The organism is Pandoraea pnomenusa, from assembly GCF_040391475.1.
Lineage (GTDB): Bacteria > Pseudomonadota > Gammaproteobacteria > Burkholderiales > Burkholderiaceae > Pandoraea > Pandoraea pnomenusa_C.
The window spans coordinates 1-55,345 of the sequence record NZ_JBEBXS010000014.1 but is presented as its reverse complement, the minus strand read 5'-3'; the positions used below and the strand labels follow the sequence as shown (position 1 = coordinate 55,345).

The following is a 55,345-nucleotide window of genomic DNA, read 5'->3' as shown; positions in this document are numbered from 1 at the left end:
CCTCATCGGCGGACTCATCAAGCGCGACACGAAGCCGGGCGACATTCTCGCGATCGACCCCAACGAATCGACCCGCGACGGCCTCGTCAAGCAATACGGCGTCGAAACCGCCAGCGCCCCCAACGACCGTCTGCGCGATTACGACACGCTCGTGCTGGCCGTCAAGCCGCAAGTCCTCAAGGACGTCGCGCAAGCGCTTCAGCCGCACCTGAACACGCAGCTCGTGATCAGCATCGCGGCCGGCATTCGCGCGTCCGACCTGGCACGTTGGCTCGGCGGTCACAACCAGATCGTGCGCTGCATGCCGAATACGCCGGCGCTGATCGGCATGGGCATCACCGGACTGGCCGCGCTCTCGGGCGTGGACTCGGATCAGCGCAAGCGCGCGGAGAGCGTGCTCGGTGCCGCAGGTCAGATCGTGTGGGTCGACAAGGAAAGCCAGCTCGACGGCGTGACGGCCATCTCCGGCAGCGGTCCGGCCTACGTGTTCTATTTCATCGAAGCGCTGGAGCAGGCCGCGCACGAACTCGGCTTCAGTGCCGAGCAAGGCCGGCAGCTCGCCATCGCCACGTTCACCGGCGCGTCGCAACTCGCCGCGCAATCGAACGAACCGGCAAGCGTGCTGCGCGAGCGCGTGACGTCCAAGGGCGGCACCACGTTCGCCGCGCTCAGCTCGTTCGAGCGCGATGCCATCAAGGCCGCCATCGTGCGTGGCGTTCAAGCCGCCAACGCTCGCGCGAAGGAACTCGGCGACGAACTGGGCGACGCCTGAGCGTCCCCTGGTCGTCCAGTGCCACGCAGGCAGCACTGGAAACACATTCGCCCCCGGATCGCATGCGCTTGCGCGTGTGCGATCCGGGGGCGAATGCTTTTGGAAGCGTTATCCCTGCGCCGTCAGCAGATAGTGTCCGGCGATACCGGCGAACACCGCAGCGCCGAGCCAGTTGTTGTGGCGAAACGCGGCGAAGCAAGGCATGCGTTCACGGCCGCGAATGAGGAAGTAGTGATAGATGGCGAAGCCGACCGCGACAGCCATGCCCAGCCAGAACGGCCATCCGAAACCGAGATAGGCGCCCACGCCCGCCTGAATGCCGAGTGCGGCCGCATAGCAGATCATGATCGCCAGCACGTCGAAACGACCGAACGTGATGGCCGAAGTCTTGATACCGATTTTCAGATCGTCGTCGCGATCGACCATCGCGTATTCCGTGTCGTAGGCCACTGACCAGAACACGTTCGAAAGCAGCAACAGCCAGGCCAGCAGCGGCACCTGATCCTGCACGGCGGCGAACGCCATGGGAATGCCGAAACCGAACGCCACCCCCAGATACGCCTGCGGAATCGCGAGAAAACGCTTGGTGAACGGATAGGTTCCCGCCACGAACAGCGCCGGAATCGAGAGCCATTTGGTCAGCGCGTTGAGCGGCAGGATGAGCAGGAAGCTCACCAGCGCGAGCGTCGCCGCCACGGCCACGGCTTCCCACGCACGAATGCGTCCGGACGTGATCGGGCGCTCCTTGGTCCGCTTCACGAACTTGTCGAAGTCGCGGTCCGCGTAGTCATTGATGGCGCAGCCTGCAGAGCGCATCAGGAAGGTGCCCAGCGTGAAGATCGCGATGAGCAGGGGTTCCGGATGTCCGTTCGATGCGATCCACAGCGCCGCGAGCGTGGGCCACAGCAGCAGCACGGTGCCGATCGGCTTGTCGAGGCGAACGAGGCGGAAATACAGCGGAAGACGTTGGGCGAGCAGCATGGCGGGCATCACACGGAAAGGCTTGTGGCGACATTGTAGGCCACCGGCCGCGGGCTCGCCAATGCGGGGGGCTGCCGCACCCCGGGTACCGGCAAGGCCGGAAGCCTTACCAGATCCAGAACATCAGCAGCCAGAGCCAGTTGACGAGCGCCAGCGCCGCCACGATACCGGCCATGCCGGCCAGACGTCGCGCGAACGAGCGGGCGTGACGACCGGTCACGCGCCAGCCCAGCCAGAGGCTCCAGAGCGTGGTGGCCGCGAGAATACCGGCACGCACGTCGTTCGCCCAGTACACCGGCAGGTGTTCGGCGCGCAACAGGCTGACCGTCGTGGCCGACAGGCCGATGAAGACACCCGCACCGGCAATCGGAATCAGCGCCTGCACCAGATGGTTGAAGCGGCGCGTGCTCCACGCGCCCATCGCCCGGTTGGCCAACGCGAAGATGACCGTGAATGCCAGCCCCAGCAGCAGACCGTTGCCGAGGATGTACGCGACCACCATGCCGCCGTCGAGCCAGCTGAAAACATCGCTCTGCTCGGGATAGTTGGTGAAGACGAACCAGGGCGCATTGGTCTCGAACGGCCACATGATGCCGCGGTCGATGAGCCACGTCGCGATCTCGGTCTTGGTCGCCACGAACCAGGGATTGACCGTCCAGTGGAACGCGCCGATCGCCACGCCGAGCAGACCGTACATCACCAGCACGCTGTCCCACACGCTGTTGTTCTCGGTCGCGCCGAACGTCACGATCTCTTCGCTCGGCGAGCGGCCCGTGAGGGCAATGGCGTCGCGATGACCGGCACAGCGTCCGCACATATGGCACTGCGCACCGCCCTTCATGTTGCGCAGCGGCACGATCGGCGCGCAATTGACGGGAATGATCTTGTGACCATTGGTGTGATACGACTGACGCCAGGCGTCTTCGTTGACCTTGAAGTGGAACGGTGCGAGACGCGACAACAGCGAGAACACGCCATTGACCGGGCACAGGTATTTGCACCACACGCGCTTGTCGCGGCCATAGAAATAGCCGATCACCATCGCGCCGATGGTCGAGCCGCCGAGCACGAGCAGCACTGCCTTCGGATACTGATAGACGCTGACCATCTGACCGTACAGCGTGGTTCCCGCAAACGCCACGAAGGGCCAGCCGCCCCAGCGCATCCAGCGCGGAATCGCCCGCCCGCGCCCATGGCGACTCGCGAATTCGGAGAGCGTGCCTTCCGGGCACAGCACGCCGCACCACACGCGCCCCATGAGCACCATGCTGATGAGCACGAACGGCCACCAGATGCCCCAGAACGTGAACTGGGCAAATACCGTGAGGTTATTGAGGATGTGCGCGGTCTCGTCGGGTAATGGCATCACGACCGGCACGCAGATGAGGAAGGCATAGACCAGCACGACGCCCCACTGCACGCCACGTATCAGTTTGCCGTGGCGTTGCATCCAAAGACCCACGCGGGCCAGTCGGTTCGGGACAGGTATGGCGATACTCATGCTGGACACTCTTGCGTCGGGGGATTTCCTTGACGGGCTGACGGCTCTTATCTGTGACGCGTCCGTTCAGTCCGTAACGGCGCACGGGGCGGCACCTGCCACCCCGTGTGCTCAGCCCGCTCAGGCGGGCTTGACCTGCTTGGCCGGCGTACCTGCGCGCTTGAGTAGCGCCCAGACGAACAGCCAGTACACGACATACACCAACAAATTCATGCCGGACGGATGCGCACGGTATCCCGTGAGCGTCGCCACCAGGCTGCCGAACGGGCTGGCATCGTCAAGAATCGCGGAAGTATCCCACAGTTGGTCGACCAGCGTCGGCACAAACTCCAGCGAGATCAGGCGATCCAGACCGGCCTGCAACAATCCTGCGGCCAGGAACAGCAGCATGATTTCCGTCACGCGGAAGAACAGACGCCACGAAAACACCTTGCCGCCCAGTTGAAGCAGCCAGAACGTGGCAAGGGCGAGCACGAACCCGATCACGACGGCGAGCCACATCGACATCGGCACGCTGCCTTGCTGGCCGAAGCCGATGCCGTACAGGAAGATGGCCGTTTCGCTGCCTTCGCGGGCAATCGCCAGCGCGACGAGCACGAGCACACCCCACCAGGTGCCCTGATCGTGATTCTTCTGCAGCGACGACTCCATGTCGCGCTTGAGCGTGCGGCCGTGGCGCTTCATCCAGAACACCATCTGCACGATCAGCACGCAGGCGATCAGTACCATGGCCGTCTGGAAGTAATCCTGCGCGTCGCCCGACAACACTTCGGTGAAGCCGACCAGTGCGGCGCCGAGCCCGACGGCGGCGGCAATACCGAGTACGACGCCTGCCCACAGATACGGCAGGCCGCGCTTCGCCCCATGATCGGGGTTGGCCAGCCAGGCATGAAGAATGCCCACGACCAGCAATGCCTCGACGCTTTCGCGCCAGACGATGAACATGACCTGACCCATCGTGTGATTCCTTTTGTGATGCGTGTCTTACGGTGTGTCTGAAACGGCTTCCGTCAGCGCAACGTACGCCCGCCTGTCGGCGGCGCCCACGTGACCATCCTCATTTGGCGACAATCACGCCTTGCGCCTGCTGATGGAAATCGTCGAAAAACTTGTACTCGCCCGGTTGCAGCGGCGCGATCACCACAAACGACTGCGCGCCCGGTGCCAGCACCTTTTCCTTGCGCAGTTGCAGGCTCTCGAACTCGACCGCGTTCGTGCCGGTGTTGTGCACCTCGATCTTGATGCGCTTGCCGGCCGGTACTTCGATGCGCGCCGGGTTGAGCTTGCCGTTGTTCATTTCCAGCTTGAAGGTGGGCAGGTCGTCGGCACGGGCAAGCGACGGTGCGCCCAATGCGAACAAAGTGACCACCAGGGCCGCCATCGTGGCCAGCAGGCGCGCGATGCGCTGATTCATCCTTCTGCTCCAAACGAAAACAGCGCTGGCCCGCGGACCAACGCTGCATCAAGGTTATGCGGGCTTAGTAGCCACCCTTCTTGCCGATGCCAGCGAAAGTGAAATCCACTTCCTTGGTGATCGGCTTGAACCACGGACCCACGCCGGTTTCCTTGTCAACGTGACGACCGAAACACCACGGGCCCATACCGCCGTGCGCCGCATGCGCACCGGCAGCCGGCGTGCCGCCCATCTTGCAACCGAACTCGGCCAGCGTGCCCGGCGCATTGACGACCATCGTCAGCTTGTACTTGCCGGGACCGTTCACTTTCACGTTGTCGCCATAGTGCGGGCCATCGCTCGCGACCATCGGCATCATCAGACCTTCGACGGCAGCACCATCAGGCGTCTTGCCGTCCGACTTCATCTTCTGCAGCTTGTACGTGATTTCCAGACCCGGAATCCAGTCGCCTTCCGCGTAGCCGTTCGGGTTGTTCTTGATCGCGTGAATGTCCGCCTCGAGGTGCATGTCCGACTTCGCTGCGTCGCGCATCATGCCCGCCGGTTCCATCGTGATCGGCTGGAGATACACCGTGTTGATTTCCATGCCCGACACATTCAGCGGTTTGCCGATCGGAAACTCGGCGGCCGAAGCCATGGTGGCCGCACCGGCAAGCAACACTGCTGCCACGAGGGATTTCACGCGCATACGCACTCCAGTTTGATGAAGAAGTTAATGCAAACAATTCTCAATAAGTTTAGCACCATCGCCACATCCAGACAAACCCGACAAACCAAGGCAGGACGGGGAGAATCGGGAATATCGGGGCGAATGCCGCACCGGCGCGGGCGCGGGGCATTTCTTAGTGTCGGGTTACGGGGAATTACTGCGGCCTGCGCAGATCACGGAAGTACGCCACCCCGGTCAATCTTGCGCGCGAGAACCACGGACGTCGTGGTGCGCGTCACGCCGTCAATCTCGCCGATGGTGTCGAGCAGTGCATCGAGCTGATCGGCGGACGCCGCGTGCAGCCAGGCGACGTAATCGAACTCGCCGCTGACCGAACAAAGCAGGTGAATCTCAGGCATCTTGTTCAGACGCCGCATCACGTCGCGCCCCGATCGCGGCTGCACGCTGATGCCGACACAGGCTTGCAACCCGCCACCGGCGGCGTCCTGCCCGAGTCGCACCGTGTAACCGGCGATCACCCCGGCCTGCTCCAGACGCCCGATTCGCGCCACGATGGTCGTGCGCGCCACGCCCAACCGCCGCGCCAGGTTGGCCGTGCTCTCCCGCGCGTTCACACGCAGCAGCGCAAGCAAGTTACGGTCGAGCTCGTCGAGCGCGGTCGCGGACAGTGTCATTCGGCATCGCCTTTGGATCGGGAACGTTACTCGGTCGGCCGCCATGGCCGCGCCTGCCGGGCGGACATGGCGCCAGTCACACCCACCAGCGTTCGGCGAATGTCGGCAAAGCGCGATTATAGAACTGCGTTGACACGCTGGGCGGCCCTTGATATCCGAGGGCAAGACATACGATGACAAGGGAGAATCGGCGTCTGTCATCAACCCGTCGTTGAGATGACTTCACGCAAGCCACGGCGCCTTGAAGCCCCCGTCGAAACCGCTGGAAATCTCGCTTAACCCTTGTACCATCAAGGCAATTGCCAAGGGTATCCCCCCAAGCCCCGACTATTGACAACATCCCGACGCGCTGCGCAAAATCACATCACTTATATGACGACGTACAAGAAAGACTCTCCACGGCGAGCGCGACGGACATGAGCGCAACGGTACCGCGTGGCGCGTCGGCCCCGAACGTCACCGGAGACAGGCGTCACCCATGCATTTCTCGTTGAATTTTGCCCCGCTGGTGCCGTACTGGCCGGTTTTTCTCGAAGGCGCGTGGCTGACGTTGAAGATGACCGCGCTGGCGGTCGTCATCGGCACGGCCCTCGGCACGCTGGTCGCCTTCGCGAAGCGCAGTCGTCACCGCTGGCTGGCGCGCCTGTGTGGCATCTATATCGAGTCGGTACGTAACACGCCGTTCCTCGTGCAGATTTTCCTGCTGTACTTCGGTCTCGCCAGCATCGGCGTCCACATGCCGACCTTCGCGGCGGCCGTCATCGCGATGGTGATCAACATCGGCGCCTATGCTGCCGAGATCATCCGGGCGGGTCTCGAATCGGTGCCGCGCGGGCAGATCGAAGCGGCCGAGTGTCTCGGGCTGTCGAAATGGCGCATTGCGTGGCATGTCATGCTGCAACCGTCCATCGAGAAGGTTTATCCGGCGCTGACCACGCAGTTCATCCTGATGATGCAGGCCTCCGCGATGGCCTCGCAGATTTCCGCCGAAGAACTCACGGCCGTGGCCAATACCGTGCAGTCCGACACTTTCCGCTCGCTGGAGACGTATATCGTTGTCGCCGGGCTGTATCTCGTGCTGTCGCTGCTCGTCAAACTCGTCGCCTGGGCCGCAGGCGAGTACTTCTTCAAGCGGCGCCGCATCGTCAGACGCGCCGCCGCACAAACGGCCCAGGCTGCGCGCCGTCGCGCGGCCGCCTCGCGCGCTGCCAACGCGGGCTCCGGCAATGCCTCAGCGGGTAGCCATGCGCAAGGAGCCGCCGCCGCCCCGCCCCCATCGGCCAACCAGCCCGCGCAACGGAGCGCCTCATGATGGGCAACTTCTCCTGGACCTATTTCACGTATCTCGTGCAGTCCATCGGCTGGACGCTGGTGCTCTCGCTCATCGCCTTCATACTCGGCAGCGCCGGGGGCTTTCTCGTGATGCTCGCGCGCATCTCGCCGCGCCGCTGGCTGCGCCTGCCCGCACAGGTGTTCATCGAAGCAATTCAGGGCATTCCGTTGCTGATCCTGCTCTTCATCGTCTACTTCGGCCTGTCGGTGTACGGTTTCGAATTGCCTGCCATCGTGGCCGCAGCCCTGGCGCTCATGGTCTACACGAGCGCGTATCTGGGCGATATCTGGCGCGGCTGCGTCGAAGCGATGCCTCGCGCGCAGTGGGAAGCCGCCGAGTGCCTGTCGTTCTCTCGCTGGCAGACCCTGCGCCTGATCATCATTCCGCAGGCCATACGCCTGTCGCTGCCGCCGACCATCGGCTTTCTCGTGCAGATCATCAAGATGACGTCGCTCGCTTCGGTGATCGGCTTCGTCGAACTCACGCGTGCGGGGCAGATCATCAACAACTCGATTTTCCAGCCCTTCCTCGTGTTCTCGCTCGTGGGGGTGTTTTATTTCGTGCTGTGCTACCCGCTCTCGCGCTGGAGCGCCGCACTGGAGGACAGGCTTAATGTCGGCAATCGTTAAGGTCAATCAGATTCACAAACGCTTCGGCGACAACCCGGTGCTCAAGGGTGTGTCGTTCGAAGTGGAGCGCGGCAAGATGGTCGCGATCATCGGCGCGAGCGGTTCGGGCAAGAGCACGGCACTGCGCTGCATCGACCGGCTGGAGACCATCGACGACGGCTCCATCGAAGTGTGCGGCATTCGCGTGGAAGACCCCAAGGTCGACCTGCACCAACTACGCCGTGAAGTCGGCATCGTGTTCCAGAGCTACAACCTGTTTCCGCACCTCAGCGTGCGCGAGAACATCATGCTCGCGCTGCGTCATGTCAAGCACATGCCTCGCAGCGAAGCGGAAACGGTGGCCAAGCGAGTGCTTGCGCAGGTCGGCCTTTCCGACAAGGCCGAGGCATATCCCGAGCAACTTTCGGGCGGACAGCAACAGCGTGTCGCCATCGCCCGTTCGCTGGCCATGTCACCGAAGGTCATGCTGTTCGACGAAGTCACCTCGGCGCTCGACCCGCAACTCACCGGCGAAGTGCTGCGCGTGATGGAAGACCTCGCGGCCGACGGCATGACGATGTTGCTCGTCACGCACGAAATGGCCTTCGCCAAGCGCGTGGCCGACCAGATCATCTACATGCACCAGGGCAAGGTCTGGGAAGTGGGCCCCGGCGAGATGATCGACAACCCGCAAACGCCGGAACTGCGCGCGTTTCTCGCGAACGGACTGTAAGCCCGCCAGCGGGCGCAATGCACGACAACACACATCACACGAAGGAGACCATTGCATGAAGCTCAAGTCGTTCAAAACGTTTGCCGCCCAGGCCTGCGCCGCAGTGCTGCTCGGCGCATTCGCGCATGCCGCGCTCGCCGATCAGCTCGACGACATCAAGAAGGCCGGCAAGATCCGCGTGGCGATTGCGATGGGCACGCCGCTGTACTCGTTCGCCGACGCCAACCTGCAACCCGCAGGCTCCGACGTCGACACCGCCAAGCTGCTGGCGCAGGATCTGGGCGTGAAGCTCGACATCGTGTCCGTGACGAACGCCGCGCGGGTGCCGACGCTGCAGGCCAACCGTGCCGACATCGTGGTGGCCGACCTGTCGATCACGCCGGAACGCGCACAGGTCATCGACTTCTCCATTCCGTACGCCGTCATCTCGATCATCGTGGGCGGTCCGAAGAGCGTCAGCATCAAGGGGTATGACGATCTGAACGGCAAGCGCGTCGGTCTCACGCGCGCCACGGTCAACGACACGCTCACCACGCAGAACGCCAAGGGCGCGCAGATCGTGCGCTACGAGGACGACGCCACGCTGATCACGTCGATGGTCACGGGCCAGGTCGACATCTTCTCGAGCACGCCGTCGAACCTCGGCGAGATGCAGAAGCGCGCGCCGGACAAGAACCTCGAACTCAAGTTCGCACAGAAGGAATTCGATCTGGGCATCGCGCTCAACAAGAACCAGCCCGCGCTCAAGGAGTGGATCAACAACTGGGTGAAGACCAACCTGAAGAACGGCAAGCTCAACGCGATCTACAAGAAATATCACGGCCGCGACCTGCCGGAGAGCGTAGTCAAGGGCGCGGCGTAATCAGGCCAACGTCCCGACCGGCGAGGCGCTTGCCCTTGCGCACCTGCGCCTCGCCGCGCGCTTCCTCGATTCAAGACGCCAGCGACGCCGTTCCGGCCGCGCTGGCGTTTTTCATGGCGCGGCGGATCGCGACACGATGCCGCACCGCCCTCAATTAGATTTACTGGCCGCCTCTGCCGGAAAGAGGTAAGTTAGCGGATTGCTTTCGAACCGCCCCTCGGCCCGCCATTCCGATGATTGCCCGCTCCGTAACCCCGTTCCCGCGCCCGCGCGCTTTCCTGTCGCGCGTTCGCCCCGGCATCGTGGGGCTGACGCTCACGCTGTCCGCACTGGCCGGTGTCTGCACACCTGCACGGGCGGCGGGAGATGTCGAAGCAGGCAAGGCGCTCTTCGCATCGCGTTGCGCGTCGTGCCACTCGGTGGGACCGATGGCCGCATCGGGCTTCGGGCCGCAACTGAACGCCATCGCCAACCGTCGCGCGGGCAGCCTGTCGGACTTCGATTACTCGAACGCGATGAAACAGTCCGGCATCGTGTGGGACGACAAGACGCTCGCCGCATTCATCGCCAATCCCGGCAAGACCGTGCCCGGCACGAAGATGCGCTTCTGGGGCATCGGCAACGAGCGCAAGGTCGCGGACCTCATCGCCTACCTGCACACGTTCAGGTAAGCCCCGCCCGAGCGTCGTCAGATCTCCGCCAGACGCACCCCCGCTCGCTCGAGCATGCGCTGATTGCGCGACGACAGATTGACGAAGCGCAGCCGGCGCCCGGCCTTCCGATAGCGCTCTGCCAGCGTCTCGAGGGCCACAATGGCCGAATGATCTGCCGCATGCAGGTGACGGCAATCCACGACCACCGAGGGGTGATCCGTCACCGGCTGGAACAGGTCCTGAAAATTCGCCGTGGACGCAAAGAACAGCGTGCCGTGCAGCACGTAGGTCCGCTCGTCGTCGCCCGTGTCCTGAGCGTCGGCACGAATGTCCCGCGCATGCTGCCAGGCGAAGTTGAGCGCGGCGATGACGATGCCGCACAACACGGCGACCGCCAGATCCGTGAAGACGGTGATGACCGTGACGGCGACGATCACCAGCGCGTCGTTACGCGGCACCTTGCCGAGTACGCGCAACGATCCCCATGCGAAGGTCTGTTGCGCCACGACGAACATCACCCCGACCAGCGCCGCGAGCGGAATCCGCTCGATGAGCGGCGAAAGGAACAGCACGAACAGCAGGATCATGATGCCGGCCGTGGCGCCGGACACGCGCGTGCGTCCGCCCGAGCTCAGATTGATCATCGTCTGCCCGATCATGGCGCATCCGCCCATGCCGCCGAACACGCCCGAAACCACATTCGACACGCCGAGCGCCAGGCACTCCCGATTCGGATGACCGCGCGTTTGCGTGATGTCGTCGGTCAGGTTAAACGTCAGCAACGTTTCGAGCAGGCCGACGATTGCCATCAATAACGCGTACGGAAAGACGATGCGCAATGTCGTCAGGTCGAACGGCACCTGCGGTAGTTGAAAGCTCGGAAATGCGCCCGCAATGTGCGCCATGTCGCCGAGCGTGCGCGTCGGCAGATGCAGCCACTGGCTGAACACGCCAACGCCGACGATGGCGACGAGCGCGGGAGGCACGGCCTTCGTCACGCGCGGCAGGCCGTAGACGATGAGCATCGTGAGAGCGACCAATGCGCCCATGATCGCGAGCGGCGTGCCTTGGAGCCAGACGTTGCCCTGCGGCGTCGCGGTCTTGAAGTGTTCGAGTTGCGCCATCGCAATGATGATCGCCAGCCCGTTCACGAATCCGATCATCACGGGATGCGGCACCATGCGAATGAGCTTGCCCAGCCGCAGCAGCCCGAACAGCATCATGATCGCGCCGCTCAACACGACCGTCGCGAGCAGATATTGCACACCGTGCTCGACCACGAGCGCGACGATGACGACGGCCATCGATCCGGCCGCGCCCGAGATCATGCCGGGACGTCCGCCGAAGATCGCAGTGAGCGCGCAGATGATGAATGCGCCGTACAAGCCCATCAACGGATTGACTTGCGCGACCAGGGCGAACGCGATGCACTCGGGCACGAGCGCGAACGCGGTGGTGAGCCCGGCAAGCACGTTGCCGGGGAGGTTCGGGAGCCACTGCCCCCGAAGTGTTTGGGACTTCATGGATGACGTCGACAGCGAGGAGATGATTGGCGTATCGGCGACGCGCATGCCAGTCTCGCACAGGCACGTTGCGCCAATGAACAGCGGAGGCGCATTTTACCAACCGCGGCGACATCGCGCTGCGCGCCGCCGAAACCGGCTCAAACGGCGTCAATGCGGCGTCAATGCGGCACGACTTCACGGGTTGTATTAATCACAGTTTCGGCGCGAGCCAAGCAGCGAGATACTTCATTCACCGGCTCGCGCAACACCGCGCAGAGCGAAACCCAAGGAGAAACACCATGCCCCTGATCCCCTACCTCATCGAAGGCGTTCGGTACGTTCACGACCTCCTGCTCGCTGCCGGCCCGGTTTTTGGCTAACCCCCTGTGCTGACTGGAGAATTGACGATGTCCGTCATTGACTACTTCATTCCCTGCGCTGATCTGCTGGTCGCTATTGGATCACTCTGCCATTAGGCAGGAGGCCACCGTGCCGCAAAACCCATGAAAAGCCCTGATACGTCAGGGCTTTTTGATTATGTGGCATGCTGGGTACACTGCTTCGCGCGAATCCGGCGCGAATCCCCATGACTTCCGCCCCCGTCATGCCTCGAACTGCCACCATCACCACCCCGGACTGGGTCAGACACGCCGAGCCGACCGACGGCATCGAGCGCATCGAGGCCTGGTTTCAGGGCAACGCGTACGCCATGCACCGTCACGATACCTACGCGATCGGACGTACGCTGGCCGGTGTGCAGCGCTTCCATTACCGGCGCGGGCGGCGCGACAGCCTGCCGGGCAACACGATGGTGCTGCATCCGGACGAAGCGCACGACGGTCAGGCCGGCACAGACGAGGGTTTTCGCTACCGCATGCTCTACGTGGCGCCATCGCTGATTCAGGACATGCTCGGCGGACACGCGCTCCCGTTCATCGAAGGCGGCGTGACCAGCGATCCCCGGATCGCAGCGGCCACCGAATCGTTGCTGCTGCGCACCGGTAACTCACTCGCCCCTCTCGATCCGCTCGAGCAAAGCGACGCACTGGCCGAACTCGCACAGGCGCTCGCTGCGGCGGCCGGTATGCCGCCAACGCGGAGCAAGGGCGACTATGTCGCGGCGCTGCGCGCACGTGACTATCTGCATACTCACTTCACGCGCGTGGTCACGCTCGACGAACTCGCCGCCGCTGCCGGCCGCGACCGCTGGAGTTTGTCGAATGATTTCCGCACGTTCTACGGCACGAGTCCGTACCGCTACCTGACGATGCGCCGCCTGGATACGGTGCGTCGCCTGCTGCTCGCGGGCGTCTCCCTGTCGAGCGCCGCCGCCGATGCGGGCTTCGCCGATCAGAGCCACATGACGCGACATTTCCTGAAGGCCTTCGGCATCACGCCGGGACGCTGGCTGCAGATCGCCGGCAGCGCCACCCGGCGGTAACCGCCCGCCGTCCGGCACCCACAATCGTTCAAGACCACGACGCCGGTGGCGGCGTAAGCTCGATGTGTGCTTATGTTCCCGGAGGGAAATCATGTCCGTATCGCCCCTTACCCCCGCTCCCGCCCCCGCGTCCCGCGGCCAATGCCAGGTCATCGATCTGGTGGGCAAGATCGCGCAGATCGACGGTCACTGGCAACCGCGCGTTGTCGCCGAGATGAACGACTATCAGTTCAAGGTCGTGAAACTCCAGGGCGATTTCGTGTGGCACCAGCACGCCGATACCGACGAGACCTTCATCGTGCTCGACGGCGAGTTGCGCATCGACTTCCGCGGCGCGTCGTCCGGCGACGGTTCGATGACCTTGCGTGCCGGTCAGATGGCCGTGGTGCCGAAGGGCGTCGAACATAAGCCCTGCGCACAAGGCGAAGTGAAAGTGCTGCTGATCGAGCCGCGCGGCGTGGCGAATACGGGGGATGGCGCCGTGAGCGAACGCACGGTGGCGAACGATCAGTGGGTGTGAATCTTCGCCCGTCATCACCGAATAACGACTATTCAGGGAGCGGCTTCGATGTTCGATACGAAAGTGGCGCTGATCGTGCGCGACGATCTTGCGGTCTGGCAAAAACTGAACGTGACGGCATTTCTCGCGACCGGGATTGCGGCGGCGGTGCCGGAAGCCTTGGGCGAGCCCTACGAAGACGCCGCCGGGCGTCAGTACGCCCGCATGCTCGGGCAACCCATGATGGTGTTCGTCGCTGACTTGCCGGGCTTGCAGGCGGCTCATCGGCAAGCCGTGTCGCGCGAGCTGACGATCGTGCCCTACGTGCACGCGATGTTCTCGACCGGGCATGACGCGGCCAATCGCGAGGCGTTTCGTGGGCAGGACCCCGAACAATTCGATTTCGTCGGCATTGCGCTGCATGGGCCGAAGAAGGCCGTGGACAAGGCGGTGAAAGGGCTGACGCTGCACACGTGAGGCCGGCCCGGGCGGGACTGCGCAAAACCGAAAAAATGTGAGATTATCCGCGCCACAGGCAGATCGTTTGGATCAACCCTCTGGGGGTCAGAAATGCGGAAAATGCTCTCGTTTCTGTTGTTGCTTGTCTCACTTCACGCCGTCCCGGCGGCGGCCGACGTCTTCACCTTCCCCGCCGACTTCAAACATCAGACGATCGCCACGAACGGCGCGCGGATCAACGTTCGCGTCGGTGGACACGGACCGGCTGTCGTGCTGCTGCACGGCTATGGCGAGACGGGCGACATGTGGGCACCGCTCGCCGCAAAGCTTGCCGCGACCCATACCGTGGTGGTGCCCGACCTTCGCGGCATGGGCCTGTCCGACCATCCGTCCTCCGGTTACGACAAGAAGAATCAGGCCCGCGACATCGCCGGCGTGCTCGACACGCTGCAAATCGGCAAAGTCGATGTCGTGGCGCACGACATCGGCAACATGGTGGCCTACGCGTTCGCGGCCGAGCAGCCGGATCGCGTCACGAAGCTGGTGCTGATGGACGCGCCGATTCCCGGCGTCGGACCCTGGGAAGAGATTCTCAAGAACCCGCTGCTGTGGCACTTCCGCTTTGGCGGCCCGGACATGGAACGGCTGGTCAAGGGCCGCGAGCGTATCTACCTCGACCGCTTCTGGAACGAGTTCTCGGCGGATCCGAAGCACTTCAGTGAAGCTGCCCGACAGCACTACACAAGGTTCTACGCCCTGCCCGGCGCGATGCACGCCGGTTTCGAACAGTTCCACGCCTTCGATCAGGACGCCATCGACAACAAGGCGTATCTCGCCAAAGGACCGCTGCCCATGCCGGTGCTGGCCATCGGCGGAGAGAAGTCGTTCGGGCCGATGATGGCGACGGTCGCACAGGCCGCCGCGTCCAACGTCAAGGGGGTGGTCATTCCAGGTGCCGGTCACTGGCTGATGGAAGAACAACCCGAGGCAACGATGGCGGCCATCGTTCAGTTTCTTCAGTAAATCCGTAGTGCGTAGTCTGCTGTAAGTCGGCGTGCTCGCATTCGGGGTGCGTCAACGCCAGGAAGTTGTATTAATCGCAGTATCAGCGGCAAGGCATAACGGGGATACTTCACTCAACGGCTTGCGCAATACCGCGCAAAGCCCACCGCGAGGAGAATCACCATGACCACTGCCGACAAGATTGCCGATTTCCTCACCTGGAATCTCGACTTGCTGATGAGAGTGGCGGGCTCACTGTGCTGACCCGGAAGGGGAACGCTTGAGGTAGAAGACGCGGCACGAATGGGTCAAGACGCTGGCACGAGGGCATTGTGTGCCTCACCAAACGACATCCATACGAGCGCGCTTGCTTGATGTGGCTCGAAGCCTAAGTGGTACCGGGGACCGGACTTGAACCGGCAAGCCCGAAGGCGGCGGATTTTAAGTCCGCTATGTTTACCAATTTCATCACCCCGGCAAGGGCACGCATTCTAACATCCCCCACCGAGATACGTCAGTTGGGTATCATGAGGGGATGCACGCTCTGCGCGCGCCATCGGAGATCGCCCCATGCTGGAGAATCTCGACCGCATCGCCCTGTCGCTCGACGCCATCGAAGCCGCCGCCCGCGACGTTGCCTTGCAATCCCCCCAGAACGCGCAAGCCCTCTACACCGCGCTCATGGAAATCCGAAACGCCATCGCCCTTGTCGCCCAGGAAGTCGTGCGCCTGGAACACGAACTCCACGGCCCCACCGGTAACGGGCAATCGTGAGTCCCGATCCCGTCGCCAACGCTTCGCCCCGCTCCCCCGATCGCCACACCACCGCTTCCGACACTCCTGCCCCGGCCGCGCCGCCCACATGCTGGGAACTGGCCGTCGCCTTCGGCACAGTCGGCGCGACCGGTTTCGGCGGCGTACTCCCCTGGGCGCGACGCATGGTCGTCGACCAGCGGCGCTGGCTGACCGACCGGGAATTCGCCGAATTGCTGCCGCTCGCGCAGCTTCTGCCCGGCCCGAACGTCGCCAATATCGCCACCGTCCTCGGACGCCGATTCCGCGGCCCGCGCGGCGCCGCCTCCGCCGTCGCCGGCCTGTACTTCTGCCCGACCATCGTCATCATCCTCATCGGGTTTGCCTATGCCCAATGGGGACAGACGCAGCCCGTCCAACATCTGCTCTCCGGGCTCATGCCCGCCGCGACCGGACTGGTGATCGCCACGGCCATTCGCCTGCTCGCCGGACTGGAGCGTCACTGGAGCACGCTGACGTTTGCCGCCGCCACCTTCGTCGGCAGCTTCGTGTTCGGCCTGCCCCTGCTGCTCGTGCTCGGCGTACTCGGCCCCTGCGCGGTGCTCATGGCCTACCACCTGCGGCGCGCGCGCACCCCGGACAACACCGACCACGCCGATAGCGCCGCCCCATGAACACGCTCGTCGATCTGTTCCTGCACGGCTCGCTCTGGTCGTTGCTCGCCGTCGGCGGCACCAACGTCACGCTCGCCGATATTCATCGTTATGCCGTCGAGACGCGGCACTGGATCACCGACACGCAATTCGTCACGTTCTTTTCCCTCGCCCAGGCCGCCCCCGGCCCGAACGGCATGGCCGTCACGCTCATCGGGCTGCAAGCCGCCGGCCTGCCCGGCGCTTTCACGGCGACCCTCGCCAAGTGCGCCCCGAGTTCGCTGCTCGCCTATCTCGTCGGCAGCTGGGTCGACCGTCACGAACGCTCTCCTTGGGTGCGCGCAGTGCGCGCGGGGCTCGCGCCCATCACCGTTGGCCTGCTTGCCGCCAGCAGTGCCGTGCTGGCGCGGGAGATCGATATCAACGTGGCACGCGGGCTGGTGACGCTCGCTGCCGTCGTCATCACGCTACGCACGCGCTGGAACCCGCTTTGGCTGATCGCCGGTGGCAGTCTGCTCGGGCTGACCGGCTGGCTGATGTGAACCGCCGGTGAAGCCCGCCAGAGCGCCCTCATCCCCCCGAATGCCTCGGGCGCACGCCCCCTCATCGCACCGCACATGCCCTCCGGAAACGGCCGAAATCGCGTCGTCAACCCCGGTTACGAACCGTCACACGGCGCCAGACCAACGGGTCTACAATAGGCAGCACGTTTCACAGTACGGTGCGTCCCATGACCCTGCCCTGTTGTACGTCGCAAGCCGAGGCGCCCTCCGGCACCTCCCCCGAAACCACCCGCTCGCGCACCGCCCGCGACGGCCCGTCGATCCACGTGTTGACGCCGTCCGCGCCATCCGGCTCGTCCGCGCGACTGGCCGACCGATTCGATGCCGTGCGCGCGGCGTCTGTCGCCTTCGCTCAAGGACTGTCGGACGCCGACGCCACCGTGCAGTCGATGCCCGACGCCAGTCCCATCAAGTGGCATCTCGCCCACACCACCTGGTTTTTCGAGACGTTCCTGCTCGGTGAATCCGGCGTGCTGTTCGAACCGCACGGACAACGCTACCGTCCGTACAACCCGCACTTCGCCTATCTCTTCAACTCGTATTACGAGGCCGCCGGGCCCCGGCATCCACGTCCGCAACGGGGATTGCTCACGCGTCCCACGCTCGACGACGTGCTCGCCTATCGCCGCCACGTCGACGCCGCGATGCACGAACGGTTGCTGCTCGCCGATCTGCCCGCCGACGTTGCGGCTCTCATTACCCTCGGCCTGAATCACGAGGAGCAGCATCAGGAGCTGATGCACACCGATTTGCTGCATCTGTTCGCGCAAAATCCGCTACGCCCCGCCCATCGCCAGTCGCTGCCTGCCGCGCGCGCCACCGCGCCGCTGCAATGGATCGCACATGATGGCGGGCAGCATCGCGTCGGCCACAACGGGGTCAGCCACGAGCATTTCGCCTTCGATTGCGAAACGCCCGCGCACGACGTGCTCATCCGCCCCTTCGCCATCGCCTCGCGCGTGGTAACGAACGGCGAATGGCGCGCGTTCATCGAAGACGGCGGCTACCGCATGGCCGGGCTCTGGTTGTCCGACGGCTGGGCGACGGTACAACGCGAAAGTTGGGGGCATCCGCTCTACTGGGAACTGCATAACGGCGAATGGCAGTCGATGACGCTCGCGGGCATGCAACCCGTCGACGACAACGCCCCGGTGCAGCACGTGAGCTACTTCGAGGCCGACGCCTTCGCCCGTTGGGCGGGCAAGCGCCTGCCGACAGAACAAGAGTGGGAGGTCGCAGCGAATGCGGCGTCATCCACGTCGCCAGCGATGGAGCAATGCTTCGGCCCGGTATGGCAATGGACGGCAAGCCCGTATGTCGCTTACCCGGGATTCCGGACGGCTGCGGGGGCCGTCGGCGAATACAACGGCAAGTTCATGTGCGGACAGTTCGTGCTGCGCGGCGGCTCGGTCGCCACGCCGGCCGGTCACGCACGCGCCACGTATCGCAACTTCTTTTACCCGCATCAGCGCTGGCAATTCTGCGGCCTGAGGCTCGCGGAGGACCGCTGATGTCGCAAGCTACCCAAGCCACGGCATTCGTTTGCCCGTCGCTTCCGGAAAACGCGTTCGCCACCGACGTGCTCGCCGGTCTCGGTCACACCCCGAAGTCGCTGCCCAGCGTCTGGTTGTACGACCGGCGCGGCAGTGAGCTATTCGAAGAGATCACCGGGCTCGACGAGTATTACCAGACACGTACCGAAACCGCCCTGCTCGGCGAGTGCGCGCCCGCGATTGCCGACGTCATCGGCCCGGACGCAGTCGTCGTCGAATTCGGCAGCGGCTCGAGCCGCAAGACCCCGCTGTTGCTCGACGCCCTCGTCACCCCGCGCGCTTATGTGCCGGTCGACATCGCCGACGACTTTCTCGACGATGCCGTCGCCACGCTGGCGCGTCGATGCCCCGGCATTCCGATGCTGCCGGTGCGCGCCGACTTCACGCGGCCGTTCCGTCTGCCGCCGCAGTTGCAGCACACGCAGGGACCGCGCCTGGGCTTCTTTCCCGGATCGACGATCGGCAATTTTGCGCCCGGACAGGCGGCAGCCTTCCTCGCGCACGTCGGCAAGATGCTCGGGCCGCGCCGCCGTATGGTCGTCGGCGTGGACGCGTGCAAGGATCCGGCCGTGCTGCTGCCCGCCTATGACGACGCGCGCGGCGTGACTGCACAGTTCGATCTGAATGTCATCACGCGCATCAACCGCGAGCTCGACGGCGACCTGCCGCTCGACGCCTTCCGTCATGAAGCCCGCTTCAACGCCGGGGCAAGCCGCATCGAGATGCATCTGGTCGCGCAGCGTGCGTTTCAAGCCACGGTACTGGGCCACCGGTTCGACTTCGCGGCGGGCGAATCCATCCACACCGAGAACTCCTACAAGTACGGTCAGACGGAGTTCGAGGCGCTGGCGGCCTCGGCCGGTTGGAACGTCGACCGCGTCTGGCTCGACGGCCGTTCACGCTTCGCCGTCTACTTGTTGCGCCCGGCCTCCGAAGAAAATTGACCGAGCGCCGCTAAAGTTTCCCCACCGATGTGCCGTTGATGCATGCAGACGCCTGCTGCCCGCTGCGGAATTGTGGATTTTCCGTGGCGTTGGCGGGCATGCGGCGACTCGCGGGCCATGCGTACGCTAGAATCGCCGCCATATTTGCCGTGGGATCAGGCACGCCGGGACGCCGGGCCGTGCCCCCGTCCGGCCATCTTTACAGCGCGCGGCCACGACCGCAGCGCACCGCTTACACGTATCGCTGCAAATGACTTCACGCGCAATGGGGATGCACGTGGCACGAGCTTCGGCGACAGCGCCCGTGGCTTGCTGCACTCGGACAGACGCTCGACCGGCTGACGCGGACGCCTTCGTCTTCGTGTTCACGCGCCGGTCGCCGGCACATCCAGCCATCGTTGCGGTAGCTGGGAGCCTGTCACGATGAGCCGCATTGCCCTGACCCTTTCCGACACCGCCCTGGCGGACCTCAAGAAGGACTTCGACGCCTTCGTGCGCATCAGCGCCGCCGTCGACCGTCACTTCACGCCGCCGCCGTTCGACGACTTCCTGCGCGCGCGCCTGCTCGACAGTACCGTGCCGCTGACCGAAGCCGCCGTCGCGCAGTTGCTCGCAGGCGGTCATTACGCGTGGGCCAAACGCACATTCGACAAGCAGTTCCCGGATGTCGTCTCGATCATCCTGAATCAGGCGCGTCAGCATGGGTTCTATTTCGTCTCCCGCCCGGAATGGACGCGCGAAGACATGTCGCGCCAGGCAAGCCGCTGGGCCGAAGGGATCGTGCGCGAGGCGAAGGGCGAGGAACGGATCGTGGAATCGCTGGCCGGACAGATCGTGAGTTCGGCGCAAGACTTGCGCACGCTGGAAGCCACCCTGCAAACGCCCGCATGGCGCACCGCTTCGGTGCTGCGCGAACGGGTGTTCGACGCGAAGCGTGCGGTGGAGACAGCGCGCCCGCTCGTGGCCCGCGAAAAGCTCGGCGAGTTGCGTGCGCTGCTGGATCTGGCGACGATCTATGGGTCGGTGGGTCCTCAGGAGGCCGAACAGATTCTCGATTATCTGCGCGTGCTGCGTCCCGAATTGTTCAACGACGATCCGGGCGTCTTCGAGCGTCTGGCCGCCTGGCTGCGACGCCTGCTCACGCCGCCCGTCACGCGTCCGAGCGTCGCCCCCGACGTGCCGCCGCCGCAATTGACGAACGAAGCGCCGCGACAGAATCCAGACGCCCTGCAATCCCCGCTGACACGCTAAACGCGCAGATCAGGACGCGATCGCACCATCACGCGGACAGCCGAGCCGGCGCCCGCCGTCAAGCGTGTCCTCGGGCGCGCAACCGCGCGCCGCGTCGACAGCATCAGCGGTTGAAAATCAGCGCAACGCCCGCGCTCGCGATCAATGCGCCCCACCAGGCGCCCGCCGCCGGGCGCTGACGCGTGCGAAGCCACAGCAGCGGCAGCACCATCACCGGTGTCGTCGCCGAGAGCGTCGCGATGACGCCGGTGTTGCCGTGCCCCATGCCATAGAGCAGCAACGTCATGCCCACGGCCACGCCCAAGAAGCCCGAAGCGGCGGTCAGCGCCAGCGTACCCGGTGTGAAGTTGGCAAAGACCGCGCGCCCGCGGCGCGCCGCGATAATCGTCAACCCAAGGGCCGACACGCCAACGCGCACCGCCGATGCCCCGACCGGGTCCACCCCCGCCGCCATGACCGGCTTGGCGATCAACGTACCGATGGAGTGGCACAGCGCCGCCGTCAGCCCGATGGCCACGCCGATTCGCACGTCGCCGCGCACGGACTCCCAGTGGTGCGCGTCTTCCCGACGTCCGCCAAAGGCAATGGCCAGCGCCACGCCCGCCGTCACCAGTGCCACACCGGCGATCGCACGCCAGCCGAGCGCTTCACCCAGCCAGAAGTAGCCGAGCATGGCGGTCATCGGCGCATTCGTTGCGAAGATGATGGAGTTGCGACGCGGTCCCAGGCGGCCCAGCGAGGTGTACAGGATCGTGTCGCCCACGAGGATGCCGATCAGCCCCGAGGCCGTGAGCCGAAGCCACTGCTCCAGCGTGAGCACCGGCCAGCCACGCAGCACCGCCAGCGCGAGCAACAGCATCGCGAAGACCAGCAGCATGCGGGCGTAATTGAAGGGGAACGAGCCCGCCTGGCGGACGGGCGTGATGGCGATCATGCCGCTGCAGGCCCAGCACAGGGCGGCACCGAGGGCGGCAAGGTAGGCGAGATGGGTTGTCATGGTCAGGGGGCTGACGGCGCGGAGCCACAACCGTCCCCGCCGTTGGGACGCCATTATACGAGTCACATGCCCCATTCGGGCGCATGATCCGCCCACCGTTGCGAATCGCCGTCAGTCGCCGTCAGTCGCCGTCAGACGTCTTCGTCGAGCCGATGCAATGCATCGAACATCACACGGTAGGCAGCGGCAACGCCGTGCGCACCGCGCAGCATGCGAAGGCGCGCGAGCGCATCGGGCTCGCCCGTCTCCTCGACCCATTGCCGAAGCAATGACGTACTGCCACAGACGCTCGCGTCATGGCGGGCATGCGCGGCCACCGCCGCAAACCCCTCGGCCGCCGAGGGATAGCGTGCAGCGAGCGCGGCGAACTGTGCGTCGATTTCACCGGTCACGCGCGCGATGGAGGGCGCCTGGCACAGTGCGCAACACCCCACGTACAACGGCATGTCGCCGGCAGCCCCGATGATGAAGTCGATGAGCGCGTGCGTCGTATCGAATGCGCCGCTGTCGAGAAACGTGCGTGCGGCCGGGCCGCAGCGCAACAGCCCGGCGGCGAGCATCGTCGCCTGCCCGCGCTGCTCGCGATACTGCCGCAACAGCGAGGGTCGCAGCGCCGTATCGGTGCAACGCTCGACGGCGATCCGATTGTGAACGTCGGCCCCGGCAGCACGGTGATAGAGCTGCGCGAGAAACGCCAGCACCTGAATGTCACTGGACTCGCCCGAGAGAAATCGTGTCCAGAACGGTGCGGCGAAGATGCCCCGTACCCAGGCGTCGCAGATCTCGCCGAACGCCGGGACGATGTCGCCACGGGTGGCGGACAGCACCTGGACCAGCCCTTCGTCGACAAGCGCCCCCAGCCAGGAGCCGGGCACCGGCGCGTGCGTGAGCAACAAGCCATGCTGCAGACGTTCGAGCCACATCGAGGCATCGGCGGGCGCACCGTGCAACGTGCAGGCGACCTCATGTGACGATACGGTCATCGCGTGCGCATCGCTCTCCCATTGCGCATGCGGTGACGCGATCACCCAGACCGCATCGCCGCTCGCCGTCACCAGCGCCGGATCGACCGATGTGCCGGACACAGGCACCGCGCTCATCGAACGATGGCCCCAAGCACCGTCAGTCCCTCGGGTGTCACACGGCGCTCCACTTCCACGCGTAACGGCCCTGCGCCATCGGCCTGGATATCCGGCGGCGATACCCCCTTCCGGGCGCCATTGCGCCCCGCCGCTTTGCCGACGCCCCCATCGGCCTGCGCAGCAGACGACCTGCCCCTCACGGACGCCCCTTTCTCTACCCGCTCGGGCGATGGGGAACCCAATACGACGGGTATGAAGGGAAACGTCGTCGGCGACGATTTGGGCGGCATATGGGCTCCTGTCAAAACACTGAACAAATGCAGAATGCCCACCTTAGGAAGGGATGACCGCTTTCGGAATGAACCCAGATTCTAGGATTCTTCACATCCGACGCTCATGCGTGACGTCGCAGCCGCCGTATCCCCCTGAAACAACAAGTCTTCTCGCCGATTCCGATCACGTAAAGCGCACCACCCGAGTCTGCCCAGTCAAATCATTTTTAAGAGTTTTCCTAATGAGGTGACGCACATCTACGGAAGGTGCGACGACCGCCACACATTCGCCATCGGCAGCGCACTACGCGTCGCGAGTACAATCGATCGCACACCATGCGTCGCCGTACTTCGCCATATCAGGAGTGAGCATCATGCATCTGTACCAGCGTCTGCCGATCTTCGTGTTCGAGATCGAAGCTTGCGAGAATCTGAAGTTCATCACGATGGCGATTCGCTTCAACCTCGATCGCAGCGGGCAACATCTGTCGCTGGCGGACTGGCAGCGTCTGCCGCAGGAAGCGCGCGACACGCTGGCGTCGTGCGTGCCGGGGGATGAGGATTTTGCGGCGCGTCTCGACGAGATCGCGCGCGACCATCTCGGACAGGCGGTCGAGCGCAGCGTCGACCCGGCGTCCACTGCGTGGCAGGATACGAACGCACTGCCGCCGGGTTTGTTGCGTCAGTGCGAACTGGCCGATCTGTTGGCGCCGGACGTCGGCGACTGGGGCACGCTCACGCCGTTCCGCCGCTACGTGCTCGCGAAGCTCTCACGCCGCGACACGCTCAATCACTGCTTTGTGCCGGCCATGCTCGAGTTCGGCCTCGCGCAAACGCAAGCCGAACTCTGACACGCCACAAACATCAGGTCACCGGAGCCGGGTTGAACAATGTGAGCGCGTTGTGCAACCCCCACCGCTCGGCCCAAGTCTTCTCCCCGCTGGCCACGGCCAGCATCAGATGGAACAACTGCCAGCCGATGTCTTCGATCGTGGCTTCGCCCGTGGCGATGCGTCCGGCGTCGACATCCATCAGGTCATGCCAGCGACGCGCCAGATCGGAGCGCGTCGCCACCTTGATGACGGGAACCTCTGCCAGTCCGTAGGGCGTCCCGCGGCCGGTCGTGAAGACGTGCACGTTGATACCGGCTGCGAGTTGCAGGGTGCCACAGATGAAATCGCTCGCAGGCGTTGCGGCATAGATCAGCCCGCGTTGGTGCGAGCGATCGAGCTTCGCGCCCGGGGAGATCACGCCGTGAATCGGCCCGGTGCCGGACTTGACGATCGACCCCATCGCCTTTTCGACAATGTTCGACAACCCGCCGCGTTTGTTGCCCGGCGTCGTGTTGGCGCTGCGATCCACGCGCCCGCGCTCGAGATAGGCGTCGTACCACGCCATCTCACGAATCATCGCCTCGGCCACCTCGGGCGTCGCCGCGCGCGACGTCAACTGGTCGATGCCGTCGCGCACTTCGGTCACTTCGGAGAACATCACCGTCGCGCCGGCGCGCACGAGCAAGTCCGTGGCAAAGCCCACCGCCGGGTTCGCCGTCACCCCGGAGAAGGCGTCGCTGCCGCCGCACTGCACGCCCACCACGAGTTCCGACGCAGGCACCGTCTCGCGGCGTCGCGCGTCGAGACGCTCGAGATGGGTGCGCGCCGTGGCGAGAATCGAGTCGATCATCGACAGGAAACCCACATGCGCCTCGTCTTGCAGACAGACGGTGTCGGGCTTGCCATCGGCGCCGGCGCTGCCGATGGGGATGCTGCCCGCCGGTAGCAGTCGCTCCGGCTGAAGCTTCTCGCATCCCAGACTCACCACCATCACCTCGCCGCCGAAGTTCGGATTCGTCGAAATGTTGCGCAGCGTACGAATCGGCACGATGGCGTCGGGTGCGTCGATGGCCACGCCGCAACCGTAGGTGTGCTCCAACGCCACCACATCATCGACATTCGGATACTGTGGCAGCAATGTCTCCTTGATCCGCCTGACGGCAAACTCGACCACACCCGCCACGCACTGCACCGTCGTCGTGATGGCGAGGATGTTGCGCGTGCCGACGGAGCCGTCGGCATTGCGATACCCCTGGAAGGTAAAGCCGTCGAGCGGCGGCAGTTCGGCAGGCACGCGTGTGCCGATCGGCAAGCGATCGAGCGACGGCGCCTCCGGCATCGTGAGGTTGCGCTCGTTCACCCAACTGCCCGCTGGCAATGCACGCGCCGCGTAGCCGATCACCACGCCGTAGCGAAGCACCGCCGCACCCTCGGCCAGATCGGCCAGCGCGACCTTGTGCCCCTGCGGCACGGCGTCCACCAGCGTAAGGCCATCGGCGAAACGGCTGCCGGCCGGCAGCCCGCCATCGTTCACGACGATGGCCACGTTGTCTTCCTGCTGCATCCGGATATAGCGCGGCGTGTCCTTCGCCACGTGCCCGGCTTCGCCTGCGGGGCCCTTGCCGCCCGCTTGCGTCGTTGCTGCCATGTTGCTCACTCCTCCGTTTGCCTGCCCCACACACCACGCTCACTAACCGGGGCGCGCAGGTGCAGTCCTGTCGATCTGTTGCCTTGTCGCGACGGACGCCGATTGTCGTTGATGTTCGCTCAACCCCGCATCACTTATGTGTCATCATACATCTAGAAACGCGCCTTTGCGTATCCCGCAAGGCTTCCGACCCGATTGGGACAAACCCTCTCCGGTACGTTTGCGGGTTTATCCCACTGCTGTTCCGCCGAGCGCCCTCTTGTCCGGTCCGATTACATGTTATACGATGACATATAACTAAGCGCCAAGCGCTGGTTGAGCGCCTTCTTCACTCATCGAATCCGGCCCCGCAGCCGACAGGAACGCCAGAAATGACTGCACCTCAAGAACTCAAACAGATCGTCTCCGACGGCTTGTTGTCCTTCCCCGTGACCGACTTCGACGCCAACGGCGACTTCAACGCCCGTGGTTACGCGGCGCGTCTGGAGTGGCTGGCTCCGTTCGGCGCGACGGCACTCTTCGCCGCAGGCGGCACGGGCGAATTCTTCTCACTGACGCCGCAGGACTACAGCGCCGTGATCAAGACCGCCGTCGACACGTGCGCAGGCAAGGTGCCGATTCTCGCGGGCGCGGGCGGCCCGACCCGCATGGCCATCGCCTACGCACAGGAAGCCGAGCGGCTCGGTGCCAAGGGCGTGCTGCTCATGCCGCACTACCTGACCGAAGCGAGTCTCGACGGCATTGCCGCACACGTCGAACAGGTCTGCCGTTCGGTGAAAATCGGCGTGATCGTCTACAACCGCGCCAACTCGAAGTTGGGCGCCGACCAGCTCGAACGCCTGGCCGAAACGTGTCCCAATCTGATCGGCTTCAAGGACGGCGTGGGCGACATCGAGCGCATGGTGCAGATCCGCCGCCGCATGGGCGAGCGCTTCTCGTATCTGGGCGGGTTGCCGACGGCCGAGGTCTACGCGGCGGCCTACCGCGCGCTCGGCGTGCCGGTGTACTCGTCGGCGGTGTTCAACTTCATCCCGAAGACGGCCATGTCGTTCTATCGCGCCGTGTGCGAGAACGATCAGGACACGATGGGCCGCCTGCTCGACACGTTCTTCCTGCCGTATCTGGAAATTCGCAACCGCTGCCCGGGCTACGCCGTGAGCATCGTCAAGGCCGGCGCCAAGCTCGTCGGTCACGACGCCGGCCCGGTGCGCGCGCCGCTGACCGATCTGCTGCCGCAGGAAGTCGAAGCGCTGGCCGCGCTCATCCGCCAGGTCGAAGGTTAAGGAGACGCGGCATGCAGATCACCGGTGAAATGTTGATCGGCCGCGCCGACGTGCGCGGCAGTGCGGGCACTCTCCACGCGTTCGATCCGTCGCGCGGCGAGCCGCTCGCCCCCGCGTTCGGCGCGGGTACGGTGCAGGACGTCGAGCGCGCCTGCGAGCTTGCGCGCGCGGCATTCGACCCATTGCGCACGCTGCCGCTTTCGCGACGCGCCGAGTTCCTCGATGCCGTGGCGCAAGCCGTGCTCGATCTGGGTGACGCCCTCATCGAACGCGCGCACGCCGAAACGGGGTTGCCGCCGGCACGCCTGCAAGGCGAACGCGCACGCACCGTCGGCCAACTGCGTATGTTTGCCCGCGTGGTGCGCGACGGTCATTTCCTCGATGCCACCATCGATCCCGCGCAACCGGCGCGCGAACCGATGCCGCGCAGCGACCTGCGTCTCGCCAAGATCGGCCTCGGTCCCGTAGCCGTGTTCGGTGCAAGCAATTTCCCGCTCGCATTCTCGGTCGCCGGTGGCGACACCGCATCGGCATTCGCTGCGGGCTGCCCGGTGATCGTCAAGGCGCATTCCGCGCATCTGGGTACGTCCGAACTCGTCGCGCGTGCCATTCGCTCGGCCGTGCAGGCGCTGGACCTCCCGGAAGGCGTGTTCTCGCTGCTGGTCGGCGAACGCGCCGTGGGCGAAGCGCTGGTCGCGCACCCTGCCATTGCGGCGGTCGGTTTCACCGGCTCGCGTACCGGCGGCCTTGCGCTGCAACGCATCGCGCAAGCGCGTGCCGTGCCGATTCCCGTCTATGCCGAGATGAGCAGCATCAATCCGGTGTACCTGCTGCCCGAGGCGCTGAACGCCCGCGGCGACGCCATCGCCCGGGGGTTCGTCGACTCGCTCACGATGGGCGTCGGTCAGTTCTGCACGAACCCGGGCCTGGTGCTGGGCATCGCCGGGGCAACACTCGACCGGTTCTGCGCGACGGCGATGGAAGCGCTCAGCGCGAAAGCGGCCGGCACCATGCTGACGTCGGGCATCCATCAGGCATACGACAAGGGCGTGGCGCGACTGTCCGGCGAGCCGAATGTAACGTTGCTCGCACGCGGTCAGTCGGGCAACGGTGCGCAGGGGCAAGCGGCTCTGTTCCGCACGACGGCGGACGAATTCCTCGCCACCCCGGCGCTGCACGACGAAGTGTTCGGTCCCGCGTCGGTCGTGATCGCCTGCGACAGCGTCGACGACATGATTGCGATCACCGAGCGTCTGGAGGGACAACTCACCGCCACGCTGCAACTCGATGCGGGCGATACCGATGCGGCGTGCCGGTTGCTGCCGAGTCTCGAGCGCCGCGCCGGACGTATTCTCGCCAACGGCTTCCCGACCGGCGTAGAAGTCTGTCATGCGATGGTGCACGGCGGCCCGTTCCCGGCCACGTCGAATGCGATGTTCACGTCGGTCGGTGCGTCGGCCATCGATCGCTTCCTGCGGCCGGTGTGCTATCAGGACCTGCCCGACGCGTTGTTGCCCGACGCGCTCAAGGACGGCAATCCGCTCGGCTTGTGGCGGCTACGTGACGGCGCACTCATGCAGGCGTGAGCGCGCGGCTCACTCGGTGAAAGCAAAACGCCCTCGAAATCGAGGGCGTTTTTGCATGGCGTGAGCGAACGGCATTGTCGCCAATGGCTGCGCCGACAGCGACTATGACGCCGAATGCACTGGCGCAGACTCCGGCACCATCAGCAAACCGAACAGCGGCGCCGCCGGTCCTTCGGCGAGCCCCTTTGCCACGGCCTTCAAATCGACGGAACCACCGGACGCGCCGATGAGCGCGTAACCGATCTGGCCCTTGCGCCACGTCACCACGCCCATGTTGTCGATCTGCTGTTCCGCCACGCCCTGGTCCGGGCGTCCGTCGCGCACCACACACAACGCGATCGGATCCCCTGTCTCGGGCAAGTACACCATCTGCACCAGCGCACGATCCTGCCAGCGCAGACGCTGCACGCGCTTGAACGTGAGCCCCTTCGCGCTCAGGTCGGGCACGCGGATATCGAGCTGATCGTGCTGGCGAATGTCGCTGACCGTTCGTTCGATATCGCCGGCATCCACACGCACCGACGCAATCGTTTCCCGCACGTACAACTGCTGATAGTCGGCCGCCGCGCGCACCCAGGTGACGCCTTGCGGTGATTTCGGCGGCGCGGCGCTGGAAGCCGTCGTCATCGGTGCGCCGCCCGGCCCGGGCCGATGCAAGGCGTCCGACACCCACGGCAACGCCACCACCGTTGCCGCGACACCCGCAGCAAATGCCGCACCGAGCCACCACGCGCGCACACGGCGCGCGACAGGCGCGTCGTTGGCGGCAGATTGATGGCCGGCGTCGTCGAGACGAACGGCGGCGCCCGGCGCCGACGCCGCTGCCGACGTCCCGTCCGGCGCCAGACGCTGCGCATGCGCGCGCAGCAACGCATCGAGATTCGCGCTCAGACGCTCCGGCACGGGCGGCACGACCTGTGCAGCGAACGTTTCGCGATACGGCAGACGCGACGCTCGCAGCGAGGCCACCGCGTCGGCCAGTTCGGGCGACGCGGCAATGGCGGCTTCCACATCGGCGCGCTCGGCGGCGGGCAACGCTTCATCAACGTAAGCGAGCAGGCGGATATCGTCTTCGTTCATCACGCATCCTCCTCACGTGCGCCGGAAGCGGAGCCGACGTCGTCGGCACGGCGGGGTTGCCCCTCTGGGTTGCGGAATTGGTCGCCGATGGTACGGCGCGCACGCGACAGACGGCTCATGACGGTGCCGATGGGCACGTCGAGTACCAGCGCCGCCTCCTGATAGCTCATGCCTTCGACGGCGACGAGCAGCACCACGAGCCGCTGCGCCTCGGGCAGACGGTCGACGGCGCCGAATATCTGGTGATAGCTCGCGAGGTCTTCCGGCGTCGATGCCTGAAGATCGGGGACGGTTTCCACATCGGCGTCGTCCCACGCGAGGCTGCCGCGCGAGCGCACGCGGCGCGAGCGGATCTCGTTGATCCACGTGGTATGCACGATGCGATACATCCAACTCAGTGCCGAGGTCCCCGGCGTCCACTGATGCACGCGTTCGAGCGCGTGAACGCAGGCGCGTTGCACGAGGTCCTCGGCATCGTGGCGGTCGCCCGAAATGCGCAGGGCGAACGCCCAGAGGCGTGGCAGCAGGCTCGGGAGCATGCTGGGCAAATCCTGACCGGTCATCGGCGAATTTCCTGACGGAAGGGGCGTGGCGGCTAGCCAGTCCGAAGCATCGTCAGCGCCCGGCGCCGACGTTTGCCGCGAAATTATAACGAGCCGGCGCGACTTTGCCATGCGTCGCGCGGCCGGCCGGGCCGCCAGCATCCTCTCGCTCCACGTCGAACAGTTGTGCCGTCGTTCAGGGCTTGACGACGTGCCACATGTCCTTGAAGCCGTCGCCCTTCATGTCGCCGGGCGCGGCGTCCTTCGTGAACAGGTAGACGGGCTTGCCCTTGTAAGCCCATTGCTTCATGCCGTCGTCGCGGGTGACGATGGTGTAGTCCCCCTCGGCCTTCGCACTCGCGGGCGCCATGACCGGCGGCCAGGCCTCGGCACACGGGCCGTTGCAGGCGCTCTTGCCGCTGCCTGCCGCGTCCTTGTCGAACGTATAGACGGTGCGATTCTGGCCATCGACCAGCATGCCGCCCATCGCCTTGAGCGGGGCCTCGGCGTGCGCGGCTGCGGCCGCGAAAAGACCTGCGGCAGCCACGAGCGAGGTGAGAACGGCGGACATCGATTGACGTTGGTTCATGACGTTGGCTCCTTTGGAGAAATGTCGGTAACGACACTCTCACAACACCCGACCCCAACGCTTTATTCCCTCGGTTCCGCGCGTCGGCCGGTATTTTTTTTGCGGCAACGTTCGCTGCAACGCAACATACCGGCCGACGGCGGACCGACGTGACACCCCGACGCGTTATTACTCGCCCTTCGGCGCTTCCTTCACACGGCTGACCAACTGCGTCGGGCTGACGAACTGCAACGCGATCAGCACCCACAGCAGCGTGATCGCCATGTAGATCATCGCCATCGCGTCGATGGACTGCGGCGCGCGCACCCCCGTCGAAAACACGGCGTAGTACAACGCCACCACAAGCGTCTGCGTATCGGGCCCGGCCGTGAAGAACGTCAGCTCGAACATGCCGATCGTGCGCACGAGCACCAGCAATCCGGCCGCCAGAATGCCCGGCACGAGCAGCGGCAGCAGCACGTGACGGAAGTACTTGAACGTGTTGGCCCCGAAGATGCGTGCCGCCGCTTCGAGATTCGGATCGATCTGCTCGATGAACGGCGTCATGACCAGGATCACGAACGGCAACGACGGCACGAGGTTGGCCAGGATCACACCGGTCAGCGTGCCGCCCAGCCCGATCTTGTAGAGCACCGTCGCCATCGGGATACCGTAGGTGACCGGCGGCACCATCAACGGCAGCAGGAACACCAGCATCGCGAGTCGCTTGCCGGGGAACTGCGCCCGGGCCAGCGCATAAGCGGCCGGCACGCCCAGCGCAATCGACAGCAACACGACCGCCCCCACGACTTCGACGGTCACCCACAGCACGTCGGCAAGCTGGAAATCACGCCAGGCCTGCGCGTACCAGTGCAGCGTGAAGCCCTCCGGCAGCGGCGTGCCGAACCAGCGGGTGGCGAACGAGTTCATCGTGACGGTGGCGATCATCAGCCCCACGTTCACGAGGAAAAAGATCATCGCGCCCCAAACGAACATGCGCCACAGGCGCGAGCCGGGCCCCTCGCGGCGCATCTTGCGTCGCGACGCGGGCGCCGTCACTGCCGGGCTCACGGGCGAAGGGGTCGTCATGAAGTCTCCATTGTGCGCGGCCAGCGTACCGGCCAAAGGCTTGTCCGTGGTGCTCATCCCTTGCCTCCCGTGGTCGGACCGCTATAAAACGCCCGGCGTGCGCCGAGCATGCCTGCCACGATCAGCAATTGCACGAACCCCATCACGATCGCCACGCATGACGCGAGCGAATAGTCATAGCTCTCGAACGCCGCCTCGTAGGCCGCAATCGACACCACGCGCGTGGCACCGGCAGGCACCCCGAGCAGCACGGCCGACGGGAAGACGGAAAACGCCTGCACGAACGACAGGCACGCGGCCATCGTGAGACCCGGCACCAGCAGCGGCAGATAGATCAGACGGAACTGCTGCCACGGCCCCGCGCCGAGCGTGCCCGCAGCGCGCGCGAGCGTCGGGTCGATGCCCGTCACGTACGACAGGATCAGCAGGAACGCGAACGGGAATCCCGAGATCACCAGCGAAATCAGCACGCCCCAGTAGTTATGCGTGAGGCGCACTTCGTCGTGATACAGACCCAGCGCGTGCAGCGCCTGCGGGAACCAGCCGTTGGGGCCGTAGTAGGTGAGCATGCCATCGGCGATGAGCACCGTGCCGAGCGTGACCGGCACGACGAGCAACATCGTCACGAGCTTCGCCGCGCGGGTGCTCTTGCGCAGCGCAAACGCGGCAGGAATCGACGCCCCCACGTTGATCACCGTGGCGGGCACGGCGAGCTTGAGCGTGATGAGCACCGTCGGCCATAACGTCGGTTCGGTGAAGAATTTCAGATAGTTCGCGAGCACGCCACCGCCGTCCATCGGCTGGAACGACAGGAACAGCCCGTACGCGAACGGGTACACGAACATCGCCACCAGGCAGACGAGCGCAGGCGCGACCAGCCAGCCGCGCCCATCGAAGCGCGCGGCCGGGGTCATCGATGCCGAAGCGGAAGCGGCGGCACTCATGCGCGTTCCCCGGCGTAGACCAGCGTGCGCTCGGCGGGCACGTGCAACGGCACACGCTCACCGACCGCGTAGTCGCCGGGCAGACGCGCATACAGCGGCCCGAACGGCGACGCCACGCGCAGCAGCGAATCGCGGCCGCCGTACTCCACCGTTTCCACCACGGCCTCGAAGGCGGTGTCGTTGGCGGCCTGCGCACGCTCGAAGTCGTCCGGTCGGATCGCCACGCTGACCTTGCCCTCGGTGCCCGGCGGCTCCATGAGCACGCCGTCGAACGACGCGCCGCCGCACGAGACCCGCGCGCGATCCCCCTGCGCCGACGTGATCGACACGTCGAGCACATTGCGATAGCCCATGAAGCGGGCCACGTGCAGATTGCGCGGTCGGCCGTACACGTCGCGCGGCGCCCCGATCTGCTGCACCACGCCCTCCTTCATCACTACGATGCGGTCAGCCATCGACAACGCTTCGTCCTGATCGTGCGTGACGTAGATCGTGGCGCGATCGAGCTTGCCGTGAATGCGGCGAATCTCCGCGCGCATCTCGATACGCAGCTTCGCATCGAGGTTCGAGAGCGGCTCGTCCATCAGCACGACGGGCGGCTCGATCACGATGGCACGCGCAATCGCCACACGCTGCTGCTGCCCGCCGGACAACTGCCCCGGGAGCTTGCGTTCGTGCCCGACCAGCTGCACGAGTTGCAGCGCTTCGCGCGAGCGCTTTTCGATCTCAGCGCGCGGCACGCCACGCATGCGCAGACCGAAGCCGACGTTCTCGAGCACCGTCATGTGTGGGAACAGCGCGTAGTTCTGGAAGACCATGCCGAAGCCGCGCTTCTCGCTGGGCAGCACGTCGATGCGCTCGTCGTCGAGCCAGATCGCGCCGCCGGTGAGCGGCGTGAGTCCGGCAATGCAGTTGAGCGCCGTCGACTTGCCACAGCCCGACGGCCCCAGCAGGGCGATGAACTCGCCCCGCTCGATGGTCAGGTCCAGGCCGTTCAGGGCGGCCACGGACTGACCTTCGGCGTTGGTGAAACTGCGCGCGACGTTATCGAGACGCAGATGTTGAAAATTGTGCTTCATAGGCGACTCCGAACGCTCCGGTCACTTCGATTTCAGCGCGCCGATCTCGGCATCCCATTTCTGGAATGCGGCCACCATCGCGGTCGCGTCGAGCGGCACGGCATGGGGGAAATCGGCGATCAGCTTCGCGTACTCCGGACGGCCATACTTCGCGATCACTTCCTGGCTCTTCGCGGGGGCGGCCGACAGCGGCACGTCCTTCACGGCAGGGCCCGGATAGAAGTAGCCGTCGTCATACGTGAGCGCTTGCTGGGCGGGCTCGAGCATGAAATTGATCAGCTTGAGAATGACGTCCATCTTTTCCTTCGACACACCCTTGGGCACCACGATGTAGTGCGCGTCGTTGACCCACGTGAACTTGTCGAACGCCTGCACCTTGAAGCTCGCCGGCACGATACCCAGCGCACGCGGGTTGATGTCCCAGCCCGTGACCGTCATCGTCATGTCACGGCTGCCTTCGCCCAGTTCCTTCATCACGGCCGACGTGCCGCCCGGGTAGTACGGAATGCACGAGTCGAGTTCCTTCAGGAAAGCCCAGGTCTTGTCCCATCCCTTGACCGGATCGTGCGGGTCCTTGTCGCCGAGCAGATACGGCAGGCCCATGAGGAAGGTGCGGCCCGGGCCCGAATTCGCCGGACGTGCATAGATCAGCTTGCCCGGGTTCGCCTTGCACCACGCGAGCAGCTCGGCGGGTGTCTTCGGCGGCTGGCTCACCTTGGCCGGGTTGTATTCGACCAGCGGGCCGGCGGGCATGAACGTGACGGCCAGGCCGTAACCCTTCGAAAGCTCCTGCATTGCGCGCACGTTCGGCGCGTACTTGTCGAGCACGCCCGGCAGCTTCGCGCTGTAGTCGGGCAACAGGCGCTGCCAGAGGTTTTGCTGGATACCGGCGGCGAGGGCGTCGGTACCCGTGAGCACGATATCGATGTCGGCACGTCCGGCCGCCTGCATGGCCTTGATCTTGCCCGGCAATTGCGGCGCCGGGGCATTGGTGAACGTGATCTTCGAGACGAGATCGGGGTACTTGTCGCGGAAGGCTTCGAAGCCCTTCTGCGTGAGCGCGAGATTCCCGGCCACGTCCACGACGTTCAGCGCGACCGGCGCAGCGGTTGCGGTACTCGCCATGCTTCCCATCACGGCGGCACATGCCAATGCGCCAAGCGTGCGTTGCCAGAATCCCCTGCGGCTGAAGGCCATGCTGTCTCCTCTTTGAGTTGAATTTCTCGTAAGTCATCATATGACTTGAGTTGTGAATTTGCAATCAGGAGACACGCGCAAACACCTTGGAGATTTCCCTAAGAAATCGGAACACCCTTGATAATTCGCGGCTTTCCAGAAGATTTCGTCAGGTTTTCAGGGATTCCGTCAGGGATTACACCGATAGAGAAGCGGCTCGGCCGTCACCTAAATTACGGCCAGTCATACGATGACGTAAAAGCTACCTCACACCCGTAAATTGCGTCCGCACCGCTGTGTCGTATCCGGTGCCGACAGAGGATCTGTCGCAGTGAAAATTCAACGCATCACCATCACCCCGATCGCCTTTCGCGACCCGCCGTTGCTCAATGCCGCCGGTATCCACGAGCCGTATGCGCTGCGCTCGATCATCGAGATCGAGACCGATAACGGGCATGTCGGACTGGGCGAGACGTACGGCGACGCACCGGTATTGGCGCTATTGGAGAACGCCCGCCCTCACCTGATCGGCATGGACCCGTTCAACACGAACGGGCTGCGCGAGCGCGTGGCGGCGGTGGTGCGTCAGGGCGTGCGCGGCGAGCGCGTGGAATACGAACTCGCGCCGGGGACCGACCCGCGCAAGGACGCCGAGAAAATCTACTCCGCGTTCGAAGTCCCGTTTCTCGATCTGCAAGCGCGGCATCTCGGCATTCCGCTGGTGGAATTGCTCGGCGGCGCCGTGCGCAACGAGGTGCAGTACAGCGCCTACCTGTTCTTCAAGTACGCACAGCACATCGACACGCCTTACGCGCCCGACGCCTGGGGCGAGACGCTCAACGCCGAGCAACTCGTTGCACAGGCGCGCACCATGATCGACACCTACGGCTTCGGCAGCATCAAGCTCAAGGCCGGGGTGCTCGAGCCGATGGAAGAGGTGAAGTGCCTCAAGGCCCTCAAGCGCGCATTTCCCGACAAGCCGTTGCGCATCGATCCGAACAGCAACTGGTCGCTCGCGACCGCCATCGCGATGGGACGCGAACTCGCGGGCGATCTCGAGTATTACGAAGACCCCACGCCCACACTCGAGGGCATGGCCGAACTGCATCGCGCCACGGGCATGCCGCTCGCCACCAACATGGTGGTGACCGACCTGCGCCAGTTCCGCGAGAACGTGCGCCTGAACGGCGCGCAGATCATCCTCTCCGACCATCACTACTGGGGCGGCCTGCGCGACACGCAGACGCTGGCGCGCATGTGCGAGACGTTCGACATCGGTCTGTCCATGCACTCCAACTCGCACCTCGGCATCAGCCTCATGGCGATGACGCATCTCGCCGCAAGCGTGCCGCGCCTGTCGTATGCCTGCGACACGCACTACCCGTGGCAGGAAGCCGACGAAGAAGTCGTGCGGGGCGGAAAGATCGCCATTCGCAACGGCGCGGTCGCGCTCACGCAAGCCCCGGGCCTCGGCCTCGAAATCGATCAGGACCAGTTGGCCAAGCTGCACGAGCAGTACCTGCGGTGCGGCCTTCGCACGCGCAACGACGCGGTCCAGATGCGCAAATACCAGCCCGAATGGAGCGGCAAGGCACCCCGTTTCTAGCCTCAGTGATTCACCAGCAGCGTTTCCATCGAAGTCCAAGAAAACACATCAAAAGAGGAGAAGTCGTGAGACATTCGAAACTGTTTGCCGGGCTGGTATTGGCCGGTCTCGCCGCCGGCGCCATGCCGGCGTTCGCGCAGTCGAACGTGACGCTTTACGGGATCGTCGACGATGCACTGACGTACAGCAGCAACCAGAACGGAAGTTCCAACACCTATCTGCGCAACGGCAACCTCGCGGGCAGCCGCTGGGGCCTGCGCGGCACCGAAGATCTGGGCGGCGGCACCAAGGCGCTGTTCCAGTTGGAAAACGGCTTCGACGTCAACAGCGGCGCGTTCAGCTCGTCGGGGGTGATGTTCAACCGGCAGGCATTCGTCGGTCTGAAGAACGACCAGGCCGGCACCGTCACGATCGGCCGTCAGTACTCGCCGTACTACCTGATGGTGGGCACGCTCAGCCCGACCACCTACGTGACCGGCGCGACCGGCGCACGCCCGGGCGATATCGATGGCCTCGACACGACCATTCGCATCAACAACTCGGTGACATACACCTCGCCGGTGCTGTGGGGCGTGACGGCAAGCGCACAGTACGGCTTCGGCGGGCAACCGGGCTCCATGGGCAAGGGCAACACCTTTTCCGGCGCACTGCGTTACGACGGCGGACCGGTCTCGTTGGCCGCCGGCTATCTGCGCCTGAACAATATCGGCGGCGGCACGACCTGGAACACGGCGTCGACCGGCGTGCCGGGCACGTCTGCGGTCAACCAGGGCTATCTGACGGCGGATTCGTTGCAGCATATCGCAGTGGCCGGTATTTACACGCTCGGCAGCGTGACGCTCGGCGCGAGCTACAGTAACGTGCAGTACAAGCCGGGGGCGGCGTCGCTCTTCCACGACACGGCCATCTTCAACTCGGCGGGCATGCACGTCTCGTGGATCGCCTCGCCGCAATGGCGTCTGGCGGCGGCGTATAGCTACACGGCAGCGTCGAAGGCCAACGGCATTACCGATTCGGCGACCTATCACCAGGTCTCGCTCGCGCAGGTGTATTCGCTGTCCAAGCGCACCTCGCTGTACGCGCTCGAAGCGTGGCAGCACGCCAACGGCAAGACCCTCGCCGCGAACGCCACGAGCATCATCAACGCCGGGCCGGTGGTCGGCGACTCGCAGAACACCACGCCGTCGTCCACGAGTTCGCAGTTTGTCGGCATGCTGGGGATCCGCGTCGATTTCTGATGTGATCCGAAGGTAGCAACACTGTCCGGGCGGGCGCCGTGCGCGTGCCGGCCCGGATGGTTTCAGAGTGGTCGCGAGAAGTCGCACGAGGTAGTGTTTCCGGCCGCCGATGCCTGATGTTGTCTGGGCTGCGGCGTTGGCGGTCGATTCTTATCGGTTGTCGTATGTATGCGACGGTCGATAAGGTAAACTGGGGGCGTTTTCGGTCACCCACATTCGAACAGACGCCATGTCCATGTCCAGCTCGTTGCCCGCACGTCCTCGCCGCAAGTCTCGCAGCCTCACGGAAGAGGTGGTGAGCGCCTTGTCCGAGCAGATTCGCAGCGGCACGTTCCGGCCGGGCGACAAGCTGCCGACCGAGTCGGCCATCATGGAAAGTCTGGGCGTGAGCCGCACCGTGGTACGCGAGGCCATCTCGCGATTGCAGGCCGCGCAACTGGTCGAGACGCGTCACGGCATCGGCACCTTCGTTCTCGAGGCGCCGCGCGAGAACTCGCTCCAGGTCGACACCAACAGCATTCTCACCATGCTCGACGTGATGGCGATTCTGGAGTTGCGCATCTCGCTGGAAACGGAAGCTGCCGGACTGGCTGCCAATCGCCGCACCGACACGCAGCTCAAGCTGATGCGTCAGGCGCTCGACGACTTCGAGATGCACGTGCGCCAGCGCACCGGCAACGCGGTCACGGCCGACGTGGCGTTCCACCTGCAAGTGGCGAGCGCGACCGGCAACCGATACTTCCACGACATTCTCGAACAGCTCGGCAACACGATCATCCCGCGCACGCGCGTGAACTCGGCCGCGCTGGCCGACGACGATCAGGTGTCGTATCTCAACCGCGTGAACCGCGAGCACGAGGACATCTACAACGCCATTGCACGACGCGATCCGGAAGCGGCGCGTGCCGCGATGCGCACGCACCTCACCAACAGCCGCGAGCGGCTGCGCCGCGCGCAGGAATCGGCCGGCACGCAAAGCTGACGCGGCAAGGCATCGGTGAGCGCTGCACACTGACAACGCACGACCTCGGGGTCTCCCAAACCATGAAACGTTGGACCGCACGCGCACGACTTTGCGGGGGATGGCTTTGCGCCGCCGTTCTCGCGGCGCCCCTTTCCGGCATCTCCGGCGCGTTCGCAGCGTCGGACGACAGCGTGTCGGGAAGCCCATCGACGGCCGCCGATGTCGCGCCGGAGATCGTGTCCATCGTCGTGCCGGGCGCCGGCACCTTCGGTGGCGACGTTGCCATGCGCACCGAGGTCTACAAGCCGTCCGGAAACGGCCCCTTCCCGGTGCTGATCTTCGAGCACGGACGCTCTTCCGATGCGCTCGTTCGCGCCAAGCTGGCGAATCCGATTCTGAAGGGGCATGTGCGCTACTGGATGGCCAAGGGCTTCGCCATCGTGGCGCCGATTCGCGTGGGCTACGGCGCGACGGGCGGCCCGGATCGGGAGAACTCGGGGGCGTCGTTCAATGCGCAGGGGAATTGCACACGTCGCCCGGATTTCGACAAGCTCGCCAAGGTGACGGCCGAAGCCAATCTCGCCGCGGTGAACTGGGTGCGCGCGCAGCCGTGGGCGAACAAGGACCGTATCGTGCTGGAGGGCCGCTCCGTCGGCGGCTTCACGACGGTGGCGACCGCCGCAGCGAACCCACCGGGCGTGGTCGGCTACATCAACTTTTCCGGCGGCGCCGGCGGCATGCCCGATCGGGCACCGGGGCATAGCTGCGACCCCGAGCAGATGAAGACGGTCTACGGCCAATTCGGCAAAACGACAAAGATTCCGGGCCTGTGGCTTTATGCGCACAACGACCAGTACTGGGGGGCAGATGCGCCGCAGCAATGGTTCGACGCCTTCGCCGCTGGCGGCAGCCCGGTGCAGTTCGTTCATACGGAAGACCTGCCCGGCCACGACGGCCACATGCTACTCACCTACGGCGGCAAGATGTGGTCGCGCCCGGTCGACGCGTTCGTCAAACAGTTGGGGTTCTAGGCACGCTGTGCACGCTCTTCAGGTTTCAGTCAACGCTCGGTGTGATTTGCATCCAGGACATGCGGCAACTTTCCGTCTCCGTATACGCGCATGACTTCCGATACGACAACCTGATAGCCATCGAGCCATTTCGACTGCGCCGCTTTCGCTTCCAAATGGGCGGGATGTCGAATCAGTTGATTCAGGGCATCCATCGATGCCCAGTAATAAACATTTGAGACCTGCCCCGTAGCGGCGTTCTCCCACGCTTCCTCGCCGATGTATCCCGGTATGGATCTGGCGGCCTTCGAGATTGATTCGTCCAGACGATGGAATTCGTCGTCGAATGACTTCGCAGCGAAGATGAAAGTCGAAGAATAGGTCATGGCAATCGGGCGTCGCAAGTTCGAGCACGTTGGTGAACGTGATCGTTAAGTTGGGAGAGATTCCGCTCGGTTCTCGGCCATCTCGGATTATCGATGAAATGCGTGGGACACATTCGTCGCCTTCCTGGCGATTCCGACAAGTCCCGTGAATCGCTCCGCCTGATCTCCCATGCCCACGACGGTCACTACCCCTGCCCGCGCAACGCTTTGACAGTGCACCCAAGCTTGCGGCGAAGCAGACTTCTCAGGGTCGACGTGTCGGCGTATCCCACAGCGGCGGCGACCGTATCGAGATCGCAGCCGTTCGATACGAGTTGCCGCGCACGCTGAATCCGCAAGTCCTGAAAGAATGCCAACGGCGACTTGCCGAGCACCTGCTCCGTGCGGCGTTGCAGTGTCCGGATATGCACGTTCAGCGCAGCGGCCGCACTTTCCAGAGAAAACCCATCCGAGAGGTGTTCGCGTGCCCACCGCTCGAAGCGCTCCACGAGCGGATCGGCATGCGCAAGAAAATCGGGAATGATGTACTGCGCCTGCGACGAGCGATGATCGATCAGCAGGAGCTTCGCCGCTGCCGACGCCAGCTCTGGACTCACCTGACGCACGAACCACAGCGCCAGATCGAGGTGCCCCATCGCCGCCGCCGACGTCACCAACCGATCGGAGGCCACGACCATTCGCGAATCGTCCAGCTTCACCAGCGGATATCGCTCACGGAACAACGGAGAAAGGAACCAGGTCGTCGTGGCATCGTGACCGTCGAGCAATCCGCTGTCGGCCAGCACGAACGTGCCGATGCACGCAGCCGCGATACCGATGCCGCCTTCGCGCCACTCGCGCAACCGGGCTTTCGCCTCGATGACGTCGCGTCGCTGAAGCGCTGCGACGAGCAGCTCCGGCGTCAGTGCGTTGAGCGCCGGAACCACAATCCAGTCGGCGTGCGTCACGCTGCGCGCCGGCGCAACCGACATCGTCAGTCCCAACCCCGTTCGCACGCGCGACTTCACGCCAACAACCGATACCTGCAGCACGTCTGCCGGCGCCCCCTGCATTCGCGCCAGCAGGTTCGCCGTAGCAAACGTGTCCAGGAGCGCCGTCAGCCCCGTATCGAAGACGCCATCCAGCGCGAATACGCAAATCCGCATGTCGCAAATGATCCTAATTTAGTCATTTGCGACTATATCGCCGTGTCTCTCGCGTGTCTAGAATCGTCCTCACATTCGATGACTTCCCAAGTGAGACTACGATGACGACCTCCCCCGAACCGCTCGACAATCCGCCCTGGCACGCGCTGTCCGGCAGACACGCCAATCTCGCACAGGGGGCTGCCGGACTGGCGTTGCGCTACCGTCCCGACGTGGCCGCGTTTGCCGCAGTGAAGCACATGACGCAAGACGCCTTCGACGCCCTCGCGACGCTGATTCCAGCGGGCGACTTCGTCTGGCTGATGAGCCTCGCACCGATTCCGGCGATGGACCGGGTCCATGGCGACGTCTTGTTCTCCGTGTGCCAGATGGTAGATACCGCCCGGGTTGACGCAGCGCCCGACGACGGCGTGCTTCGCCTGAGCAAGGACGACGTCCCCGACATGATGTCGCTCGCCGACAAGACCCGACCGGGCCCCTTCTCGCGATCCACCATCGAAATGGGCAACTATGTCGGCATTCGCGACGGCGGCGAGCTGATCGCGATGGCCGGAGAACGGATGTGCCTGGACGGGTACGTGGAAATCAGCGCCGTGTGCGTCGATGAACGCCATCGCGGACGAGGACTCGCGCAACGCCTGATGAACATCTTGCGCAAGGAAATCCGCGCACGGGGCGATGTGCCGTTTCTCCATGTGCGCGACGACAACGCGTCGGCGATCCGGCTCTATGAACGAATGGGCTTTGAAACGCGGCAGGTGTTACTGCTCAATCGCGTCGCACATCGCCAGTTGTATTAATCGCAGTTTCGGCGCGGCGGCACACGGCAGATACTTCGATCAACGGCCCACGCAATACCGCGATGCGGCCAACCTGAAGGAGAATCACCATGCCGCTGCTCACCATGATCGCGAAAGGCGCCCTGCATGTTCTCGGTCTTCTCTCGGCCGTTTGCCGTTCGTCCAGCAAGCGCGATGTCACGAGCCCGATGGGCATGTGAACCCCGGACGTATCAGGGCTTCGTTGCCTCGATGCTCGAGAATTCCGCAGCGTGCGCCTATCGGGACAACCGCGTCATATGATCCGCGCGGGAAGCGTCTCAAGGCGCCAGCTCGATCCCGTACCGCTGCATGATCGACTTCATCGCCTCGACGTTCGGTGGACCGCCGGCCGACAGCACATCGGCCATCTCCCGAAAATAGTCGGGGCCGATCTTCGCAGGCGAGAAGACCACCAACGCACGCGCGGTGACGTCACCCGGGTTCGAGAAGTGATGCACGCTGCCGCGCGGCGAAAAGCAATGCTCCCCGGCATTGAGCACGCGCACCTCGTCGTCGACGCGATAGGTCAGCGCGCCCTCAAGCACGTGGATCGTCTCGTCGACGTCGACATGGCGATGGGGGGGCGGCACCTTGGCGTGTGGCTCGACGACCATTTCCGCCATCGTCATATGGCCGGTCGTGTCGTGGCCGTCGACCAGAAACCGCATCGACAGCGAGCCGATCGTGATCAATTCATGACTTGTCGTTTGCATCGTGAACTCCCCTCGCATGTGGCTAGTTCACTGTAGGCGATGCGCGTCTATCGTCAAGGCGTTCCGTGTGTCGCGTCCGGCGATCCGCGCGCATGTCCGCCTCGAATTACACCGTCACGACGATCTTCCCGAACTGCTCGTTCGACTCGAGGAAGCGGTGCGCTTCGACAATCTCGTCGAACGCGAAGGTCTTCGCGATCACTGGCGAAAACTCGCCGGCGGCCAGGCCGTCGAGAATGAACGCCTTCGCCGCTGCCAGCCGCACCGGGTCACCGGTGATTTCGTGCACTAGGTAACCGCGCAGCGTGAGTGTCTTGCTCAGTACGGCGAACAGCGGGAACGGCGTCGGTGCCGGGCTCAGGCCGCCGTATTCGATAAGGATGCCGCCCTGCGACATCGCGGCGGTCAGCGGTTCGAAGATCGGCCCGCCGATCGGATCGAGCACCACGCGGGCACCGGCCGGCCCGGTGATCTCGCCAAGCCGCGTGGCGAGATCGACCTCCGCAGTCGCCACGACATGGGCCGCCCCGGCGTCGCGCAACGCCGACGCCTTGGCTGAGGTTCGCGTGACCGCGATCGGAATGGCGCCGACGCGATTCGCGATCTGGATCGCCGCCAGCCCGACGCTGCTCGACGCGGCTGTCACCACGACGAAGTCGCCCCGCCCGAGCTTTGCGATGTCGATCAACGCGCCATACGCCGTGAGATACGGCATCCAGACGGCGGCGGCGGCCTCCCAACCCAGCGACGCCGGATGCCTGACGACCAGCGATTCGGGAAACGTGACCAACTCACCGTACGCGGGCCAACGCACCATCGACTGCGGCGGCACGATGCTCACGGCATCGCCCGGCGCAAAGCCGATCACGCCCTCGCCAACTGCCTCGACCACACCGGCCGCCTCCAGCCCCAGACCGGACGGAAGCGACGGCGTCTCGATATACGTTCCCGCCCGCAGCATCGCTTCCGCCCGATTCAGCCCCAGCGCCTTCACGCGGATCTGCACCTCCCCCGCTCCGGGTGGCGGCACCTCGACGTCTTCGATGTGCAGGACCTCGGGACCGCCATGTTGATGAAAACGAACGACGCGTGCCATATGGCCTCCAGTAAGAACTCATTGAATGGAATCTACTGTAGCGGTACGCTTTTGCGAGATAAATGGCCGTTCCCGACCGACACTAGAAACCAGAGGTTTTCAATATGGATCGTCTGACCAGCATGGCGGTATTCGTGAAAGCCGTCGATCTGGGCTCGTTTGCGGCCGTCGCGGACGACCTCGGTCTGTCCGGCCCGATGGTCGGAAAGCATGTCCATTGGCTCGAATCGCGCCTGGGCGTGCGACTGCTGAACCGCACGACGCGCCGTCAGAGCCTGACCGACTTCGGCCGCGCGTATTACGAGCGCTGCAAGATCGTGCTCGCCGAAGCAGACGCCGCCGACGCGTTGGCGGCCGATCAACTCTCGGCGCCACGCGGACGCCTGAGGGTCGCCATGCCCGTGCACTTCGGACGGCGTTGCGTCGCACCGGTGCTGCTTCGGCTCGCGCAGCAGTACCCCGAGCTGGAACTGGATCTCTCATTGAGCGATCGCTTCGTCGATCTGGCCGAAGGGGATTTCGACATCGCCGTACGCACCGGCGAATTGGCGGACAAGGCGGGTATCGTGGCTCGCCGCGTGGCACGGCAACCGATGATCGTCTGCGCGTCTCCAGCGTATGTCGCCGAGCACGGGCAGCCGCAGGATCTTGACGCGCTGACTGCGCATCACGCGGTCGTGTATCGACGCTCCGGCAGGGCGCGCCCGTGGCGCTTCCCGCGCGATGGACAACCGCCACAGGAATTCATGCCTGCCAATCGGGTACGGATGGACGATCTGGACGCCATCGCCGACGCTGCCACACTCGGCGCAGGCATGGCGTGGCTGCCGTACTGGCTGGTGAGCGACCGGATTCGGGCGGGAGCGCTCGTTCATCTGCTCCCCGAACAACCACCGTTTCTCTACGACGCGTATGCGGTATGGCAGCAAACGCCGCATTTACCGCGCAAGGTTCGCATCGCCGTCGATGCATTGGCCGAGGCGCTCCCCGGGATGATGTCGTAGGTCGACGAATCGCCAAGGACGTCAAAGCGTCCGGCGGTCTCGATGCATTTGCACCGGGGATCGCCACACACTTCAGAGTGCGCGTGCTTCATCGAGCATCCAGTTTGCGAAGGCGCGGACTGGCTGGGGACTCAATTCGATCGGCTCCGGCAGCACGAGACAGAACGTCTTGGTGATCCCCCTGGCGTCGGGCCACGGCGCGACGAGACGGCCCTGTTCAAGCTCCGTGCCGACATACAGGCGCGGCACCAGCGCAACGCCCAACCCGGCCAGCGCCGCCTCGATCAACATGGCGTGAAGATCGTAGCGCGCACCGACGGCCGAGTTGGTCAACGCAATGCCGACCTCCTGTGCGTACGTTTGCCAGGCGTCCGGATTCTGTCGGCGATGAAGCCGTGGCAACGCGTCGAGCGACGCAGAGGCGCCGACATCGGCAAGCAGCGCGGGGCTGCAAACGGGCACCAGCACTTCCTCGAGCAACGGATGCACATGCATGCCCGCCCACGCCGGATGCTCGAAATGGATGGCGGCGTCGAAGCCACTGCCTGCCAGCAGAAATGGCGCCATGCGCTCGGCAATATGCACCGTGATGTTCGGATGCCGGGTCTGGAAATGCTTGAGCCGGGGAATCAGCCACCGGGTCGCGAACGTCGGGCTCGCGGCAATGTCGATGCTCGCCCCTTCGACGGGCTGCCCCATCAGATACAGGCTGTCACGCTCCAGCCGGTCGAGCACCTCGCGAACCTGCGTCGCGTAGCGTGCACCGTTCGGCGCGAGTCGCACCCGGTTGCCGATCCGCTCGAACAGCGTGACGCCCAGAAACGATTCCAGCCGACCGATCTGACGACTGACGGCGCCCTCTGTCCGAGCCAGTTCCTCTGCAGCGCGAGCGAAGCTTCCGTGCCGCGCCGCCGCCTCGAACGCCTGGAGTGCCGAATTGCTGGGGATCTTGCGTGCCATTGCAGTCTCGTCGAAGGGATTGTCCCGGCCCTCAGCTTGCACGAATGTCACTGAAGCATGACTGCATTTCGTTTTATCGGCCGGAAATTCGAGCTTAGCATTACGTTAACGCAATGAGCGAGCGACAGGCTCCGGCGAACCCTCCCCCTTCCCCGAGACACTCCGATGATCTACACGGTCGAATGCAGTTTTGACGATCCCGGCAGCGAGGCCGAATGGAACGACTTCTACAGCCGGGACAAGCTGCCGGCGCTGATTTCCGTTTCCGGATTCCACACGTCGCAGCGCTTCAAGGCGATGCGTGGCGGTTGTCCCGTCTATCTCGCCATCCACACGGTTTACGGTCTCGATGTGTTGACCAGCGACGAGTACCGCCGCAAAGGCGGGGGCAATTTCGCGAAATGGCAACACCACATTACGGATTGGCATCGCAATCTCTACAGCGATATCGGCCCGGCTCCCGACGTAAAGGACGATGAATTGCTGGCACTTTGCTCGAGCGGCCCCGACGCCCTGCGACGAATGGGGGCCGAGCCGCTGGCGATGCACGCCGTGGCGCTGGAGAGGTCGCCCGAGAGGCGGTGGCTCGCGGTGCTGCCTTGCCGGATTGCCGATGATCTCGATCGCGTTGCGGACGACGTCCATCTCTATTCGCCCATGACCGCGCAACTCACGAGCGCGCGGACCTGACATGACGCTACGGACCTTGGTCGGACCTGACAATGCCGGAGAAACAACCTGCCCATGAATCACTTTCCAAGTCGGCAAATCGGCGACTTCACGATTACCGCGATCAGCGACGGCTACCTCACGGCAAGCCTTGAATTCCTGGCGAATATCGATGCCGATGAAGCCGCGAGAATCCAGCACGATGCCGGACAGTCCCCGCCCGCCGCCATTCATATCAACTGTTATGTCGTGCAAGGCAAGGGACGCACCGTCCTGATCGACGGCGGTGCCGGCGGCATTCGGCAATGGGGCGGCCTGCTGATGGCGAATTTGTCGCTGGCGGGCATCGCCCCTTCGACGATCGACACCATTCTCCTGACGCATGCCCACCCCGATCATGTCGGTGGACTGGTGGATGCGCACGGACACGCGGCCTTTCCGAATGCGTCGCTCGTGGCGCACACGCGCGAAGTCGCGTTCTGGCAAGACGACGCCAATCTCAGCCGCGCCAACGAGCGGGCGCGCGGCAACTTCGTGATCGCCCGCCGTGTGCTTGATGCCTATCGCGACAAGCTCCGGACGTTCGACAAAGGTGACGTGCTGGCCGGTATCCGCGCGATGCCGTTGCCCGGGCATACGGACGGACATACCGGATACCTCGTCGAATCCGGCGGCGACGGCGCTTTGATCTGGGGCGATATCGTGCACTTCCCGCACATCCAGATTCGGCGCCCCGATGTAACGATTGCGTTCGATCAGGACGCCACGCTCGCCGCCGCCACGCGCTCAAGACTTCTGGATCAGGTCAGTTCCGACCGGCTTCTGGTTGCAGGAATGCATCTTGGCGAATTGGGCTTCGCCCGGATCGGTCAGTCCAATGGCAAGTACCGTTTTCGCTACGAGGACGAATAGGACCTCGGGGCTTCGGCCTGTGCCATGCCGTTCAATGCGACGAAAATCGTGACGATGTCCTAAGGAATTCCGGGATATTGCCGTTATCTATTGCGCGCAGTGTCGAGAAGTATCAAGCGCATTGTTGAAAGATTGACGATGGCATCACAAATCCAGAATGCTTTGACATCTCACGGGGACGACATGAAACGAATCGCAATGTTCTGCTTTGGCGCACTGCTGGCCGTCGCGTTGACGGGCTGCGCCGGTACCAACTTTGTGCGGCCAGCCGACACGGCACTGCAAAACGGCAAGACCACCCTCTCTGATGTCCGGACAGCGTATGGCAGCCCTTACCGCGAGAGCAGCGTTTCGAAGAATGACCAGGACGTCAAGCTGCTCTCCTACGCTTATGCGGCGGTGGGCGGCACGCCGGTGGAAGCCGGCGTGACCCCGGCCCGGTCGCTGTCGCTGGCGTTCTGGCAGGATCGGTTGGTGTCGAACGTCTTCGTCTCGTCGTTCAAGGAAGATGCCAGCACGTTTGACGACGCAAAGCGCTCCGCCATCGTGAAGGGCAAGACGACGCGTACGGATGTCATCGCGCTGTTGGGACGCCCTGCAGGGTATGCGATCTATCCGGCCATCAAGGAGAAGGACGGACAGGCGCTGGTGTATTCGTACACGGCCACCAGCGGATCGGCGTTCAGTCTGAAGATTTCGAAGCGTGAGCTGATTGTCACGGTGGATCCGAACGACATTGTGACGGACGTGAGCTACGAATCCGTCGGAATGAAATAACCGACAATATCGATAAAAGAATCCGGCCACGCGCCGGATTCTTTCATTTGGCATCGTGAGCGGCTGCGTCCGCAGACTGACCTGCCCCGTCGCCGGTGGCACAACCCGAGTTCGAACATGGGCCTATTCGATTTCTTTCGCAAACGTCACGCCCCGCAACCGCCTTCCGAAGCGGATTTTGCCAATCGCCTCATGTCGGCACTTCGCGAGGCCGGAGACACAAGAGCCTGGACCCACGAGCCGGAGCGCAGCCGTCTTTCGCTCACCGGGCAGGCCGAAGGTGCCATCCCGGGCATCATCAATTTGTCGAACATGCATCGGGAGTATGTCGATACTGCCCCCGACGAACGTCAGACGTGCCTGCGAAATCAAGCTGCGGGCCTGATGTCGTCATCCGTACCCTCCAGCCTGGCCGAAGCGCAACCGGGACTCAGGCCGGTGATCCGCAGCTCGACCGAACGTGGGGTCATCAAGCTTCAGGCATTCGGCGCCGACTCTCTGGTCGAACTCGCTTACCGTCCGCTATGCGAGAACCTCGAAATCGGCCTCGCCTACGACGGTGAATTCAACCTGCTGCGGCTTGACAGCGCGACGCTCGAACAGTGGGGTATTACCTTCGACGAAGCCCTCGACATCGCCATCGACAATCTTCGGCTCGTTTCGTCGCAACCGTGGCTGCCACTGCAAAACGGTGTGTTCGTGTCGCAATTCAATGACTATTACGACGCATCGCGACTGCTGCTGCCCGACGTGCTCTACCGGCAGCCCATCGCTGGCGCTCCTGTCGTCATGGCGCCGAACCGAACCGCGCTGCTGCTGACCGGCGACCGGAACGAGGCCGGGTTGAAAACGCTCCTCGCGGCGGCCGAAGGGGCGCTGGATCAGGCACGCGCGCTTCCTCCGCTAATGCTGCGATGGTCCGGCACGGCATGGGAGAAGTTCACCCCGGAAGCACTCGCCGGGAAACTGCATCAACTACGGTTGCGCGAACTGGCCGGGGATTATCACGACCAGAAAACGCTGATCGACGAGATCCACGACCAGGAGAATGTGGACATTTTCGTGGCGCAACATACCGTCCTCGAGAGCGAAGATGGGCAACAGCGCAGCATTTGCGTGTGGAGCGAGGGCGTGCATTCGTTACTCCCCGACACGGACTATGTGGCCCTCTTCCGCCACGAAACCCAGCAGACCGCATGCGTCCCGCGCAGTGTCCTTCACGAGCAACTCGGCGATTTTCTGAAACCAACGGACTATCTGCCGATTCGACATGAAGTTACGGCGTTTCCCGATGCGGCCAAATTTGAAGCGATGCTCTCGACGTATGGCGCGCTTCCGGGCCGCAGCGAAACGTCGTGATGGCTGGCTTCCGGAGAATTGCGCAGTACCGCGCTGGGGGCGGCAACCTTTAAGGCAGCCGCAGATCGCGCAACACGTCCAGCACGTGCTGCGTGGGTCGCTCCACGTACCCCGCGCGGTGCGCAATGCCGAGTTGGCGCCATAGCGCCGGACGCAACGGGCGCATGACAATGCGCTTGTCGGGCAACGGTGCGCTCGCCTCATGGGGCAAAAGCGCCGCGCCGTATCCGGCCGCCACCAGACTCTTGATCGCGTCGTTGTAGTTGAGCTCGATGCGCGGCGCAGGATGATGGCCGGCAGTCGCGAACCACTCCGACGTCTGACGCGAAAGCCGCGTCGTCGTGTCGTTCAGAATCAAAGGCTGGGCCGCGAGCCACTCGGGCGTGACGCGGGCCGGGCACTGCCAATGCGCCGGCACGAACGCCATCACCGGATCGCGTCGCCAGGGCGTGATGACGAGCCCTGTCACGGGCGGCTGAGGCAGTGCGACCAGCCCCACGTCGAGCGTCCCGTCTGCCAGCCGTGACAGGGTTTCCTGTGACGTCAGCACGGCAACCTGAACGTCGATGGTGGGATGGTGCTCGCGCAGCGCCTCGAGCGCTTGCGGCAACAGATAGGCGATCGCCCCCGTCGATGCGCCGATCCTCGCACGCCCCTCGAGTCCCTGCACCTGACGCTGAATATCGTCGAGCGCCTGCTCTGCATCGGCCAGCAGCCGACGCGCGCGCTCGATCAGCACCTCACCAATCGTCGACGGCCTGACGTGCCCGCGCTTGCGGGACAGGAGCGGCGCGCCGATACGCTCCTCGAGTTCCGAAATATGAAGACTCACCGTTGGCGGCGCCAGATGCAACACGCGCGCCGCTTCGGCAAACGAACCGCGGTCAGCAATCGCGACCAGGGTACGCAGACGGTCCAGACTGATCTCCCGCATGGCGGTCTCCAGATTCAGAAAAACTGAACTATCAGGTTATGAAATTCAACTTTTCATATTCTAGCTGTCCGTCGACCATGGAGGCTCATTTTCGCTTTCCCTTCGAAAGCCCAACGTCAGTGGAGTATTTCACGCATGAGCTCTCCCATTGTTTTCATCGATGGCGACCAAGGCACGACCGGGTTGCTGATCCACGAACGGCTGCGCAACCGGAGCGACATCCGCGTGATGACGCTCGCGGCTGCGCAGCGGAAGGATTTGCAGCGGCGCGCAGAAGCGATCAATGCCTGCGACATCGCTATCCTTTGCTTGCCGGACGCCGCCGCGCGCGAGGCGGTCGCCGCCATCGTCAATCCTGATGTTCGCGTTATCGACGCAAGCTCCGCGCATCGCACGCATCCGGACTGGACTTACGGGTTTCCGGAGATGACGCCGGGGCAGGCAGAGAAAGTTGCGAAGGCACGTCGGGTGACCAACCCCGGTTGCTACCCGACCGGTGCGCTTGGCTTGCTGCGTCCGTTGGTGCAGGCAGGGCTCGTGCCGGACAGCTACCCGATCAGCATTCATGCGGTGTCCGGCTACTCAGGGCGGGGACGCGCAGGTGTCGAGGAATATGAGGGCGAGGGAGCGATCAAGGCACCGCCGTATCAGGCCTACGGCCTGGGGCTCGCGCACAAGCATGCGCCGGAAATCCAGTTGCATGCGGGACTCGCGCAGCGCCCCATCTTTACGCCTTCGTACGGGGCGTTCCGCCAGGGTATCGTGCTGACGATTCCCCTGACGTCGCGGCTGCTGGCCCCCGGGGCGAACGGTGAAGCGCTGCACACGTGCCTCTCGCACCACTATGCCGAGGCGACTCACGTCCGTGTTCTGCCGCTGCACGAATCGAGCACCATGACGCACCTCGATCCGCAAGTGCTCAACGGTACGAACGACATGCAGTTAAGCGTTTTCCAAAACGAGGAGGATGGGCAGATTCTGCTGGCAGCGGTGTTCGACAATCTTGGGAAAGGCGCCTCTGGCGCGGCGGTGCAGAACCTCGATCTCATGCTTGCCGGTTGATCGGTGGGCCGATTTGATGAAATCGGCAGCAAAGAAAAAAGCCCTGACTTGTCAGGGCTTTTGAATGACGGGCGGAAGGCGGTATCGAATCGTCTATACGATGCTGCAAGCCAACGCGCCCCAAGCGGGTAGTCGTTCGTCTTGAAAGGTTTGAACAGCCTCGCGACGCGCTGGCTCACACGAATGGCGCAGCAAGCCCTTCTGTGTCCAACGCACGTTGTATCGCAGGTCGGTTGAGCATCCTCTGCAAATACTGGCCGAGCAACGTCCACTCACGCGCCGGCTTCGCGAAGCCCCTCGTCCACCGGCACAGCATGAACGCGTAGGGATCAAGGATCGAGTATTTGTCGCCCAGCAACCACGGGCCGCCGCTCGACTGAAGTTGCGCCTCCAACTGCTCCAGCAACGTGCCGATCTTTGATTCCGCATGTGCCCGCACCTGATCGACGCCCGCAACGTTGCCGGCGTCGACCCAACGGTCCGGGTAGAAGTAGACGATCAATGACGCTTGAAGCGTGTTCGTCAGCCACATGAGCCACTTGTAGAACTGGGCACGCTCCGGCGTTGCCAGTTTGGGGGCCATTCCGCTTTCAGGATTTGCGTCTGCGAGATGCAGGCAAATGGCGGCGGCCTCATACAGCACCATGTCGCCATCCACCAGCACCGGAATCAATCCGTTCGGATTCAGGCGCAGATAGTCCGCTGACTTGTGTTCATCGTGATTGCGGTCAACGAGCACCAACTCGAACGGTCGGCCGATTTCCTCCAAAACGATGTGAGGGGCCATGCTGGCGTTGCTGGGGTAATAGAACAGTTTCTGGACGGTCATGACGATCGAAGATTTGGTGTCTGGATTATGTCTCGCAACGGCAATGCTGAAATTTCCAACGGACGGAGGCCCTGACGTCGGTGAGTCTCGGCCGAGCGCTATCGCCCCTCTTGCCGAGCATGGCGATTCATGACCGGCTGCTGGCGCCCCAAAGGCAGCCTTTAGCTTTCCTGGAAACGGTCGTTACTTGATATGAGCGACAAGTCCGGTAAAAGGTAAACCATCATGAATGGCAACGTGCCCAAGTTCGACAAGCGGTCTCTCTTAATGATTATCGCGACCGTTGCAATCGCGTTTTCGACTGCCGTTCAAGCGAACGGTAACACGGTGACGGTCGGCATTGAACAAATCGCCATTCCAGGTATCTCGGGCTTCGACAACTACACAAACGACCCCAACGGCCGTCGGATCGCTGAACTGGCAACCGACGCCAACGCACAACTTCTCAGCTTTCAGGCGCAATCCGGGCCGCTCAAACGGTACCTTATCGTCAAGGTACCGAAAGCCGTCATATCGGAGTACATGACAGTTCGTGAGTTTCGCACCTACACAGCGTATAGCCGTGACAACCTCAAGAACCAGGAGCACCATGCCGACCTGGCGAACAAACAGGCGCTTGAGCGACGCGCACCACTGAATGCAGCGCTTGCGCCAGGGCACGACCTCGAGAATATCAAATTCGATACCCCGGTCCTGATTGGCCTGGATCGCGACGACAACGTCGCGTTCACCAACACGGTACGAACTCCCGTGACGACCACGGTCGATGGCAAGCCACGATCAGCGGCCAATGTGATGTGCACGAGTGCTATTTTGGTCAAGGGCAAGTACATCATCGCCCAGTTATTTGCGCCGGGAGAGGAAGTCGAATGGGCACGATCCACATGCAACAAGTTCGTCGCTGACCTCGCAGAAGGAAACAAATGACTGGATTCGCTGCAGAACAGCCCTGACAAGCCAGGGCTGTTGAATTTTGGGGGCGGGGCGCGGTATCGAACCGGTTTACACCTCTTTGCGGGCCTCGAATGCAAGGGGCCCATGATCGAGCTCCCCCGCGGGCATCGAACGACAGTGAGTTCGTGACATCGCGGGGCACCAAGCCCTTCAAGCCGGCACCGACCGACGACGGCGCAATCCGATGAACGTCAGCTCGGCGAACACCAGCACGGTGACGATCTGCACACCGATGAAGGCTACACCCAGCCCGTTGGGTGCGATCCAGTCCGATGCCAACAGAATGCCGCAATCAAGCGCCCAGATCACGTTGATGGCGATGACAACCCACGCCGCCCCTGCGGGGATCGTGGTGCGCCGTACCAGCCAAACGAGTGCTGCCCCGTAGACCAGCAAGACAACGCCCGAAGCACGCAGTCCATCGACAGGCAGGTCCAGCAGCGCTGCCAGCGGGGCCGCCGCGAGTACCTGTAGCAGCCCGACGGCACCGCTGACCAGCGCGTCGGCGAGCATCACGCGGGCAAGAAACGACGTGCGGGAGGAAGACTGAAGTGAGTCGTGGCGCGAAGCCTCAAGCGAAGACTGACGGGATGACATCATGGTGACCTCCATCGAAGTGGGACCGATCCGGACAACCCGCTCATGGCGGCGTTGCTCAGGATGACGAGACATCATGTCTCGCTGGCTATAATCTTCTCGAACGCGCGACGCGCCGTCGATTACCTGCGAGGTAATGGCTGCGCATTCCTCAATCGCCACCCCCACGTCTCATGACGACACCTGCTATCGGAACCCTGTTGCGCGACTGGCGTCAGCGTCGACGCATGAGCCAGCTCGATCTCTCGCTGGAAGCCGAGATTTCCACCCGCCATCTGAGCTTTGTGGAGACGGGCCGCGCACAACCCAGCCGCGAGATGCTCCTGCATCTCGCGCAAGCGCTCGATATTCCACTGCGTGAACGCAACGCGCTGCTGGTGGCGGCGGGCTTCGCGCCTCGCTTCGAAGCCCGCGCGTTCGACGCTCCCGACATGGCCGTCGCCCGGGAAGCCGTCCAGCGGGTGCTTGATGGTCACGAGCCGTATCCGGCACTGGCCGTCGACCGGCATTGGACGTTACTCGCGGCAAACCGCGCGGTGATGCCCCTGCTGGCCGGCGTCGATCCTTCGTTGCTTAGCGGCGCGGTGAACGTGTTGCGCCTGTCGCTGCATCCGGATGGACTCGCGCCGCGCATTGCCAATCTGCCGGAATGGCGCGCGCATCTGCTGCACCGCTTGCGTCAGCAAATTCACGCTAGCGGCGATGCCACGTTAGGCGAGTTGTACGAGGAATTAAAGGCGTTTCCCGTGACAGAGCGTGGCCCGGCACCGGTGGTACCGCCGACGGCGAGCATCTTCGTGCCGATGCAGTTGCACACGAAGGACGGGCTACTGTCGTTCTTCAGTACGACGACGGTGTTCGGTACGCCCGTGGACGTGACGCTCGCCGAGCTGGCGCTCGAAGCGTTTTACCCCGCCGACGAAGCTACTGGCCGGATCATGCGAGCTATGGTGTTGTGATGTCACGCCGCTGCTGCGCGTGTCGTCTGTCGGCGCGGTCAAACCACCCGATGCCGTAGCCATGACGCGGAAAAAGAAAAAGCCCTGACAAGTCAGGGCTTTTGAATTTTGGAGGCGGGAGTCGGAATCGAACCGGCGTACACGGCTTTGCAGGCCGCTGCATGACCACTCTGCCATCCCGCCATCGGGATATGCCGCATTGTAACCGCTCGCTGTTGCCATCGAGGGCGCCCTTCGGATCGATCGCCGTGGGCTTTTCGGCAAATAAAAAGGGAAGCCAGGCTTCCCTCTGGATTTGGAGCGGGAGACGAGTCTCGAACTCGCGACCTCAACCTTGGCAAGGTTGC

The 55,345-nt window shown here is 64.1% G+C and carries 57 protein-coding genes and 2 tRNA genes (1 of these 59 cut by a window edge); 32 read left to right on the top strand and 27 right to left on the bottom strand.

What is annotated here, in order from left to right:
- Nucleotides 1–772 carry the 3' portion of a pyrroline-5-carboxylate reductase gene (gene proC, locus ABWO90_RS16060; RefSeq protein WP_353192223.1) on the top strand. The gene continues 41 nt to the left of window position 1, outside the view, so the window shows 772 of its 813 coding nt (coding positions 42–813); its start codon lies off the left edge, out of view; the stop codon is at nt 770–772.
- A 108-nt stretch (nt 773–880) separates the two neighbouring features.
- Here proC and ubiA read toward each other — a convergent pair whose 3' ends face one another.
- From ubiA to ABWO90_RS16030, 6 genes are all read right to left on the bottom strand, one after another.
- Nucleotides 881–1,753 (bottom strand): 4-hydroxybenzoate octaprenyltransferase, encoded by an 873-nt coding sequence (ubiA, locus tag ABWO90_RS16055; protein WP_353192222.1) that lies wholly within the window; start codon nt 1,751–1,753, stop codon nt 881–883.
- Between the two features lie 106 nt (nt 1,754–1,859).
- Nucleotides 1,860–3,254, bottom strand: coding sequence for a 4Fe-4S binding protein (locus tag ABWO90_RS16050; protein WP_353192221.1), 1,395 nt, complete (start codon nt 3,252–3,254; stop codon nt 1,860–1,862).
- A gap of 120 nt (nt 3,255–3,374) precedes the next feature.
- Nucleotides 3,375–4,211: an FTR1 family iron permease gene (locus ABWO90_RS16045; protein WP_353192220.1), complete on the bottom strand. Its 837-nt coding sequence runs from the start codon at nt 4,209–4,211 to the stop codon at nt 3,375–3,377.
- A gap of 100 nt (nt 4,212–4,311) precedes the next feature.
- The gene (locus tag ABWO90_RS16040; protein ID WP_353192307.1) at nt 4,312–4,635 is read right to left on the bottom strand and encodes a cupredoxin domain-containing protein; all 324 of its coding nucleotides are present in this window, start codon (nt 4,633–4,635) and stop codon (nt 4,312–4,314) included.
- Between the two features lie 97 nt (nt 4,636–4,732).
- Nucleotides 4,733–5,356: an iron transporter gene (locus ABWO90_RS16035; RefSeq protein ID WP_353192219.1), complete on the bottom strand. Its 624-nt coding sequence runs from the start codon at nt 5,354–5,356 to the stop codon at nt 4,733–4,735.
- A gap of 194 nt (nt 5,357–5,550) precedes the next feature.
- Nucleotides 5,551–6,012: an Lrp/AsnC family transcriptional regulator gene (locus tag ABWO90_RS16030; protein WP_353192218.1), complete on the bottom strand. Its 462-nt coding sequence runs from the start codon at nt 6,010–6,012 to the stop codon at nt 5,551–5,553.
- A 478-nt stretch (nt 6,013–6,490) separates the two neighbouring features.
- Here ABWO90_RS16030 and ABWO90_RS16025 point away from each other — a divergent pair, with 478 nt between their 5' ends.
- From ABWO90_RS16025 to ABWO90_RS16005, 5 genes are all read left to right on the top strand, one after another.
- Complete coding sequence (locus ABWO90_RS16025; protein WP_353192217.1) at nt 6,491–7,324, top strand: amino acid ABC transporter permease; 834 nt, start codon at nt 6,491–6,493, stop codon at nt 7,322–7,324.
- Nucleotides 7,321–7,974 (top strand): amino acid ABC transporter permease, encoded by a 654-nt coding sequence (locus tag ABWO90_RS16020; protein ID WP_353192216.1) that lies wholly within the window; start codon nt 7,321–7,323, stop codon nt 7,972–7,974. The genes ABWO90_RS16025 and ABWO90_RS16020 overlap by 4 nt, the downstream gene beginning before the upstream one ends.
- Entirely contained in the window at nt 7,958–8,686 is a 729-nt protein-coding gene (locus tag ABWO90_RS16015; RefSeq protein ID WP_353192215.1) for an amino acid ABC transporter ATP-binding protein, read from the top strand. The genes ABWO90_RS16020 and ABWO90_RS16015 overlap by 17 nt, the downstream gene beginning before the upstream one ends.
- Nucleotides 8,687–8,741: 55 nt before the next feature.
- Nucleotides 8,742–9,548 (top strand): transporter substrate-binding domain-containing protein, encoded by an 807-nt coding sequence (locus ABWO90_RS16010; RefSeq protein WP_353192214.1) that lies wholly within the window; start codon nt 8,742–8,744, stop codon nt 9,546–9,548.
- Nucleotides 9,549–9,781: 233 nt separating this feature from the next.
- A complete protein-coding gene (locus ABWO90_RS16005; RefSeq protein WP_353192213.1) occupies nt 9,782–10,219 on the top strand; it encodes a c-type cytochrome in 438 nt (145 codons plus the stop codon).
- Nucleotides 10,220–10,236: 17 nt separating this feature from the next.
- Here the strand turns inward: ABWO90_RS16005 and ABWO90_RS16000 are convergent, their stop codons facing one another.
- Nucleotides 10,237–11,724, bottom strand: coding sequence for a SulP family inorganic anion transporter (locus tag ABWO90_RS16000; protein WP_353192212.1), 1,488 nt, complete (start codon nt 11,722–11,724; stop codon nt 10,237–10,239).
- 586 nt (nt 11,725–12,310) lie between these two features.
- Between ABWO90_RS16000 and ABWO90_RS15995 the strand changes: the two genes are divergently transcribed.
- The 4 genes from ABWO90_RS15995 to ABWO90_RS15980 all read left to right on the top strand — a co-directional run bounded on the left by ABWO90_RS15995 (nt 12,311) and on the right by ABWO90_RS15980 (nt 15,128).
- Nucleotides 12,311–13,147 (top strand): AraC family transcriptional regulator, encoded by an 837-nt coding sequence (locus ABWO90_RS15995; protein ID WP_502922635.1) that lies wholly within the window; start codon nt 12,311–12,313, stop codon nt 13,145–13,147.
- Nucleotides 13,148–13,238: 91 nt separating this feature from the next.
- On the top strand, nt 13,239–13,667 hold the full coding sequence (locus ABWO90_RS15990) for a cupin domain-containing protein (protein WP_353192210.1): 429 nt from the start codon (nt 13,239–13,241) through the stop codon (nt 13,665–13,667).
- Nucleotides 13,668–13,715: 48 nt separating this feature from the next.
- Nucleotides 13,716–14,123: a DUF2000 family protein gene (locus tag ABWO90_RS15985; protein WP_353192209.1), complete on the top strand. Its 408-nt coding sequence runs from the start codon at nt 13,716–13,718 to the stop codon at nt 14,121–14,123.
- Nucleotides 14,124–14,216: 93 nt separating this feature from the next.
- Complete coding sequence (locus ABWO90_RS15980) at nt 14,217–15,128, top strand: alpha/beta fold hydrolase (protein ID WP_353192208.1); 912 nt, start codon at nt 14,217–14,219, stop codon at nt 15,126–15,128.
- 372 nt (nt 15,129–15,500) lie between these two features.
- On the opposite strand, the gene ABWO90_RS15975 is transcribed toward ABWO90_RS15980, so the two are convergent.
- Nucleotides 15,501–15,585, bottom strand: a tRNA-Leu gene (locus tag ABWO90_RS15975).
- A gap of 92 nt (nt 15,586–15,677) precedes the next feature.
- Between ABWO90_RS15975 and ABWO90_RS15970 the strand changes: the two genes are divergently transcribed.
- The 6 genes from ABWO90_RS15970 (at nt 15,678) to ABWO90_RS15945 (ending at nt 20,824) form a co-directional block, all read left to right on the top strand.
- Entirely contained in the window at nt 15,678–15,881 is a 204-nt protein-coding gene (locus ABWO90_RS15970) for a hypothetical protein (RefSeq protein WP_353192207.1), read from the top strand.
- Nucleotides 15,878–16,534, top strand: coding sequence for a chromate transporter (locus ABWO90_RS15965; RefSeq protein ID WP_353192206.1), 657 nt, complete (start codon nt 15,878–15,880; stop codon nt 16,532–16,534). The genes ABWO90_RS15970 and ABWO90_RS15965 overlap by 4 nt, the downstream gene beginning before the upstream one ends.
- Nucleotides 16,531–17,055 (top strand): chromate transporter, encoded by a 525-nt coding sequence (locus ABWO90_RS15960; protein ID WP_353192205.1) that lies wholly within the window; start codon nt 16,531–16,533, stop codon nt 17,053–17,055. The genes ABWO90_RS15965 and ABWO90_RS15960 overlap by 4 nt, the downstream gene beginning before the upstream one ends.
- Nucleotides 17,056–17,243: 188 nt before the next feature.
- Nucleotides 17,244–18,587: an ergothioneine biosynthesis protein EgtB gene (egtB, locus tag ABWO90_RS15955; RefSeq protein ID WP_353192204.1), complete on the top strand. Its 1,344-nt coding sequence runs from the start codon at nt 17,244–17,246 to the stop codon at nt 18,585–18,587.
- On the top strand, nt 18,587–19,573 hold the full coding sequence (egtD, locus tag ABWO90_RS15950) for an L-histidine N(alpha)-methyltransferase (protein ID WP_353192203.1): 987 nt from the start codon (nt 18,587–18,589) through the stop codon (nt 19,571–19,573). Before egtB ends, egtD begins: the two co-directional genes overlap by 1 nt.
- 423 nt (nt 19,574–19,996) lie before the next feature.
- Complete coding sequence (locus ABWO90_RS15945) at nt 19,997–20,824, top strand: DUF4088 family protein (RefSeq protein ID WP_353192202.1); 828 nt, start codon at nt 19,997–19,999, stop codon at nt 20,822–20,824.
- 103 nt (nt 20,825–20,927) lie between these two features.
- On the opposite strand, the gene ABWO90_RS15940 is transcribed toward ABWO90_RS15945, so the two are convergent.
- Nucleotides 20,928–21,821 carry a DMT family transporter gene (locus ABWO90_RS15940; RefSeq protein WP_353192201.1) on the bottom strand — a complete coding sequence of 298 codons (894 nt, stop codon included), beginning with the start codon at nt 21,819–21,821 and terminating at the stop codon, nt 20,928–20,930.
- Between the two features lie 131 nt (nt 21,822–21,952).
- Nucleotides 21,953–22,921, bottom strand: a complete 969-nt coding sequence (locus tag ABWO90_RS15935; protein ID WP_353192200.1) for a hypothetical protein — start codon at nt 22,919–22,921, stop codon at nt 21,953–21,955.
- A 628-nt stretch (nt 22,922–23,549) separates the two neighbouring features.
- Here ABWO90_RS15935 and ABWO90_RS15930 point away from each other — a divergent pair.
- The gene (locus ABWO90_RS15930) at nt 23,550–24,026 is read left to right on the top strand and encodes a nitrate reductase associated protein (protein ID WP_353192199.1); all 477 of its coding nucleotides are present in this window, start codon (nt 23,550–23,552) and stop codon (nt 24,024–24,026) included.
- A gap of 13 nt (nt 24,027–24,039) precedes the next feature.
- Here the strand turns inward: ABWO90_RS15930 and garD are convergent, their stop codons facing one another.
- Entirely contained in the window at nt 24,040–25,572 is a 1,533-nt protein-coding gene (garD, locus tag ABWO90_RS15925; protein WP_353192306.1) for a galactarate dehydratase, read from the bottom strand.
- A 455-nt stretch (nt 25,573–26,027) separates the two neighbouring features.
- On the opposite strand from garD, the gene kdgD reads away from it, so the two are divergent.
- Both kdgD and ABWO90_RS15915 read left to right on the top strand, forming a co-directional pair.
- Entirely contained in the window at nt 26,028–26,939 is a 912-nt protein-coding gene (gene kdgD / locus ABWO90_RS15920) for a 5-dehydro-4-deoxyglucarate dehydratase (protein ID WP_353192198.1), read from the top strand.
- 11 nt (nt 26,940–26,950) lie between these two features.
- Nucleotides 26,951–28,525, top strand: a complete 1,575-nt coding sequence (locus ABWO90_RS15915; protein ID WP_353192197.1) for an aldehyde dehydrogenase (NADP(+)) — start codon at nt 26,951–26,953, stop codon at nt 28,523–28,525.
- 102 nt (nt 28,526–28,627) lie between these two features.
- Here ABWO90_RS15915 and ABWO90_RS15910 read toward each other — a convergent pair whose 3' ends face one another.
- From ABWO90_RS15910 to ABWO90_RS15880, 7 genes are all read right to left on the bottom strand, one after another.
- On the bottom strand, nt 28,628–29,605 hold the full coding sequence (locus tag ABWO90_RS15910; protein WP_353192196.1) for an anti-sigma factor family protein: 978 nt from the start codon (nt 29,603–29,605) through the stop codon (nt 28,628–28,630).
- The gene (locus ABWO90_RS15905) at nt 29,605–30,168 is read right to left on the bottom strand and encodes an RNA polymerase sigma factor (RefSeq protein WP_353192195.1); all 564 of its coding nucleotides are present in this window, start codon (nt 30,166–30,168) and stop codon (nt 29,605–29,607) included. Before ABWO90_RS15905 ends, ABWO90_RS15910 begins: the two co-directional genes overlap by 1 nt.
- A gap of 175 nt (nt 30,169–30,343) precedes the next feature.
- On the bottom strand, nt 30,344–30,736 hold the full coding sequence (locus tag ABWO90_RS15900; protein ID WP_353192194.1) for a COG4315 family predicted lipoprotein: 393 nt from the start codon (nt 30,734–30,736) through the stop codon (nt 30,344–30,346).
- A 168-nt stretch (nt 30,737–30,904) separates the two neighbouring features.
- Nucleotides 30,905–31,747 (bottom strand): ABC transporter permease, encoded by an 843-nt coding sequence (locus ABWO90_RS15895; protein WP_353192305.1) that lies wholly within the window; start codon nt 31,745–31,747, stop codon nt 30,905–30,907.
- A gap of 110 nt (nt 31,748–31,857) precedes the next feature.
- Nucleotides 31,858–32,748: an ABC transporter permease gene (locus ABWO90_RS15890; RefSeq protein WP_353192193.1), complete on the bottom strand. Its 891-nt coding sequence runs from the start codon at nt 32,746–32,748 to the stop codon at nt 31,858–31,860.
- Nucleotides 32,745–33,827: an ABC transporter ATP-binding protein gene (locus ABWO90_RS15885; RefSeq protein WP_353192192.1), complete on the bottom strand. Its 1,083-nt coding sequence runs from the start codon at nt 33,825–33,827 to the stop codon at nt 32,745–32,747. The genes ABWO90_RS15890 and ABWO90_RS15885 overlap by 4 nt, the downstream gene beginning before the upstream one ends.
- 21 nt (nt 33,828–33,848) lie before the next feature.
- Entirely contained in the window at nt 33,849–34,961 is a 1,113-nt protein-coding gene (locus ABWO90_RS15880; RefSeq protein ID WP_353192304.1) for an ABC transporter substrate-binding protein, read from the bottom strand.
- 373 nt (nt 34,962–35,334) lie between these two features.
- On the opposite strand from ABWO90_RS15880, the gene ABWO90_RS15875 reads away from it, so the two are divergent.
- The 4 genes from ABWO90_RS15875 to ABWO90_RS15860 all read left to right on the top strand — a co-directional run bounded on the left by ABWO90_RS15875 (nt 35,335) and on the right by ABWO90_RS15860 (nt 39,842).
- Complete coding sequence (locus ABWO90_RS15875) at nt 35,335–36,609, top strand: glucarate dehydratase family protein (protein ID WP_353192191.1); 1,275 nt, start codon at nt 35,335–35,337, stop codon at nt 36,607–36,609.
- 65 nt (nt 36,610–36,674) lie between these two features.
- The gene (locus tag ABWO90_RS15870; protein ID WP_353192190.1) at nt 36,675–37,847 is read left to right on the top strand and encodes a porin; all 1,173 of its coding nucleotides are present in this window, start codon (nt 36,675–36,677) and stop codon (nt 37,845–37,847) included.
- Between the two features lie 235 nt (nt 37,848–38,082).
- Nucleotides 38,083–38,829 (top strand): FadR/GntR family transcriptional regulator, encoded by a 747-nt coding sequence (locus ABWO90_RS15865; protein WP_502922634.1) that lies wholly within the window; start codon nt 38,083–38,085, stop codon nt 38,827–38,829.
- A gap of 62 nt (nt 38,830–38,891) precedes the next feature.
- A complete protein-coding gene (locus ABWO90_RS15860; RefSeq protein WP_353192188.1) occupies nt 38,892–39,842 on the top strand; it encodes an alpha/beta hydrolase family protein in 951 nt (316 codons plus the stop codon).
- A 29-nt stretch (nt 39,843–39,871) separates the two neighbouring features.
- Here the strand turns inward: ABWO90_RS15860 and ABWO90_RS15855 are convergent, their stop codons facing one another.
- Complete coding sequence (locus ABWO90_RS15855; protein WP_353192187.1) at nt 39,872–40,207, bottom strand: antibiotic biosynthesis monooxygenase family protein; 336 nt, start codon at nt 40,205–40,207, stop codon at nt 39,872–39,874.
- A 185-nt stretch (nt 40,208–40,392) separates the two neighbouring features.
- Nucleotides 40,393–41,352 carry a GlxA family transcriptional regulator gene (locus tag ABWO90_RS15850; RefSeq protein ID WP_353192186.1) on the bottom strand — a complete coding sequence of 320 codons (960 nt, stop codon included), beginning with the start codon at nt 41,350–41,352 and terminating at the stop codon, nt 40,393–40,395.
- 101 nt (nt 41,353–41,453) lie between these two features.
- Between ABWO90_RS15850 and ABWO90_RS15845 the strand changes: the two genes are divergently transcribed.
- Nucleotides 41,454–42,152, top strand: coding sequence for a GNAT family N-acetyltransferase (locus ABWO90_RS15845; RefSeq protein WP_353192185.1), 699 nt, complete (start codon nt 41,454–41,456; stop codon nt 42,150–42,152).
- A 299-nt stretch (nt 42,153–42,451) separates the two neighbouring features.
- Here the strand turns inward: ABWO90_RS15845 and ABWO90_RS15840 are convergent, their stop codons facing one another.
- Together ABWO90_RS15840 and ABWO90_RS15835 are read right to left on the bottom strand one after the other, a co-directional pair.
- A complete protein-coding gene (locus tag ABWO90_RS15840) occupies nt 42,452–42,886 on the bottom strand; it encodes a cupin domain-containing protein (RefSeq protein WP_353192184.1) in 435 nt (144 codons plus the stop codon).
- Between the two features lie 106 nt (nt 42,887–42,992).
- Nucleotides 42,993–43,982 (bottom strand): zinc-dependent alcohol dehydrogenase family protein, encoded by a 990-nt coding sequence (locus tag ABWO90_RS15835; protein WP_353192183.1) that lies wholly within the window; start codon nt 43,980–43,982, stop codon nt 42,993–42,995.
- Between the two features lie 104 nt (nt 43,983–44,086).
- Here ABWO90_RS15835 and ABWO90_RS15830 point away from each other — a divergent pair, with 104 nt between their 5' ends.
- Nucleotides 44,087–44,986: a LysR family transcriptional regulator gene (locus ABWO90_RS15830; protein WP_353192182.1), complete on the top strand. Its 900-nt coding sequence runs from the start codon at nt 44,087–44,089 to the stop codon at nt 44,984–44,986.
- Between the two features lie 72 nt (nt 44,987–45,058).
- On the opposite strand, the gene ABWO90_RS15825 is transcribed toward ABWO90_RS15830, so the two are convergent.
- Nucleotides 45,059–45,946, bottom strand: a complete 888-nt coding sequence (locus ABWO90_RS15825) for a LysR substrate-binding domain-containing protein (RefSeq protein ID WP_353192181.1) — start codon at nt 45,944–45,946, stop codon at nt 45,059–45,061.
- Nucleotides 45,947–46,111: 165 nt separating this feature from the next.
- Here ABWO90_RS15825 and ABWO90_RS15820 point away from each other — a divergent pair, with 165 nt between their 5' ends.
- The 4 genes from ABWO90_RS15820 (at nt 46,112) to ABWO90_RS15805 (ending at nt 49,663) form a co-directional block, all read left to right on the top strand.
- On the top strand, nt 46,112–46,636 hold the full coding sequence (locus ABWO90_RS15820) for a sugar ABC transporter (RefSeq protein ID WP_353192180.1): 525 nt from the start codon (nt 46,112–46,114) through the stop codon (nt 46,634–46,636).
- A 54-nt stretch (nt 46,637–46,690) separates the two neighbouring features.
- Complete coding sequence (locus ABWO90_RS15815; protein WP_353192179.1) at nt 46,691–47,527, top strand: MBL fold metallo-hydrolase; 837 nt, start codon at nt 46,691–46,693, stop codon at nt 47,525–47,527.
- Nucleotides 47,528–47,710: 183 nt separating this feature from the next.
- Nucleotides 47,711–48,304, top strand: coding sequence for a hypothetical protein (locus ABWO90_RS15810; RefSeq protein WP_353192178.1), 594 nt, complete (start codon nt 47,711–47,713; stop codon nt 48,302–48,304).
- A gap of 192 nt (nt 48,305–48,496) precedes the next feature.
- Entirely contained in the window at nt 48,497–49,663 is a 1,167-nt protein-coding gene (locus tag ABWO90_RS15805; protein WP_353192177.1) for a DUF1444 domain-containing protein, read from the top strand.
- A 49-nt stretch (nt 49,664–49,712) separates the two neighbouring features.
- On the opposite strand, the gene ABWO90_RS15800 is transcribed toward ABWO90_RS15805, so the two are convergent.
- Nucleotides 49,713–50,597, bottom strand: coding sequence for a LysR family transcriptional regulator (locus tag ABWO90_RS15800; RefSeq protein WP_353192176.1), 885 nt, complete (start codon nt 50,595–50,597; stop codon nt 49,713–49,715).
- Nucleotides 50,598–50,732: 135 nt separating this feature from the next.
- Here ABWO90_RS15800 and argC point away from each other — a divergent pair, with 135 nt between their 5' ends.
- Entirely contained in the window at nt 50,733–51,659 is a 927-nt protein-coding gene (argC, locus tag ABWO90_RS15795; protein ID WP_353192175.1) for an N-acetyl-gamma-glutamyl-phosphate reductase, read from the top strand.
- Nucleotides 51,660–51,834: 175 nt separating this feature from the next.
- On the opposite strand, the gene ABWO90_RS15790 is transcribed toward argC, so the two are convergent.
- Complete coding sequence (locus ABWO90_RS15790) at nt 51,835–52,488, bottom strand: glutathione S-transferase family protein (protein WP_353192174.1); 654 nt, start codon at nt 52,486–52,488, stop codon at nt 51,835–51,837.
- 225 nt (nt 52,489–52,713) lie between these two features.
- Between ABWO90_RS15790 and ABWO90_RS15785 the strand changes: the two genes are divergently transcribed.
- Nucleotides 52,714–53,415 (top strand): hypothetical protein, encoded by a 702-nt coding sequence (locus ABWO90_RS15785; protein WP_353192173.1) that lies wholly within the window; start codon nt 52,714–52,716, stop codon nt 53,413–53,415.
- A gap of 177 nt (nt 53,416–53,592) precedes the next feature.
- Here ABWO90_RS15785 and ABWO90_RS15780 read toward each other — a convergent pair whose 3' ends face one another.
- Nucleotides 53,593–54,042: a hypothetical protein gene (locus ABWO90_RS15780; RefSeq protein ID WP_353192172.1), complete on the bottom strand. Its 450-nt coding sequence runs from the start codon at nt 54,040–54,042 to the stop codon at nt 53,593–53,595.
- Nucleotides 54,043–54,212: 170 nt separating this feature from the next.
- Here ABWO90_RS15780 and ABWO90_RS15775 point away from each other — a divergent pair, with 170 nt between their 5' ends.
- A complete protein-coding gene (locus ABWO90_RS15775) occupies nt 54,213–54,998 on the top strand; it encodes a helix-turn-helix domain-containing protein (RefSeq protein WP_353192171.1) in 786 nt (261 codons plus the stop codon).
- 109 nt (nt 54,999–55,107) lie between these two features.
- Here the strand turns inward: ABWO90_RS15775 and ABWO90_RS15770 are convergent.
- Nucleotides 55,108–55,181, bottom strand: a tRNA-Cys gene (locus ABWO90_RS15770).
- Nucleotides 55,182–55,345: the final 164 nt, after the last annotated feature.

Coding starts and splice junctions, on each gene's coding strand:
- ABWO90_RS16000 (WP_353192212.1), bottom strand. CDS start 11,724: ATGAAGTCCCAAACACTTCGGGGGCAGTGGCTCCCGAACCTCCCCGGC.
- ubiA (WP_353192222.1), bottom strand. CDS start 1,753: ATGCTGCTCGCCCAACGTCTTCCGCTGTATTTCCGCCTCGTTCGCCTC.
- ABWO90_RS15860 (WP_353192188.1), top strand. CDS start 38,892: ATGAAACGTTGGACCGCACGCGCACGACTTTGCGGGGGATGGCTTTGC.
- garD (WP_353192306.1), bottom strand. CDS start 25,572: ATGCAGCAGGAAGACAACGTGGCCATCGTCGTGAACGATGGCGGGCTG.
- ABWO90_RS15815 (WP_353192179.1), top strand. CDS start 46,691: ATGAATCACTTTCCAAGTCGGCAAATCGGCGACTTCACGATTACCGCG.
- ABWO90_RS15885 (WP_353192192.1), bottom strand. CDS start 33,827: ATGAAGCACAATTTTCAACATCTGCGTCTCGATAACGTCGCGCGCAGT.
- ABWO90_RS15785 (WP_353192173.1), top strand. CDS start 52,714: ATGAATGGCAACGTGCCCAAGTTCGACAAGCGGTCTCTCTTAATGATT.
- ABWO90_RS15895 (WP_353192305.1), bottom strand. CDS start 31,747: ATGCGCCGCGAGGGGCCCGGCTCGCGCCTGTGGCGCATGTTCGTTTGG.
- ABWO90_RS15915 (WP_353192197.1), top strand. CDS start 26,951: ATGCAGATCACCGGTGAAATGTTGATCGGCCGCGCCGACGTGCGCGGC.
- ABWO90_RS15945 (WP_353192202.1), top strand. CDS start 19,997: ATGAGCCGCATTGCCCTGACCCTTTCCGACACCGCCCTGGCGGACCTC.
- egtD (WP_353192203.1), top strand. CDS start 18,587: ATGTCGCAAGCTACCCAAGCCACGGCATTCGTTTGCCCGTCGCTTCCG.
- ABWO90_RS15820 (WP_353192180.1), top strand. CDS start 46,112: ATGATCTACACGGTCGAATGCAGTTTTGACGATCCCGGCAGCGAGGCC.
- ABWO90_RS16045 (WP_353192220.1), bottom strand. CDS start 4,211: ATGGGTCAGGTCATGTTCATCGTCTGGCGCGAAAGCGTCGAGGCATTG.
- ABWO90_RS15835 (WP_353192183.1), bottom strand. CDS start 43,982: ATGGCACGCGTCGTTCGTTTTCATCAACATGGCGGTCCCGAGGTCCTG.
- ABWO90_RS15935 (WP_353192200.1), bottom strand. CDS start 22,921: ATGAGCGCGGTGCCTGTGTCCGGCACATCGGTCGATCCGGCGCTGGTG.
- kdgD (WP_353192198.1), top strand. CDS start 26,028: ATGACTGCACCTCAAGAACTCAAACAGATCGTCTCCGACGGCTTGTTG.
- argC (WP_353192175.1), top strand. CDS start 50,733: ATGAGCTCTCCCATTGTTTTCATCGATGGCGACCAAGGCACGACCGGG.
- ABWO90_RS15830 (WP_353192182.1), top strand. CDS start 44,087: ATGGATCGTCTGACCAGCATGGCGGTATTCGTGAAAGCCGTCGATCTG.
- ABWO90_RS15845 (WP_353192185.1), top strand. CDS start 41,454: ATGACGACCTCCCCCGAACCGCTCGACAATCCGCCCTGGCACGCGCTG.
- ABWO90_RS16050 (WP_353192221.1), bottom strand. CDS start 3,254: ATGAGTATCGCCATACCTGTCCCGAACCGACTGGCCCGCGTGGGTCTT.
- egtB (WP_353192204.1), top strand. CDS start 17,244: ATGACCCTGCCCTGTTGTACGTCGCAAGCCGAGGCGCCCTCCGGCACC.
- ABWO90_RS15960 (WP_353192205.1), top strand. CDS start 16,531: ATGAACACGCTCGTCGATCTGTTCCTGCACGGCTCGCTCTGGTCGTTG.
- ABWO90_RS15775 (WP_353192171.1), top strand. CDS start 54,213: ATGACGACACCTGCTATCGGAACCCTGTTGCGCGACTGGCGTCAGCGT.
- ABWO90_RS15980 (WP_353192208.1), top strand. CDS start 14,217: ATGCGGAAAATGCTCTCGTTTCTGTTGTTGCTTGTCTCACTTCACGCC.
- ABWO90_RS15800 (WP_353192176.1), bottom strand. CDS start 50,597: ATGCGGGAGATCAGTCTGGACCGTCTGCGTACCCTGGTCGCGATTGCT.
- ABWO90_RS15890 (WP_353192193.1), bottom strand. CDS start 32,748: ATGAGTGCCGCCGCTTCCGCTTCGGCATCGATGACCCCGGCCGCGCGC.
- ABWO90_RS15900 (WP_353192194.1), bottom strand. CDS start 30,736: ATGAACCAACGTCAATCGATGTCCGCCGTTCTCACCTCGCTCGTGGCT.
- ABWO90_RS16025 (WP_353192217.1), top strand. CDS start 6,491: ATGCATTTCTCGTTGAATTTTGCCCCGCTGGTGCCGTACTGGCCGGTT.
- ABWO90_RS15780 (WP_353192172.1), bottom strand. CDS start 54,042: ATGATGTCATCCCGTCAGTCTTCGCTTGAGGCTTCGCGCCACGACTCA.
- ABWO90_RS16010 (WP_353192214.1), top strand. CDS start 8,742: ATGAAGCTCAAGTCGTTCAAAACGTTTGCCGCCCAGGCCTGCGCCGCA.
- ABWO90_RS15805 (WP_353192177.1), top strand. CDS start 48,497: ATGTCGGCACTTCGCGAGGCCGGAGACACAAGAGCCTGGACCCACGAG.
- ABWO90_RS16030 (WP_353192218.1), bottom strand. CDS start 6,012: ATGACACTGTCCGCGACCGCGCTCGACGAGCTCGACCGTAACTTGCTT.
- ABWO90_RS15840 (WP_353192184.1), bottom strand. CDS start 42,886: ATGCAAACGACAAGTCATGAATTGATCACGATCGGCTCGCTGTCGATG.
- ABWO90_RS16035 (WP_353192219.1), bottom strand. CDS start 5,356: ATGCGCGTGAAATCCCTCGTGGCAGCAGTGTTGCTTGCCGGTGCGGCC.
- ABWO90_RS15790 (WP_353192174.1), bottom strand. CDS start 52,488: ATGACCGTCCAGAAACTGTTCTATTACCCCAGCAACGCCAGCATGGCC.
- ABWO90_RS15985 (WP_353192209.1), top strand. CDS start 13,716: ATGTTCGATACGAAAGTGGCGCTGATCGTGCGCGACGATCTTGCGGTC.
- ABWO90_RS15810 (WP_353192178.1), top strand. CDS start 47,711: ATGAAACGAATCGCAATGTTCTGCTTTGGCGCACTGCTGGCCGTCGCG.
- ABWO90_RS15990 (WP_353192210.1), top strand. CDS start 13,239: ATGTCCGTATCGCCCCTTACCCCCGCTCCCGCCCCCGCGTCCCGCGGC.
- ABWO90_RS15855 (WP_353192187.1), bottom strand. CDS start 40,207: ATGACCTATTCTTCGACTTTCATCTTCGCTGCGAAGTCATTCGACGAC.
- ABWO90_RS15850 (WP_353192186.1), bottom strand. CDS start 41,352: ATGCGGATTTGCGTATTCGCGCTGGATGGCGTCTTCGATACGGGGCTG.
- ABWO90_RS15995 (WP_502922635.1), top strand. CDS start 12,311: ATGCCTCGAACTGCCACCATCACCACCCCGGACTGGGTCAGACACGCC.
- ABWO90_RS16020 (WP_353192216.1), top strand. CDS start 7,321: ATGATGGGCAACTTCTCCTGGACCTATTTCACGTATCTCGTGCAGTCC.
- ABWO90_RS15930 (WP_353192199.1), top strand. CDS start 23,550: ATGCATCTGTACCAGCGTCTGCCGATCTTCGTGTTCGAGATCGAAGCT.
- ABWO90_RS15825 (WP_353192181.1), bottom strand. CDS start 45,946: ATGGCACGCAAGATCCCCAGCAATTCGGCACTCCAGGCGTTCGAGGCG.
- ABWO90_RS15910 (WP_353192196.1), bottom strand. CDS start 29,605: ATGAACGAAGACGATATCCGCCTGCTCGCTTACGTTGATGAAGCGTTG.
- ABWO90_RS15940 (WP_353192201.1), bottom strand. CDS start 21,821: ATGACAACCCATCTCGCCTACCTTGCCGCCCTCGGTGCCGCCCTGTGC.
- ABWO90_RS15905 (WP_353192195.1), bottom strand. CDS start 30,168: ATGACCGGTCAGGATTTGCCCAGCATGCTCCCGAGCCTGCTGCCACGC.
- ABWO90_RS15880 (WP_353192304.1), bottom strand. CDS start 34,961: ATGGGAAGCATGGCGAGTACCGCAACCGCTGCGCCGGTCGCGCTGAAC.
- ABWO90_RS16040 (WP_353192307.1), bottom strand. CDS start 4,635: ATGGCGGCCCTGGTGGTCACTTTGTTCGCATTGGGCGCACCGTCGCTT.
- ABWO90_RS16005 (WP_353192213.1), top strand. CDS start 9,782: ATGATTGCCCGCTCCGTAACCCCGTTCCCGCGCCCGCGCGCTTTCCTG.
- ABWO90_RS15970 (WP_353192207.1), top strand. CDS start 15,678: ATGCTGGAGAATCTCGACCGCATCGCCCTGTCGCTCGACGCCATCGAA.
- ABWO90_RS15865 (WP_502922634.1), top strand. CDS start 38,083: ATGTCCAGCTCGTTGCCCGCACGTCCTCGCCGCAAGTCTCGCAGCCTC.
- ABWO90_RS16015 (WP_353192215.1), top strand. CDS start 7,958: ATGTCGGCAATCGTTAAGGTCAATCAGATTCACAAACGCTTCGGCGAC.